Source organism: Paraoerskovia marina (assembly GCF_900105445.1).
GTDB classification, from domain to species: Bacteria; Actinomycetota; Actinomycetes; order Actinomycetales; family Cellulomonadaceae; genus Paraoerskovia; species Paraoerskovia marina.
Window position 1 is genome coordinate 680,253 of record NZ_LT629776.1, and the last position, 57,671, is coordinate 737,923.

45 protein-coding genes (1 of these 45 only partly in view) are annotated in these 57,671 nt (G+C 68.4%); 35 read left to right on the forward strand and 10 right to left on the reverse strand.

Annotated features, from left to right (window positions below; genetic code table 11):
- Nucleotides 1-296 precede the first annotated feature (296 nt).
- Entirely contained in the window at nt 297-797 is a 501-nt protein-coding gene (locus tag BLU20_RS03060) for a hypothetical protein (RefSeq protein ID WP_083371549.1), read from the reverse strand.
- A gap of 326 nt (nt 798-1,123) precedes the next feature.
- On the opposite strand from BLU20_RS03060, the gene BLU20_RS03065 reads away from it, so the two are divergent.
- Entirely contained in the window at nt 1,124-1,567 is a 444-nt protein-coding gene (locus tag BLU20_RS03065) for a hypothetical protein (protein ID WP_157270276.1), read from the forward strand.
- On the opposite strand, the gene BLU20_RS03070 is transcribed toward BLU20_RS03065, so the two are convergent.
- The 3 genes from BLU20_RS03070 to BLU20_RS03085 form a co-directional block, all read right to left on the reverse strand.
- Nucleotides 1,519-2,790 carry an McrC family protein gene (locus BLU20_RS03070; protein ID WP_172828993.1) on the reverse strand — a complete coding sequence of 424 codons (1,272 nt, stop codon included), beginning with the start codon at nt 2,788-2,790 and terminating at the stop codon, nt 1,519-1,521. The genes BLU20_RS03065 and BLU20_RS03070 overlap by 49 nt on opposite strands.
- Complete coding sequence (locus BLU20_RS03075; protein WP_083371552.1) at nt 2,774-5,158, reverse strand: McrB family protein; 2,385 nt, start codon at nt 5,156-5,158, stop codon at nt 2,774-2,776. Before BLU20_RS03075 ends, BLU20_RS03070 begins: the two co-directional genes overlap by 17 nt.
- An 825-nt stretch (nt 5,159-5,983) precedes the next feature.
- Nucleotides 5,984-6,166: a hypothetical protein gene (locus BLU20_RS03085; RefSeq protein WP_083371554.1), complete on the reverse strand. Its 183-nt coding sequence runs from the start codon at nt 6,164-6,166 to the stop codon at nt 5,984-5,986.
- Nucleotides 6,167-6,755: 589 nt separating this feature from the next.
- Between BLU20_RS03085 and BLU20_RS03090 the strand changes: the two genes are divergently transcribed.
- Together BLU20_RS03090 and BLU20_RS03095 are read left to right on the forward strand one after the other, a co-directional pair.
- On the forward strand, nt 6,756-7,166 hold the full coding sequence (locus tag BLU20_RS03090) for a (deoxy)nucleoside triphosphate pyrophosphohydrolase (RefSeq protein WP_331713069.1): 411 nt from the start codon (nt 6,756-6,758) through the stop codon (nt 7,164-7,166).
- 104 nt (nt 7,167-7,270) lie between these two features.
- Nucleotides 7,271-10,117 carry a DUF3427 domain-containing protein gene (locus BLU20_RS03095; RefSeq protein ID WP_231959272.1) on the forward strand — a complete coding sequence of 949 codons (2,847 nt, stop codon included), beginning with the start codon at nt 7,271-7,273 and terminating at the stop codon, nt 10,115-10,117.
- A gap of 478 nt (nt 10,118-10,595) precedes the next feature.
- Here BLU20_RS03095 and BLU20_RS03100 read toward each other — a convergent pair whose 3' ends face one another.
- Nucleotides 10,596-10,850 (reverse strand): hypothetical protein, encoded by a 255-nt coding sequence (locus BLU20_RS03100; RefSeq protein ID WP_083371556.1) that lies wholly within the window; start codon nt 10,848-10,850, stop codon nt 10,596-10,598.
- A 413-nt stretch (nt 10,851-11,263) separates the two neighbouring features.
- Between BLU20_RS03100 and BLU20_RS03105 the strand changes: the two genes are divergently transcribed.
- From BLU20_RS03105 to BLU20_RS03135, 7 genes are all read left to right on the forward strand, one after another.
- Nucleotides 11,264-12,268, forward strand: coding sequence for an HNH endonuclease family protein (locus BLU20_RS03105; RefSeq protein WP_083371557.1), 1,005 nt, complete (start codon nt 11,264-11,266; stop codon nt 12,266-12,268).
- Nucleotides 12,269-12,409: 141 nt separating this feature from the next.
- The gene (locus tag BLU20_RS03110) at nt 12,410-12,763 is read left to right on the forward strand and encodes a hypothetical protein (protein ID WP_083371558.1); all 354 of its coding nucleotides are present in this window, start codon (nt 12,410-12,412) and stop codon (nt 12,761-12,763) included.
- Nucleotides 12,757-15,510, forward strand: coding sequence for a VWA domain-containing protein (locus BLU20_RS03115; RefSeq protein WP_083371559.1), 2,754 nt, complete (start codon nt 12,757-12,759; stop codon nt 15,508-15,510). The genes BLU20_RS03110 and BLU20_RS03115 overlap by 7 nt, the downstream gene beginning before the upstream one ends.
- Before the next feature lie 57 nt (nt 15,511-15,567).
- Complete coding sequence (locus tag BLU20_RS03120) at nt 15,568-18,891, forward strand: tubulin-like doman-containing protein (RefSeq protein ID WP_083371560.1); 3,324 nt, start codon at nt 15,568-15,570, stop codon at nt 18,889-18,891.
- Entirely contained in the window at nt 18,888-21,893 is a 3,006-nt protein-coding gene (locus BLU20_RS03125; protein ID WP_157270278.1) for a hypothetical protein, read from the forward strand. Before BLU20_RS03120 ends, BLU20_RS03125 begins: the two co-directional genes overlap by 4 nt.
- A 188-nt stretch (nt 21,894-22,081) precedes the next feature.
- Nucleotides 22,082-22,561, forward strand: a complete 480-nt coding sequence (locus BLU20_RS03130) for a hypothetical protein (RefSeq protein ID WP_029253908.1) — start codon at nt 22,082-22,084, stop codon at nt 22,559-22,561.
- 121 nt (nt 22,562-22,682) lie between these two features.
- Nucleotides 22,683-23,693 (forward strand): glycoside hydrolase family 19 protein, encoded by a 1,011-nt coding sequence (locus BLU20_RS03135; protein WP_231959273.1) that lies wholly within the window; start codon nt 22,683-22,685, stop codon nt 23,691-23,693.
- A gap of 81 nt (nt 23,694-23,774) precedes the next feature.
- On the opposite strand, the gene BLU20_RS03140 is transcribed toward BLU20_RS03135, so the two are convergent.
- Entirely contained in the window at nt 23,775-24,449 is a 675-nt protein-coding gene (locus BLU20_RS03140; RefSeq protein ID WP_083372885.1) for a chitinase, read from the reverse strand.
- Between the two features lie 353 nt (nt 24,450-24,802).
- Between BLU20_RS03140 and BLU20_RS03145 the strand changes: the two genes are divergently transcribed.
- From BLU20_RS03145 to BLU20_RS03200, 12 genes are all read left to right on the forward strand, one after another.
- On the forward strand, nt 24,803-29,581 hold the full coding sequence (locus BLU20_RS03145; RefSeq protein WP_157270280.1) for a hypothetical protein: 4,779 nt from the start codon (nt 24,803-24,805) through the stop codon (nt 29,579-29,581).
- Between the two features lie 227 nt (nt 29,582-29,808).
- Entirely contained in the window at nt 29,809-30,987 is a 1,179-nt protein-coding gene (locus BLU20_RS03150) for a toxic anion resistance protein (protein WP_083371563.1), read from the forward strand.
- An 8-nt stretch (nt 30,988-30,995) separates the two neighbouring features.
- Complete coding sequence (locus tag BLU20_RS03155; RefSeq protein WP_083371564.1) at nt 30,996-31,460, forward strand: hypothetical protein; 465 nt, start codon at nt 30,996-30,998, stop codon at nt 31,458-31,460.
- On the forward strand, nt 31,457-32,026 hold the full coding sequence (locus tag BLU20_RS03160) for a TerD family protein (RefSeq protein ID WP_029254114.1): 570 nt from the start codon (nt 31,457-31,459) through the stop codon (nt 32,024-32,026). Before BLU20_RS03155 ends, BLU20_RS03160 begins: the two co-directional genes overlap by 4 nt.
- Nucleotides 32,023-32,742: a hypothetical protein gene (locus BLU20_RS03165; RefSeq protein WP_083371565.1), complete on the forward strand. Its 720-nt coding sequence runs from the start codon at nt 32,023-32,025 to the stop codon at nt 32,740-32,742. The genes BLU20_RS03160 and BLU20_RS03165 overlap by 4 nt, the downstream gene beginning before the upstream one ends.
- A gap of 31 nt (nt 32,743-32,773) precedes the next feature.
- On the forward strand, nt 32,774-33,361 hold the full coding sequence (locus BLU20_RS03170; RefSeq protein ID WP_083371566.1) for a TerD family protein: 588 nt from the start codon (nt 32,774-32,776) through the stop codon (nt 33,359-33,361).
- A gap of 5 nt (nt 33,362-33,366) precedes the next feature.
- Nucleotides 33,367-33,954 (forward strand): TerD family protein, encoded by a 588-nt coding sequence (locus tag BLU20_RS03175; RefSeq protein WP_029254111.1) that lies wholly within the window; start codon nt 33,367-33,369, stop codon nt 33,952-33,954.
- Between the two features lie 29 nt (nt 33,955-33,983).
- Nucleotides 33,984-35,177 (forward strand): DUF475 domain-containing protein, encoded by a 1,194-nt coding sequence (locus tag BLU20_RS03180; protein WP_083371567.1) that lies wholly within the window; start codon nt 33,984-33,986, stop codon nt 35,175-35,177.
- A gap of 42 nt (nt 35,178-35,219) precedes the next feature.
- Nucleotides 35,220-35,813 carry a TerD family protein gene (locus tag BLU20_RS03185; protein WP_083371568.1) on the forward strand — a complete coding sequence of 198 codons (594 nt, stop codon included), beginning with the start codon at nt 35,220-35,222 and terminating at the stop codon, nt 35,811-35,813.
- A gap of 10 nt (nt 35,814-35,823) precedes the next feature.
- Entirely contained in the window at nt 35,824-36,555 is a 732-nt protein-coding gene (locus tag BLU20_RS03190; protein ID WP_083371569.1) for an HAD family hydrolase, read from the forward strand.
- Nucleotides 36,552-37,379, forward strand: a complete 828-nt coding sequence (locus BLU20_RS03195) for a phosphoribosyltransferase family protein (protein WP_083371570.1) — start codon at nt 36,552-36,554, stop codon at nt 37,377-37,379. Before BLU20_RS03190 ends, BLU20_RS03195 begins: the two co-directional genes overlap by 4 nt.
- Nucleotides 37,376-38,221: a phosphoribosyltransferase family protein gene (locus BLU20_RS03200; protein ID WP_172828994.1), complete on the forward strand. Its 846-nt coding sequence runs from the start codon at nt 37,376-37,378 to the stop codon at nt 38,219-38,221. The genes BLU20_RS03195 and BLU20_RS03200 overlap by 4 nt, the downstream gene beginning before the upstream one ends.
- Nucleotides 38,222-38,240: 19 nt before the next feature.
- On the opposite strand, the gene BLU20_RS03205 is transcribed toward BLU20_RS03200, so the two are convergent.
- Nucleotides 38,241-38,909, reverse strand: coding sequence for an SDR family oxidoreductase (locus tag BLU20_RS03205; RefSeq protein WP_083371572.1), 669 nt, complete (start codon nt 38,907-38,909; stop codon nt 38,241-38,243).
- Between the two features lie 435 nt (nt 38,910-39,344).
- Between BLU20_RS03205 and BLU20_RS03210 the strand changes: the two genes are divergently transcribed.
- Together BLU20_RS03210 and BLU20_RS03215 are read left to right on the forward strand one after the other, a co-directional pair.
- Nucleotides 39,345-40,304, forward strand: coding sequence for a daunorubicin resistance protein DrrA family ABC transporter ATP-binding protein (locus tag BLU20_RS03210; RefSeq protein ID WP_029254104.1), 960 nt, complete (start codon nt 39,345-39,347; stop codon nt 40,302-40,304).
- Nucleotides 40,301-41,122 (forward strand): ABC transporter permease, encoded by an 822-nt coding sequence (locus BLU20_RS03215; protein WP_083371573.1) that lies wholly within the window; start codon nt 40,301-40,303, stop codon nt 41,120-41,122. The genes BLU20_RS03210 and BLU20_RS03215 overlap by 4 nt, the downstream gene beginning before the upstream one ends.
- Nucleotides 41,123-41,240: 118 nt before the next feature.
- On the opposite strand, the gene BLU20_RS03220 is transcribed toward BLU20_RS03215, so the two are convergent.
- Entirely contained in the window at nt 41,241-42,518 is a 1,278-nt protein-coding gene (locus BLU20_RS03220) for an NAD(P)/FAD-dependent oxidoreductase (protein WP_083371574.1), read from the reverse strand.
- A 78-nt stretch (nt 42,519-42,596) separates the two neighbouring features.
- Nucleotides 42,597-44,660, reverse strand: a complete 2,064-nt coding sequence (locus BLU20_RS03225; RefSeq protein ID WP_083371575.1) for a beta-galactosidase — start codon at nt 44,658-44,660, stop codon at nt 42,597-42,599.
- Between the two features lie 211 nt (nt 44,661-44,871).
- Here BLU20_RS03225 and BLU20_RS03230 point away from each other — a divergent pair, with 211 nt between their 5' ends.
- From BLU20_RS03230 to BLU20_RS03280, 11 genes are all read left to right on the forward strand, one after another.
- Nucleotides 44,872-46,197, forward strand: coding sequence for an ABC transporter substrate-binding protein (locus BLU20_RS03230; protein ID WP_083371576.1), 1,326 nt, complete (start codon nt 44,872-44,874; stop codon nt 46,195-46,197).
- Nucleotides 46,198-46,263: 66 nt separating this feature from the next.
- Complete coding sequence (locus tag BLU20_RS03235) at nt 46,264-47,223, forward strand: carbohydrate ABC transporter permease (protein ID WP_083371577.1); 960 nt, start codon at nt 46,264-46,266, stop codon at nt 47,221-47,223.
- Between the two features lies 1 nt (nt 47,224).
- The gene (locus BLU20_RS03240) at nt 47,225-48,130 is read left to right on the forward strand and encodes a carbohydrate ABC transporter permease (RefSeq protein ID WP_029254098.1); all 906 of its coding nucleotides are present in this window, start codon (nt 47,225-47,227) and stop codon (nt 48,128-48,130) included.
- A gap of 3 nt (nt 48,131-48,133) precedes the next feature.
- Entirely contained in the window at nt 48,134-49,189 is a 1,056-nt protein-coding gene (locus tag BLU20_RS03245; protein ID WP_083371578.1) for a LacI family DNA-binding transcriptional regulator, read from the forward strand.
- Between the two features lie 69 nt (nt 49,190-49,258).
- Complete coding sequence (locus BLU20_RS03250; protein ID WP_083371579.1) at nt 49,259-50,347, forward strand: DUF475 domain-containing protein; 1,089 nt, start codon at nt 49,259-49,261, stop codon at nt 50,345-50,347.
- A 563-nt stretch (nt 50,348-50,910) separates the two neighbouring features.
- On the forward strand, nt 50,911-51,675 hold the full coding sequence (locus tag BLU20_RS03255) for a hypothetical protein (RefSeq protein ID WP_157270281.1): 765 nt from the start codon (nt 50,911-50,913) through the stop codon (nt 51,673-51,675).
- Between the two features lie 62 nt (nt 51,676-51,737).
- Nucleotides 51,738-52,967 carry a peptidoglycan-binding protein gene (locus tag BLU20_RS03260; protein WP_083371581.1) on the forward strand — a complete coding sequence of 410 codons (1,230 nt, stop codon included), beginning with the start codon at nt 51,738-51,740 and terminating at the stop codon, nt 52,965-52,967.
- Nucleotides 52,964-53,644, forward strand: coding sequence for an ABC transporter ATP-binding protein (locus BLU20_RS03265; protein WP_083371582.1), 681 nt, complete (start codon nt 52,964-52,966; stop codon nt 53,642-53,644). Before BLU20_RS03260 ends, BLU20_RS03265 begins: the two co-directional genes overlap by 4 nt.
- Nucleotides 53,645-53,676: 32 nt before the next feature.
- A complete protein-coding gene (locus BLU20_RS03270) occupies nt 53,677-54,861 on the forward strand; it encodes an ABC transporter permease (protein ID WP_172828995.1) in 1,185 nt (394 codons plus the stop codon).
- Between the two features lie 75 nt (nt 54,862-54,936).
- Nucleotides 54,937-56,373 carry an amino acid permease gene (locus BLU20_RS03275; protein ID WP_083371584.1) on the forward strand — a complete coding sequence of 479 codons (1,437 nt, stop codon included), beginning with the start codon at nt 54,937-54,939 and terminating at the stop codon, nt 56,371-56,373.
- A gap of 76 nt (nt 56,374-56,449) precedes the next feature.
- Nucleotides 56,450-57,106, forward strand: a complete 657-nt coding sequence (locus tag BLU20_RS03280) for a biliverdin-producing heme oxygenase (protein ID WP_083371585.1) — start codon at nt 56,450-56,452, stop codon at nt 57,104-57,106.
- 83 nt (nt 57,107-57,189) lie between these two features.
- Here the strand turns inward: BLU20_RS03280 and BLU20_RS03285 are convergent, their stop codons facing one another.
- Nucleotides 57,190-57,671, reverse strand: the 3' portion of a protein-coding gene (locus BLU20_RS03285; RefSeq protein ID WP_083371586.1) for a DUF4352 domain-containing protein. Its footprint extends 253 nt past the window's final position; 482 of the gene's 735 nt are visible here — the last part of the coding sequence; the start codon falls outside the window, past its right edge — the gene reads right to left on this strand; its stop codon occupies nt 57,190-57,192.

The window sequence follows — 57,671 nt, forward strand, 5'->3', positions numbered from 1 at the left end:
TCGCGGCGTCGGTGCGCGCGAGTTAGCAAGAGGTTAGCGTGGCCCCACCGACAAGCAGACCTCGCGCCTGTCTTGTCCATGCCCCTCTCGGTTCTGCACCGGCGGTCTGGTGCGCATCGCGCGAGCCTCCGCCAGTGTCTCGGGGAGTTGGGGATTGGGTGCGGCTCTCGCTGCCTCGGCCGCGAGATGGCGCTGTATCGGTATCGGACCTCCCCGCGCACCTCGCTCACTGGGTGCGGCCGTTTTCCTTCGGACTGGGATGGTCCGAGCTCGTAGAAGAACGGACTTGGGTATGGCTACCCGTTGTAGCAGGAGGTGTCGAGACTCGTGTACGACGTGTCGGAGACCGTCGCGCTGACGTAGTCGCCGCCTCGCTCGAGGCACTTCTTGACCTCGTTGTACCAGGCCGGTAGCGCAGCCTTCTCCTGATCGGCCTTGAGCTTCTCTTCGCCCTCTTCGAGCGCCGATTCGCGGGCCTCAATATCCTTGAGGGTCGTGTCGAGCTCGTCCTCGCGCTGATCGAGCGAATCAGATCGGGTGGAGACCGCAGCCGCGGCTTCGACGGAATCAGCAACCTCTTGTTCGAGGTCATCAATCGTGTCGTCCTGCTCTGCGATCGTCTCTTCGGCCGATACGAGGTCTGCTTGCGACTGTTCCCATGCGTCAAAGTTGGTCTGCGAACGCTGGGCGGTGGCGCGCTCCATATTTGCGGTCGCGATCCAACCGATCGCCGCGATCAGCGCGACGAGTACGAGCGATGCGATGACGACGTTGTGCTTGGTGAGGTACGAGCGCACTCTCAGCTCTCCTGGTGGCGTTGGTCTGAAATATCGCCGCAGATCGGTACGCAAGGGCATCGAAGGCACTTCGCGTCATGCGGACTGTATGGGTGTCGTAAAGTACCATCGGCCCGCCACGGGCAGTTGCGCCGAGATGTCCAGATCCTGGGCGTTCCAGCATCCGGCTTGCGTGGCCCCGCTTGCGCTCTGCATATCCGTCGCGCTCTTCTCACCACCGAAAGGAAGCTATGCCGGTTCGCTCATCGACGACGTCGGTCTCGATCTTCGCTTCGCTTGCGCTCCTCCTGACCGGGTGCGCCTCGTCATCCACCGACGTCGCATCGGTGGAGACGGCGACACCCACACCGAATGAGACGACTTCCGAGCCTCGCGAAACGCCGACGACCGCGACACCTACTCCCGATGTCCCGACCGAATCGCCGACCACCGAGGCTCCGAGCGTCGACCAAGCCATCACGGACGCCGTCGTCGAGTACACCGACGCCTACTTCGCGGGCGACTGGGATATCGCCTTCACGAAGTTCTGGTCCGAGCGCTGCAAGGCCGACAACACGGAACGCAATGGGTTCGTCGGGACCCTCGCGGCCCAGGAGTATCTGTACCCCGAGGGGTCGCCGCGACCGGTGGCCGTCGACGTCGAGATCGATCGAGTCGCTGGCAGTGTTGCCACTGTCTCGTACGGCTACCGGTCGTCGACCGAGTCAGGCACGATCGACGCTCAGTCGTGGGTGCTTGAGGACGACCAATGGCGGTACGACGGCTGCTGATTTGTGACTGCGCGGTCGTCGTTGTCGCCGAAGGCCGTGGCAATCCGCGCCGCGAGCCCATCGATCTCCTGAAGGATCAACGCCGGCTCTGTGGACAGGTCGAGCGCGTGCACGTGGATCACGGGTCCGTTGTCCACCACCTGGATCGGATTCGGGACATCACCGCGAGCCCCTGCGTAGACGATGTGTCCAGCAGGGAGCCCGAGCGCCACGCAGTATGCCAGCAGCTGATAGATGTTTGACGGGTGCTTGTCGTTGGGGCCAATGAACTGGTACTTCGCATCGACAACGGCGGCCGGCAGCCCTCCGCGTTCCCAGACGAGGTCGGGGATGAGATGAACCTCGCGCCCGACGTCGAGCCAGCGGCGCCCGTCCTGGGGGACAGCACGCCCATCGAACCTGGTGAGCCGCTTCCCGAGCTCGCGGGCGAGGAACCCCTCGAATACATCGTGCATCTTCAGAGTGAGCGATCGACCAACGGTGGCCCCGCCAACCGACTCGACCCCGGTATTCGCCAGGATCAGCCGGGCAAGCTCCACCGCGTGCCGGTAGCGCTCGTTGAGGCGCGTCCATTGGACCGTCGGGACCTCGGCCGGTCTGACCCGGATCGGCGTCACATCGCACAGCACCGTTCGCACACGGTGCAATCCACGACGGATCCCGGTGTCGTGAGCCGCGAGGGGTCCGAGTGCCGTGGCCGCTGCGAGCAGTATCTGGTTCTCGAGGATGTTCTCGTCATGCTCCTCGAACACGACGGCGAGCGGTAGCCCCTGCCCGGGCCGGCGACGGACTTGCCCCGCAACGTCGACTCGACCGCGAACGGTGGCCAGGTCGGTACGACGCTCGCGGTAGCCGCGCAGCACACCACCCCGAAGGGTCTCGTCAGCGATGTCGATGAAGAGCTGCGCCAGGGCAGTGTGGACGTCGTGGTGGGCAGCCAGCAGTGACTGGCCGCGCCACTCCGTGACCGCGCCCGCCATCCACAGCACGTGACCGACTGGGATCCGTGGCCTCACTGAGACTTGCCACCCGGCGATCGAGGCGACACCGACCACACCGACGGGTGTCACGTTCCACGTCGGCAGGCTCTCTGCGGTGGCATCGCTGACTGGACTGACCGATGCGCCGAACATCGACTCAATTCCGCGCACGACGGCAGCAGGTGCTTCGACCGTCGAGGGGGTCCACTCGGAAAAACTGAGGGACCTATTCGTCGTCGCCATCAAGGGCCTCGATGGACGGCTCGGTCTGCACCTGACCACGGAGTGCCTCAAGGCTGAGAGAGTCCAGTACGTCTTCTCGACCGAAGAGGTTCTCGCGCAGTGTCGGCAGGACGTCGTACGTCCAGATTCGCTCCACGTGGCGCTCAGTGAGGTCGACGCGCATGAAGTGGCTGGGGCCGATCGCAGCGAGCGGGTCGTTGACGATCGCATTGGCCCGGTGAACGACCTCGGATACCCATCCCATGGAGGGCCGGTGCGTGCGGAGGAACCGCGGCAGAACCTCCGAGACGGGGGCCGCCGACGGGTCGAAGTCGACGAACGAGAACCTGCGTCGCAGCGCGGAGTCGAGAAGAGCGATCGATCGGTCGGCGCTGTTCATCGTGCCGATGATCCAGAGATTCTTCGGCAGGGAGAACTCCTGCGACGAGTACATGAGCTTCACGGACTCATCTCGGTACTCCAGGAGGAAGTAGAGCTCACCGAACACCCGCGCGGTGTTTCCACGATTGAGCTCATCGATGACGAGCACGTGCGTGTGGGACGGGTCGGCGGCCGCTCGGTCTGCGGCGACGCGGAGCGGTCCCGGACGGAGCTCGAACCCGCCGTCCGACGTCGGCCGGTAGCCCTCAACAAAGTCCTCGTACGAGTACGACGGGTGGAGTTGCACCAACGACACGCGCTCAGCTGCCCCCGCGATCCACAGCGCTAACTTCTTGGCGACGAACGTCTTTCCCGTGCCGGGGTTGCCGGTGAAAATCACCTGGCTGCGATCGCTGAGTAGCTCGAGAACGTCGTCGATGAAGGACTGGTCGAGGAAGAGTTGGTCAGCCACGTCCTTCGCGGTCAACTCGCCTGCGATCTCCTCCGCCTCCTCGTGAGGCGATGCGGCACTTCGTTCCCCCTGGTCGTTGGTGGGCGGCATCGTTGCACGGTCCTTGCGCCACAGGACGAGCCTGTCGTATGTGTCTGAGCCGATCGAGTCGTCGGCGTTCATGATCATCCAGAGGAGTCCTTGAGCGTCCAGCCGATCGTTAACCGTTGAGCCATGACGTGCCGAGATGTCGATGACTCGATCGAGCAGGCTGAGAAACTGCCCGTAGACCTCGGAGTCGGGTGCGAGGGGTGAGGGCCGGTGTATCCGGACGGACTTGAAGAAGTCGTCGACATACCGAGATCGCCACGGCGGTTGGTCGTTCGGATCGAGGGCGAGTCGGAGGTAGGAGGAGACTGCGAGGCGTGCTCCTACGGTCGGGAGTACTGACCTCACCAGATCTGCGAACGCGTCGAGGCGCTCGTGGGAGTCGGTCTGCCAGAGTGTTCGGAGCGCATTCTCTGCCTCCTGCGGGGATGCGGTGACCCACTTGGCGAAGTCATCGACGACCCGCCACGGCACAAGGTTCGTAGCATTGAGCTTGCGAATCAGCGGCTGGGTCCAGTCCCCACCGGTCATCAGGGTCTCCCGGATGTCCGCGAGCGACTGCGCTTCCGCGAGTTTGTACTGCCGCTCGCTCGTGGACACATCGACGTTCGCATTGAGCCAGACGAACCACGTGCCCGCGCTGTCCCACACGGCGCTTGGCGATGACCACTGCCAGTGCCACGGAGATTCCCAGAAGTCGACATACTGCGTCGGCTCGCCAGCCTCCGCAGCCAGTCTCTGCGAGATCTCGGAGAGATCCCAGGGTGATGGCCGTCCGGCGACGAGGTGGCTCCACTGAGCAGTGATCGCCGTGCGTGCGGTCTGACCGACGACTGGCGCAAACTCGTCCGGGAAGAGCAGATGCTCCAATGCGTACTTCTGAACTCGCCCACCCTGGGAGTCGTCAAGGCCGTCGATGAGCTCGACGAAGGCCGCAGAGTCGTGCAGTGCCCGTTCACGGTCGACCGGAGAGAGGCGCTTCACCGCGACGACAAACTCCACGAGGAAGCCGAAGAGTCGCCAGCGGTAGGTGGCATATGCGGTACCAGGATCGATCAGGCCTCCGTCCAGGATCTCTCCCAGGTCCTGCGGAAGCGACTCGGTCGTGGGAGAGATCGACAGCACCGCATCGATGACCTCGCGCTTCTTCCCCCCGCTGACGTGGCCAGGCTGCGCAATGAGGAAGTGGATGTACAGCAACTCGCCCGCGAGTTGCACGGCCTCCGGTGAGGACTGCCGCAAGTGGTCGCGGACACGCGCAACGAACGTTGCTCCCTCGTTCTCGGGAGCATCCACGAAGTCCCTGACCAGATTCTCGCCGGCCCCTAGGGTTGAGGTGTGCCCCTCGCTGAAGAGCGAGTAGTCCTGCACGAGACAGCGATCACGCCAACGAGCAGCGACGTCGTAGATCGGAGCGGCGGTGGCGTAGGGAATCCGGGTGGCGGACATCGTGCTCCTCAGAACGGGTAGCCCGACCCTATATACAGCAACGTCGACCAGCCATTGCCCGCACCGTCGCCAGTGTCTCGGGGCGTGGGGGATTGGCTGCGGCGCTCGCGGCTTCCGCCGTGAGCTGTTGCTGGATCGGTGTCGGGCCTCGCCGCGCACCTCGCTCGCGGGGTGCGGCTGTCTTCCTCCGTAAGGAGGGGAAGGGGTGTCGTTGTGTCAGGTTGGGAGCGCCGCCGTCGCGTTCGGCTCGGGCGTGGGCGCGCGCGTCCTTGGCTCGGCGTGCGTGGGGCAGGAGTCGTATGAGCGACCGCTTCGTGATGCGGATCAGGGACGCGACGCCGACGCGGCCCTTCCGTGCGCCGCGCCGGAGCATGGTGACGATGCCGTGGTCCTGCAACCAGTGCCGGGCGCGTAGGACCGTGCGGGTCGAGACTCCGGCTCGCTCGGCGGCCTGGGCGTCGGTGATCTCGACGACGGCGGTCCGCGCGTCGGCGAGGCGGGCGAGGGCCAGCAGATACGACCGCACGGACTGCGGTGCCGCGCGGAGCTCACCCCAGCCTGCGGCAGCGAGGGTGTCGACGATTCGCCACAGCGAGGCGCGGGCGTTGATCCGGACAGTGGGCGCCGGTATGGGCGCAGGCGCGTTGATAGGGTATGGCTCAGCCATTCGAGAGGCTCCAGTCCTCTTGTGTGGTCAGGCCTCGGTGGGTGCTGTAACACCCTCCGGGGCCGTTCTATTTGGTCGTTCTGGCCGTCACACTAGCGCAGTTGGGCGTGCCCGAATAGGCCGGAGCCGAGCTCGTCGAAGAACCGTCGTGGACGTGGCTACCCGTTGTAGCAGGAGGTGTCGAGACTCGTGTACGACGTGTCGGAGACCGTCGCGCTGACGTAGTCGCCGCCTCGCTCCTGGCACTTCTTGACCTCGTTGTACCAGGCCGGTAGTGCAGCCTTCTCCTGATCGGCCTTGTGCCCCTCGTTGCCGTCTTCGAGCGCCGACCCGCGGGCCAAGTGTTCTTGAAGGTCTTCTCAAGTTCGGCCTAGTACCTACCCGACGGCACTGCGGTCAACGCGCAGTTCAACTCTCTGACGGCCTAGGTGTTCTGGAAAACGCCGTAGGTGACGGTCGGCTGATGGGTTGGAATCCGCGCAGGGCAGGGCGGCGTCGTTGAGCGTTGCACTCCTGTAGCCAGGGGGGCAAGCGCACCATCGGAGAGATCTACAAGATCGTCATGGCCGACGGGACCACCTCGGATCCCGAACCTTTGGGGCGTTCGAACCGAGATGTGAGCTCAAGGAGGACGTGACGACCTCTCCTCCGAGGATCGATACCATCTCCGGACGACGGACGCCGTGCGTGCCAAGGTCCCCATCGGCGGCTTCGTCATCGGGGCCGTAGCTTCTACGGCTTCCACAATGACGCCGCGGTCCAACAACGGCATGCGGCGAACCCCACAGCAGCCCCCCACTGAGCTCCAAGACCCTGCGGGCACCCCGGCCGCCACACCAAGTACTCGAATACGACCCATTCGCCCTCCAGCCGTACTACGTTGAACGCGTAGAGCTACTCGACTCCGCGAGCCTATGGCAAGCTCTGCACGTGACGAACAGTGAATCGAAGAAGATCAACGTAGTCGGCGCGGTGATCATCCGCGATGGAATGGTGTTATGCGCTCAACGCGGACCTGGCGGAAGCCTTGCAGGGTTGTGGGAGTTCCCGGGTGGAAAGATCGAGCCGGGCGAGTCGCCAGAAGTGGCGCTCGTTCGTGAGATCGACGAGGAACTAGGGTGCGCGATTGCCGTCGGTGAACGAGTCGCATACACCGAGTTCGAGTACGACTTCGGCACCGTCGCACTGGCAACCTTCTACTGCAGGATAACTGGTCAAGCCCCGACGAATCGCGAGCACACGAGCATTCGCTGGGTGAAACCTGCTGATCTCGATGCACTGGGGTGGGCTCCTGCCGACATTCCGGCCGTCGACCGCATCAAGGCGAGATACGGCGCATGAGCGCGGACCTTTCTTGGCGTGGAGAGCTCGAAACCGATCTCGACTTCGGCTACATAGACCGTAGTCGAGCTGTTCGACCACCTGGTAGGTACAGTCCACGGCTCGTGACGAACGACGGCTCCGGCAACGTTCTGCGCGAGATTAGGCTCGAGCTCAAGCATGCCACCGCATTCGCATTCTCGGTTGCGTTCGTCACGCCGAGTGCTATCGCACTGCTCAAGCAGGACCTTGTCGACTTTCAAGGCCGCGGAACGATAATAACGTCCGACTACCTGGGATTCAATACGCCTGAAGCTTTTACCGAACTGCTCAATCTCGAAAGACTTGACGTGGAGGTCCGCGTTCACTCGGACCCCGCATACCATCCCAAGGCATACTTGTTCGATCACAGAGCGACGAAAACCGCACTGATCGGTAGCGCGAATCTAACCGCGGCTGCCCTCGTTCGAAATCATGAGTGGAACATTCGAGTCTCTGCGAGCCGTGAGGGCGATCTTTCCACACAAATGCACGCCCTCGTCCAGAGCCAGATAGCTCGGTCGACTCGAATTACCCCGGAGTGGATCGAGCAATACCGATCTCGGCGGGTCGACCTCACGAACGGCGCGCGATCCGAGGTCCGGGAGCAGTCGACCCTCGGTGTGGACGCCAATTCTGCCGATCAGAGTCAGGCTATTGGAGCTCAAACCACGTCGCAAATCGTCGCGAATCAGATGCAGCAGGATGCGCTATCAGAACTGGCGAGGCTCCGAATTGATGGATGCCGCCGAGCGGCTGTGATATCAGCAACAGGCACGGGGAAGACGATCCTCTCAGCGCTCGATGTTCGCTCGCTCGCCCCGCGACGCTTATTGTTCGTCGTCCATCGAGAACAGATTATTGATCGAACAATTGCCGAGTACCGCGCGGTTCTCGGCGGTAGTCTCACGGAGTATGGAAAGCTCTCCGGGGGTTCCAAGGATTGGAATGCCCGGTACCTGTTTGCGACAGTTCAAACCATTTCCCAGATGTCCGTGCTCGAGAAATTTCCGCGCGATGAGTTCGACTATGTGGTTATCGATGAAGCCCACAGGGCTGGGGCTCAAGGACATAGGCGGGTGATCGAGTACTTCGCGCCGAAGTTTCTTTTGGGAATGACAGCCACACCCGAAAGGATGGACGGGTTCAATATCTTCGCTCTCTTCGATCACAACGTCGCGTATGAGATTCGGCTTCAGAATGCCCTCGAGTCAGGCATGCTCACGCCGTTCCACTACTATGGGGTGGCCGACGTCGAGTATCAAAATGGGCGAACAGTGTCCGAGGACACTGGATTTACTGACCTGGTATCTTCGGAACGTATCGAGCACCTAGTTAACGCACTGACAACGTACGGGCATGCCGGTGTGCCTATTAGAGGGCTGATTTTCTGCAGTAGAAAACAGGAGGCGCGGGCACTATCGGCCGCATTGAACGGTCGACATCTTCGAGGTCGACTGTTGAGAACAGTCGCGCTGACGGGAGATGATCCCGTTGCTGTGCGCGAGGCAGCGGTTCACCAGCTCGAATGTGGTGATCTCGACTACCTTCTGACTGTCGACGTCTTCAACGAAGGCGTCGATATCCCGTCTGTTAATCAGGTAGTTATGCTGCGTCAAACCCAGTCGGCCATAGTCTTTGTCCAGCAGTTGGGGCGAGGGCTGCGTAAGCACCCCGGGAAAGAGTATCTGATTGTTATTGATTTCATCGGAAACTATGCCACCAATTTTCTCATTCCGATTGCCCTGTTTGGAGACCGGACCCTCAACAAGGAGTCTCTTCGCAGGCAGTTAATCGCCTCAGAGGAATCAGGCACGATTGCCGGGATCTCCAGCGTGCAGTTCGATCGAATTGCACAGGACCGGGTACTGGCGTCAATCGCCGCGGCGTCTCTCGACAGTAGAAGTCGTCTTCAGGCCGTCGTGAAGGAAATGTGGGACCGAGTTGGTTGTCCACCAAGACTCTGGGATTTCCATCACTTCGATTCGGCGGATCCAGTTGTCCTTGCCAATAAGTATCGGAACTACCCCGAACTATTGAGCAAGTTGTTTGACTACACGGTTGACTTCTCTTCGTTCGAGCACGGGGCGTTGCAGTACCTGTCAGCCGAAGTCTTGGCATCAAAGCGCCCGCATGAAGGCGTCGTGATGCGCGAGCTCCTTCGATCCGAAACACTGTCCCGCGAAAGTATGGAGCGCGTATTTCGCGCGGAAGGTCTCCGAACTTCCTCTGGTCTGATCGACAGTGTATGTGCCTGGTTTGCTCTCGATGGTTTCAGTAGTCAAGATATGAAGCGGTATGCGACCCCTATTGCTAGGCACACCTCGGGCCGGGGTTTGGTTCTTGATGATGCGTTTCGACGCTCTTATGTTGAGAAGCGCGATTTTCGGGCTGCGGTAGACGACTTGGTGACTACGGCTATCGCATACACGAAGAATCGCTTCGACCCGAAAATGCCGTTCACCGTTGGTGCGCAGTACTCTCGAAGGGAGGCTCTTCGCCAGTTGTGCGAGTCCCCAAAGAATGCGTCCACGGTCTATGGCTACAAGGTATTTCCGCGTTCTCGAACATGTCCCATCTTCATCACGCTGCATAAGGAGCAGGATGTTGCAGCCAGCGTTGCCTACGCCGATGACCTTGTTGATCCATCCACTATGCGATGGTTCTCGAAGAGCAATCGGAGGCTTGATAGCAATGAACTGCGGCCAATAATTGATGGAGATATTGATCTCCATGTTTTTGTTCAGAGGAGCGGTTCTGATGGCTCAGAGTTCTACTATCTAGGCGAAGCTGACGCTTACGAAGCGGTTCAGGACTCAATGGAGGGCAACTCTGGAAAAGTGCTCCCGGTTGTGCGGTTCCGTTTGGCCTTCCGGACCCCTATTGACCGGTCTCTGTTTGATTATTTGCATCCACTTGTGACGCGCGTGTGAGTGGATGTCTCCGGTCAGACTTGGTGGCATCGCTCGTCGTTTCCTGGGCTGGTCGATGGCTGGTCTGGTCGTTTACGGCAAGTCCGTCGGTCGTTCCGGCTGAGGAGGGACTGCCCCGGATTCGGTAGACGTCTGATGCGTGAGGGCTGTGGTCCTTGCTGGAAGGAGGTTCATCGTGCGTCCCGCGTTCCGGAGAGATTTCCGTAGCGACGTGGTCGCGATTGCGCGGGATGACGATCGGCGACCTCGAGGTTCGCGAGCGCCCTGGTGTCACGGCGTCGGAGTCCGAGGCATTGGGTGAGGGGAGGATGCGGAACCGGGCACTTGATGAGGGGAATGAGATCTCGCGCCGGGCCACGGCGTACTTTGCCCGCGCGCTGCCACCAGAATGACGTACCCGCTGGTCCTCGAGCTTGCCGGCGACGGCATTGTGGTCGCGGCGACCGGGTCCATCCGGGGGGAGTGCGAGAGCTGACTTCTACATCGAGTCGGTTCTCTTCGGGTGCACGGCGTGCGCCTCCGTCTTCTTCTCGCGGGATCTGAACTCGTTCTTCCCGTACGCCCACATCAGCTCGACCAGAGTCGGGTTCTCGATGAGTTCGGCGTCACCCCCCCCCGTTTCTGGTGCGGTATCTGCAACACCGCTCTTGAGACGGAGCACATGCCCGTACGGTGACTCCAACCGGACGCTGAATGCCTTGTTTCCGATCGGGGTGTAGGTCAGGGTTGTCACCGGGCGCGTCCTTTGATCTCTTCGGTCGAGTGGTTCGAGGCTGCCCTGGGGCGGTGATCCCACGATGAGGCAAGCGGCATATACGTATTGCGGTAGAAAGTGTGTCAACTTCGTGACCTCGGGTTCGGTGATAGCACCCTCTCTCAGGCGCTCTCGCCGTAGTTGCGGGCGCAGATTCCCTGCGAGCTCCATCTACTCCTTCTCGCTGTGAGGGGCGAGTATGGCTCGCACTTCCCCACGCCTGAAGCTGGCACGCGCGCGAGGGCTCCCGGTCTCGCAGGGGCTTGTGACGGGCCTTTCGTGAGCGGGGCTATCTGCTGAGCTTCCTTCGAGCGAGGCTTACCATTTGAGGGACCCGGGCAGGGCCAGCACCACAGCACCGCCGCCCGACCGCCGACCGAGAGGACCCTGCCGTGGGCCGCAGCCGTGACAGCAGCCGGCCGGCCGGCGACGGCATGTCCGACGACGAGTTCTGGGGCACGGCCCCGCACTCGCCCAGCGGCTCAACCCGCTCGCCGTCCGACGACGACCTCTTCGGGGACACCCCGGCCGCCCCGCCGCCGGCCGACGCGCCGAGCTCTCGCCGCCCGTGGTGGCCCTACGCCCTCGGCGGTGCCGTGGCAGGAGCGCTGATCGTGGGCGCCGTCGTGATCGTCGGGGGAGCTGGCGACGACGCACCCGCGCCCCCGGTCGTCGCGTCGCCCACGACGTCCGCTCCGACGGAGCCCGCCGAACCGTCGCCCACCGAGGCGACGGAAGCGACGACCACGCCCACCCCGGAGCCGGCGCCGGAGCCGAGCGCGACGACGCCGGCGACCCCGAACACCGGCGCCGCGTGGCTCGCGGTCCTCGACACGGTCGACGTCGCGCCCGAGGGCACCTCGAGCGGGTACGACCGCGACCGCTACGGCGACGGGTGGTCCGACACGGACGGCAACGGCTGCGACACTCGCAACGATGTCCTAGCCCGGGACCTCGACGACGTCGAGATGCGCGACGCCTGTCTCGTGGAGAACGGGTGGCTCGACGACCCGTACAGCGGCGAGCGGACCTACTTCGAGCGCGGCTGGGAGACGTCGGCCCTGGTGCAGATCGACCACGTCGTCCCGATGGCGGAGTCGTGGCGGTCGGGTGCCGCGGCGTGGACCGACGCGGAGCGTGAGGCGTTCTCGAACGACCCGCTGAACCTTCTTGCCGTCGACGGCGAGCTGAACCAGCAGAAGCAGGCGGACGACGTCGCGGAGTGGCTTCCGCCGTACGAGGGCTCGCGGTGCGGGTACGCCGCGCAGATGGTGGCGGTGAAGTCGACGTACGGCCTGACGGTGGACGCTGCGGAGCGCGACGCGCTGGCCGAGATCCTGGGCGGCTGCGGGGAGACCGTGCTGCTGACGGGCACCGCGTGGCCTCTCACGGAGTGAGCCTGACAGCGGCCTGTGGGCCGTTCGATATAGTGTGCATCACACGAAATGCAGGGTCGGCGCGCGCTGCTCCGCCGTCTTGAACATGCACGGGTCACCAGGTGCGCATATACAGGTGATGTCAACGACCGAGGAGGGTCGATGTACCTGGAGGAGTCCACGACGTCGCAGTCGGCGGAGTCGGTGAAGCCACCGGTGTCGCTCGCGGTCGTCGCGATGGCGAGCGCACTGGTCGCCGTCGCCCTCGTGCCCCTGAGTCGGGGCCTCTCCTCCTCGGCGCTCCTCTCCGTCACGATCGCCGGGTATCTGATCGGCGCCGTCGTGACGGTCGTCTTCGCGAGCCTCTACCGCACCGGCCGCAACAAGGCGCGCACCGAGCGCGAGTTCCGGCCGCAGGGCTGGGCCGACAAGGTCGTGACCGTGGCGCTCGTCCTCGGGATCCTCGCCGGCCTCGTGCACGCCTTCCTCCTCGCCACCGAGATCGCCAAGTGGTAGCCCGGACGCGGCGGATCGTCGCCGCCGCCCTGGGCCTCGTCATCGGTACGACGGCGTCCCTCGTCACGGTCGTGCCGGCGGTGGCGGCCGGTGGGGACCTCAGCGACGCGGGCGCCGACGGGTTCGCCGACGTCTCGTCCTGTGTCGCCTCCGCGGACACGCTGCTCGCGTCGATCGTGGTCGACGAGTCCGGCAGCCTGCAGGAGACCGACCCCGGGGCGGCCCGCGTGGGGGCCGTGGAGACCGCGGTCGACTCGCTCAGCGGGCTGCAGGGCGACGCCGGCGACGGCCTCACGGTCGAGACGAGCCTCGCGGTCTTCGGGTCGACCTACGAGGAGCTCGTCGGCTGGGGGTCGGTCGACGGCGCGCACGGCGAGCTGCTCGTCACGGCCGCACAGAACCAGCTCCCGGAGCGCGACACCGCCAACCTCACCGACTACCGCGCCGCGCTGACCGGGGCGCAGCAGTCGCTCGACGCGCGCGCCGAGGATCTCGACGGCACCACCTGCAAGACGGTGCTCTGGTTCACCGACGGCCGGCTCGACGTCGACGGCACCGGCGAGGGCGCGGCGACCGAGTCCGCGCGCGAGGACCTGTGCACGGCCAACGGCGTCGTCGACGGCGTCCGCGGTGACGACGTCTCGATCATCGCTCTCGCCCTCTTCATCGAGGGCGATTCCAGCACCGTCACCGAGGCGGACCGCGAGTTCCTGCGCGCGATCGCCGAGGGCACGGGCGGGGGCGGCGTCGAGTGCGGGCACGTCCCGATCGCCGCCGAGGACTCCGCCGGGGCGTATCTGCGGGCGGACCAGCCCGACGGTCTGCGCCGGCTCTTCGCGGGCGCCGGCGCGCTGATCGACGGCGCCACCCCGGGCCAGTCCGCGCTCTGCCCGGAGGAGGCGTGCACCGACGGAACCCTGGACTTCGCCGTCGACGAGGGGATCGGGGGCTTCCGCGCCGTCGTGCAGCTCGACGAGGGGACCGACGCGCCCACGCTGATCTCGCCGGACGGCGACACGGTCACCCTGAACGGCGAGACGGTGAAGGTCGACGACGCCACGGTGGTCACGACGTCGCGCGACGGCCTGGTCACGGCGGACGTGACCTTCAGCGGCGGCGGGTCGCCGGGCGGCACGTGGCGTCTGGTCGCGGACCCCGCGGGGCAGAGCGCGATCGACCTCTACTACTTCTGGCGGGCGACCCTCGGCGTGGACGCCGCGGACGGGATCGTGCTCGGCGAGCCGTCCCAGATCGAGGTCTCGACCAGCCACGCCGACGGCTCGAGCATCGACCCCGAGACCCTCGGGAGCTACGACGTCACGCTGACGATGGACGGCGAGCCCGTCGACCTGTCGAGCAACGACGACGGCACCTTCACCGCCGAGGTGACGGTGCCCGCCTCGAGCGGCGTCACGGAGGTCGACCTCACGGCCACCGCGACGGCGCTGAGCGCACCCAGCGGCATCGCGCTCGGCCCCGTCGTCAGCTCCACCTCCGTGCCCGCCGCGCTGCCGCCGTCGTACGCCACGATGGAGACGCGACGGCTCGACCTGCCCGACGTCGTCGGGGACGAGCCGTCCACCGGGACCGTCACCTTCACCGGCAGCGAGGATGGCGACACCGAGGCCTGCTTCGGCACCGCGGACGTGTCCGGCCCGGAGTCCGCGGGCGCGGTGACCCTGACGAGCGCGGACGGCTGCGTCGAGATCCCGGCGGGCGAGACCGTGACCTCCGACGTCGAGGTCTCGACCCGCCTGCCCGCCGACGGCCGGATCACCGGCACCATCCCCGTGACGCTCACCGGGGTCGGTGCCGACGAGGACCTCACCGTCGACCTGCCCGTCAACGCCACGATGACGCGACCCGTCGACGAGGTGGAGCGCTGGGGCCTCGTCCTCGGGCTGATGCTCCTGGCCCTCCTCATCGCCTGGGTCGTCAGCTGGCTCACGCGAATGCTCGTCGAGCGGTACGCGCTCGGCGACACCATGAACGTCGCCGCGGTCCCCGTCGTACTGACGCCCGGTGGGTTGCGCCGCACCGAGCCCCGGGACGAGGCCGGCGAGCCGAGCCTGCTCAGCGATCTCGACTTCGGGCCGGTCGCCGAGCGCCGCAACCAGGGGTCGTTCGACACGCGCGGGCTGACGTTCGGTCGCCAGGGACTGTGGAACCCGTTCGCCGAGGTGCAGGGCGTCGTCCGGTCCGACGACGGGGCGATCGTCGTCACCAACGACACCGCCGGCCTGCGGGTCATGGACGACAAGGGCCGGAGCGCGCCCGTCGACATCCCCGGGACCCGCCAGTTCTTCCTCGTCGTCTCGCCGGCCGACGCCGCGGAGGACGAGATCGCGGCACGGCTCGTCGTGCTCGCGGACGGCAAGAACGGTCTCACGACGCCCGCCTCGCGATGGTCGGACGACCTCGCGGCCTACGAGGGCTGGGACTCGGTCGTCGACACGGTCCGTGCCGCGGCGGTCGCCCGGCAGGCCGCGGAACGCCCGCCGAAGGAGCCGAAGGAGCGCCGCGACCGGGGCGCAGCGACGTCGGCCGGCGCGGACACCGCCCCGAGCCGCTCGGCGGACGACCTCTTCGGCACGGGGAGCGCCGGATCCACCGGGAGCACCCCGACGGCGGGACGCAGCCCGTTCGACCCGGCATCGCCCGACTCGAGCCCGTTCGACGGCGGACCGCCGAGCAGCGACCCGTTCGGTCCGTCGTCCGACGACGACCTCTTCGGTGACGGCCGCTGACCGCGGACGCCACTCCATCCTGACCACGATCTCGACAGCACGACGAAGGGTTCCACGATGCTCCGCCCATTCCTCCTCATCGGTGTCGGTGGCTCCGGGGGCAAGACCCTCCGTGTGGTGCGCGACGACCTGACGCGTCGACTGGCCCAGGCAGGCTGGGAGGGCGACCTCCCGCAGGCCTGGCAGTTCGTGCACATCGACGTCCCGACGCACGCCGACGGTGACGACCGCGACCTCCCGGCACAGCTGCCGGAGCGCGACTACCAGGGCCTCGTCGCGAGCGGGGTCGACTACCGGACCATCGACGCCGCGATGGTGAACCAGGGCGGGCCGCACCTGCGGGACGCCGTCGCGAGCTGGCGGCCCGACCCGAACAAGGTCAACGTCCCGGCGTCCAAGGGTGCGGGCCAGTACCGCGCGCTCGGCCGCATCATCACGGTGGCGGGCATGACGCGCATCAAGGAGGCGCTCAACACGGCGCGCCGCCAGCTCACGGGCGCCGAGGTCGACGGAGAGCTCGCGGAGGTCACGCGGCTGCTCGGTGCCGGGGCGTCGACGTCGAAGGACTCGCCCACGGTCGTGGTCGTCTCCTCGATCGCCGGTGGCTCGGGCGCCGGCGCTGTCGTGGACGTCTGCGACGCCGTCCGCTCGCTGGGGGACAAGTGGGCCTCGGAGATCGTCGGGCTGCTGTACGCCCCGGACGTCTTCGACTACCTGCCGGAGGAGAACCGTCGCGGGGTCCGGCCCAACTCGCTCGCGACCATCGGCGAGATCCTCAACGGGTACTGGAACGCCAGCGGACCCTCGGAGGCCACGACCGAGCTCTTCGCCAAGTACGGTCTGCAGCTCGGCGCCGCCGTCCGGAGTGGCCCCCGGTTCCCGTACATCGTGGGCAGCAGCAACGAGTTCGTCAGCTACGCCTCGCAGAACGACATCTACCGGGCGCTCGGCCGGTCGCTCGCCTCGTGGGTGACGAGCCCGACCCTCCAGGACTACCTCTCGGCGTACGTCCAGACCAACTGGTCGAACTCCGCGTCGTCGGTGCCCGACCACCTGCCGCTGCACTCGCCCGGGACGGAGACGCCGCTCTCGGCGATGGGGTCGGCACGCGTCGGCCTCGGCCGCGACCGGTTCCGCGACTACGCGTCCCAGCACCTCGCCCGCTCCGCGACGACGCGGCTTCTGCACCGGCACGAGGAGCTGCGCCGCTCCGGCGACGACCGCACCGAGAAGCAGGTGATCCGCGAGGCCGCGGAGTCGGCGTTCGGCGGTTTTCTGCGGCACTCCGGGCTGGACGAGCGCGGCCAGGAGAACAACGACATCATCGACGCGCTACGGCCGACCGACCAGGACGATGCCCGCAAGCTCCTTGCCCGCAAGGTCCTCGAGCTCGTCAAGGAGAGGATCCCCAAGAAGGGCGACACGGTGGAGAACATCCGCCGCACCGTCATCAACACGGTCAACGACCGGGCGTCGTCGTTCCTCTCGCAGCAGCGCGAGGCCCGGCACGCGCGAGCCGCCCGGTGGACGACCGACATCCAGCGCCACCTGGTCGCGCAGACGTCGAAGAGCATCGCGCTCAACGGGGCGCCCGTCATGGTCGAGGTGCTCGGCAAGCTCGACACCGAGCTCACGCACGTCCGCGAGGAGCTCAGCAGCGAGGCCGCCAGCTACAAGCGCAGCGCCGCCGGACTGCACGGGTACGTGCAGAGCGCGCTCGGCGAGAACTCGAGCACCGTGATCACCGCCGAGAGCGAGCTCATCCAGAACGCGATCCGGGCTGCCGTGGACGCACTGCGCTCGCAGGCCGAGGCAGAGGTCCGCGAGCTCGCGGTCTCCCTGCTGCCCGACTTCGCGGAGAACGTGCTCGCCCCGCTGACCGAGGCGGTCTCCCACGCGTACCAGAAGCTCGCGAGCGACGGCGAGATCGTCGAGTCCTGGCCGGAGCGCGACGTCGTCCCCACCCGTCTGCGCCCCGCACCCAACGAGTTCCTCGTGGACCCGCCCGAGTCCTACCCGCAGATCCTCGACGACCTCGTCCAGCGCACCGTCGCGTCCGACGACGGCGTCTCGCACCGCGCGGACGCCGACGTCCAGGTGATCCTCGGGGTCGACTCGGTCGAGGCCGCGGGGCAGACGCTGATCCGGCCCGAGGCCGCCTGGGTGCCGCGCGACCACCAGGTCGTCGCCTCCGCCACCGCCGTGCCGACGCGGGCCTCGTTCCGCCTGGCCGCGCGCGCCGAGGACGTCCTCGGGCGTGCCGAGACCTGGCTGACCCGCCCGGGCACGACCGTCGGCGCGTTCATGGCCCAGGGGCTCTCGCACTACCTCGACCCCGAGAAGGCCGAGCCGGCCGAGCACATGCGGCGCCTCGAGCGGTTCGAGGGCCAGTTCATCGCCGCCCTCAACGGGGCCGCCCCGCTCGTCAGCATCAACCCCGCGGTGCTCGTGCAGGTGCACGAGAAGCACGAGATCAAGTACACGGCCACCTTCAGCGAGATCCCCTTCTCGTCCAAGTCGCCCGCCCAGTCCCTGATCCGCCGCGTGCTGGAGTCCCGCAACCAGTGGTCCGAGAAGGTCGACAAGGCCTTCGGCGACGCCAAGGTCGACTTCATCGACATCTTCACGGTGCTCGGGGAGCCCTACGAGCCTGTCGTCTTCGACAGCCTCATGCGGCCGATCAAGGCCGAGTGGGGTGCGCGGTCCAAGGCCAGCGACTCCCGCTCGGAGTTCTGGCGCTGGCGCCGGGCACGGCCCCTCTCCGAGTCGCTGCCGATGTCTCCCGGGGTGCTGGAGTCGATGGTCCGCGGCTGGTTCGTCGCCGGAGCCCTCGGCCAGCTCGACCTCCGCGACGACGCCGCGGGCATCTACGTGCCCGCGCGCAACGGCATCAGCGGCGAGATGGTCTCGTTCCCCTCGCCGCTGCTGTCCGGGGGCGGCCGTCTCGACGGCCCCGACGCGCTCGCGGCGATCCTCGAGGGCATCAACCTGGCGCTCCTCGAGGTCAACAACAAGGAGTCCCTCGAGCCGATCGCGCCCTACAGCCGGCTCCTCGACCTCGGCCGCTCCGGCAGCGGCAGCGACGCGGGGTACGAGGAGATCGGCCGCGAGCTGCGCCGCTGGATCCTCAACGGCGAGAACCACCGCACAGGACCGGACGCCGCCGGCACGTGGTCGAGCCGTCGGGAGGAGGCCTCCGCGCGCTTCAACCGCTTCATCCAGCGCTTCGGCGCCTACTTCGACAAGATCGAGCAGCAGCACGACATGCTCGACTCGCCCCCGATGTTCGACCTGCGCCACGTCGTGATCGCCGCGCTCGGCGACCTCCGCCGCGCCGTCGACGCCCTCGAGCTCGAGAGCGAAGACGGAGGGTGGGCGTGACCACAGATCAGCTCACCGTCTTCCTCGTCGGGGACGGCGCCCGCGGCGACGAGCTCGAGTCGCTCGTCGCCAGCTGGGCGGCCCAGGGCCTGATCGGCTCGTCGCTGTGGGTGCGGCCCGGGGGCATCACCGCGAGCGAGTACGGCCCGCCCGCCGTCGAGGCCGACCTGATCGACGACGAGGGGGTCACGACGACGGACCTGTTCCGCGCCGTCGGCCGTCACCGGCTCGCCACGCTCCGCGTCGTCGTCGGGCATCTCGCCGTCCCGGGAGAGAAGGCAGACCGTGAGCTCGTCGAGGTCGGACGACTCGTGGCGCAGCAGATCCGCGGAGTCCTGCCCCGGGCGAGCGACGGCAAGCGCGGGGGGACGCGCCTGGTCCGGGCGAACGTCGTCATCCCGGCGAGCGGCGTCGTCGACCTCGATCCTGAGATGCTGATCGCCGAGTGGGACGTCAATGCCGTGATCTCGTCCGAGGACCGGCCCGACCTCGACCGTGCGAGCGTGTTCGTCCGCGACGGGTCCAACTTCCTCGGGCACGCCGCGTCGGCCCTGTGCGCGGTCGGCGGGGTGCTCGACGGCGTCCCCGGCGGCGCGCTCGACCTCGTCCAGTCCGACTCCACCACGCACGACGGCGACTCCGTGGTCGTGCGCTTCTCGGTACGAGCCGTCGTGGGCGAGGACGTCGCGCGGCGCATGACGTCGCGCGCGATGGAGACCGTCGAGGACGAGCCCGTCGGAGCGGGCGCGTTCTCCACGTGGGGCCGGGGCGCCGCAGACCCGGCACGTCTGGTCCAGCGCGCGCTCGACCACGTCGAGCAGGGGTCCACGTGGCGCGAGGCGGAGCGCGTGTCGATCGACCGCCCGCGCCGTCGCCAGGAGACGCCGTGGCGGACCTTCAAGGAGGCCGCGCGGTTCAACCTGCGGACCGTCGGGACGGTCGCGAAGTGGACCGTGGGCATCGGCAAGCAGAAGATCGAGCGCGCCGCGACGCGCGGACTGGTGGGGGAGGACAGCGACACGATCGTGCGGTTCGGCCCCTCGTCGCCGTCGAGCCTGCGAGCGCACGCCGAGCAGTGGCTCCGGACCCAGTCCGCGGAGATCGAGCAGATCGAGGCAGAGCGTGAGGCCGAGAGCATCGCCGTCCCGTCGCCGCGGACGTGGGCCGACCTGCGGGAGTTCTGCTTCTCCCTGAACGACGGCGGGTCGTTGCCCGAGGGGTTCGACGAGCCGACGTACGCGGGGCAGCGCGAGCTCCTCGGTGCGGACGACCTCGCCCCGGCGCCGTTCCTGGCGGTGCACGGGGAGGACGGGCGCGTCGTCCGGCCGGAGCCCGCCGAGATCCGGGCCGAGGGCGAGCGGCGTCAGGCGCGTGCGACGGCGCTTCGAGCCAAGGCCCGAGAGCTCCACGCGCAGGAGGCCGCCGCGCGGGTCGAGCCCGAACCGCTGGTCGAGCCTGTCGAGACCGAGCCGGAACCGCCGGTCGAGCCAGTCGAGCCAGTCGAGCCAGTCGAGACCAAGCCTGTCGAGACCGAGCCGGAACCCCCGGTCGAGCCTGTCGAGCCCGAGCCCGAGACCAAGCCGGAACCGCCGGTCGAGCCTGTCGAGACCGAGACCGAGACCGACCCCGAATCGCCGGTCGAGCCTGTCGAGACCAAGCCCGTCGAGACCCCGACCGAGCCCGTCGACACCCCCGCCCAGCTCGCAGACCGCGCCGCCGAGGAGGCTGAGCGCGACCTGAAGTCGTTCCGCGACACGACGGAGTCGGCACGGGGGTCGCTCCTGTACCGCCTGTCCTCAAAGATCGAGGAGCGCCGTCGTGGGCACGAGCAGCGGCACGAGGCGGCGAAGCAGGCCCTCGCCCCTGAGCCGCCGCCGCACGAGACCCTCGTCCGAGCGCAGCGTCGGCTGATCTCGACGTGGCGGATCGCGCCGCTGCTGTGGCTCGTGTTCTCGCTGGTCGCGTGGGCTGTCGTCTACCTCATGGACGAGTCGCTGTGGACGGCCGTGTGGTGGACGGTGGGTCTGCTCGTCGGGGCTGTGGTCGTGCTGATCGTCGCCAACCACGCCTACTACAAGGCGATCCGTCGGTATCAGTGGGAGGTCGTCGAGGCGCGTGACCGCCGGGTGCGTGCGGCCGAGAACTACGTGCACTCGGGGCGTGAGGCGCGGCGTCTCGCCCTGGTCTACCGGCTCCTGGTCGACTGGACCGAGCTGATCGGGCACGTGCTGCACGGAGGGTTCGGCACCGTGCCGTCCGTCGAGCCGCACATCCCCGAGTCTGCGGTGGATGCGCTGCCGGCGGCGACCGCCGTCGCGCAGCAGGTCTCGGTCGACGACGAGCTGCCGACCTCGTTGATCGTCACGTGCATCCAGACGATCTACCGGCGGGGCTGGAACACGGAGAACTACCTGCGGGCGTACGAGCTCTTCAAGGAGAGGAACGCCGTCGAGGAGCCGGGCGGGTACCCGGCCGTCGACATCGACGTGAGCGAGAGCCACGCGAGCGTCCGTCGACGCCTGGTCGAGTTCTGGCGTTCCGGGTACCCGTCGACCCAGCTTGCCGAGGAGGCTGCGGGGCACGTGCGCGAGGTCGTGGAGGCGGACGAGATCCGGCTCCCTGCCCGGCGGGTGACGCGGGTCGGGATCTACGGTGACGGCGAGGTGCTCGCCGAGCCGGAGTTCTACCGCGCGACGATCGGTGACGCGACGGCGTTCGTCAACGACATGTTCACGCCGTTGGGTCAGCAGAACCGCAAGCACTACGTGCGCCGGTCCATCGTCTGGATTCCGCGGGTCGCCGGTACGGAGTGGGCGGACGGGCTTGAGACGGAGCGTGCGAGCGGCTCGGTCGCCCTGCGCGCCGACGTCTCCGCGCGGGTGGCTGCGCGGGAGCTGACGGCGTTCTCACCGAGAAATTCGCCGGCACCGGAGCCCGAGGCGGCCGAGGCACCCGAGGAGGACTCGCCCGTCGCCGTCGAAGACGGGCAGGCCTGGGTCTGACCCTGCGTCGCCGTGTCGGGGCGGTGTCCCCGACTGGGCTACCGTGGGTGATGTCCACGTACTCGTCGTCGACCGTCTGTGACCGGTGAGATTCCAGTCCTCCCGGGATCTTCTCCGACCAGTGCCGGCCCACGTCGTCGGGCCGTACTCCACCGCCGCGGTCCTGCCCGGCGAGAAACAGGGTCCGCATGCCGAAGGCCATCTCTCACCGCGTCGTCCTGATCCGCCTGTCCCACCTGGACGACGAGGTGTCGCCAGACGCGCTGTACGAGGCCTCGCACACGGGCTGGGCGGTCGGTGCGGTGCGTCGCAAGGGACCGGAGGCGACGCAGGTCGCGCTGGCGGTCCGGGACGGCGTGGTGGCGGGCGCGTGGTGGATCGACGGGTGGTGGCACGACGACGAGACCTCTCGGTGGGTCTTCGACGGCCACGGCGACGCGGAGCTGGACGAGAAGTACCTGGGGCTCGACGTCGCGCGCTGGTACCCGAAGGGCTCGCGCTTCTCGGTGCGCTACGTCGCGCCGGGGGAGAAGCCGGAAGCGCCCGTGATCAAGGCGGCGCGCGCCTCGAAGGTCGCCGAGAAGCCGTCGGTGCCGCAGCCGGTCCCGTGCCCGAGGTGCTTCATGGAGCTGCCGTCGACGGGGCTGTGCGTGCACTGCACGGAGTGACCCGTACCGGCCAGGCCCGTGTACGTATTGTCCCGTAAGTGTGTTGCGCACCGCGTCGTCCCTGGTCACGCTGGCAAGAAGCCCGCGTGTGCGGGGAACTTCGACGAAGGCTGAGATACGCGTGTCTGCTCTCAACCATTCCTCCACGGCCCGGGCGACGACGCCTGCTCGCCGTGTCTTCTTTCTCACCGCCCTGGCGGCGGTTCTCGCGCTCGTGGCGACGATGGCCGTCGCGGTCTCGACGGCGCAGCGCGCCGCGGCTGCCACGTGTGCCGCCGCGTGGTCGTCCTCGACCGTCTACACCGGGGGCGACGTCGTCTCGATCGACGGCAAGAACTGGACCGCCTCGTACTGGACGCTCAACGACGAGCCGGGCACGGGTGGCCCGTGGGGCCCGTGGCGCAACGGTGTCGCCTGTGGCGGCAGCACCCCGACGCCCGACCCGACCACCGATCCGACGACGGACCCCACCACCGACCCCACACCGGACCCGACGACCACCGCGCCGTCCTCCGACTTCGTGGTCACGGAGGCGCAGTTCAACCAGATGTTCCCGTCGCGGAACTCGTTCTACACCTACGCCGGTCTGGTCGACGCGCTGAAGGCGTACCCGGAGTTCGCGAGCACGGGCGGCGACGTGGTCGCCAAGCGTGAGGCCGCGGCCTTCCTCGCGAACATCGCGCACGAGACGGGCCACCTGCGCTACGTCACGGAGATCAACACCGCGAACTACCCGCACTACTGCGACGCCAACCAGCCGTACGGCTGCCCTGCCGGACAGGCGGCGTACTACGGCCGTGGGCCCATCCAGCTGAGCTGGAACTTCAACTACAAGGCCGCGGGCGACGCGCTGGGCATCGACCTGCTGAACAACCCGAACCTCGTCCAGGAGGACTCCTCCGTCGCCTGGCAGACGGGTATCTGGTACTGGATGACGCAGAACGGCCCGGGCACCATGACCGGCCACGAGGCGATCGTCAACGGTGCGGGCTTCGGTGAGAGCATCCGCTCGATCAACGGCGCACTGGAGTGCAACGGTGGCAACACCGGGCAGGTGCAGGCGCGCGTGAACTACTTCCAGGAGTTCACGTCGATCATCGGCACGACGCCGGGGAACAACCTCAGCTGCTGACCTGATCCGGTCGGCACGTCCGACGACGGCGCGAGGCCCGGTGAGGAGTGATCCTCACCGGGCCTCGTGCGTGGGGGGCGGTCAGCAGGACAGATGGTGTCCGGGCGTCGTCTCCAGGATGTCGCAGAAGGCGACGAAGCGGTCGACCCGTGACTGCACCTGGCGCGGGTTGCCGCCGTCGCACTCGAGCGGTCCGTTGATGGCCCGGATCGCCTCGGCGAACCCGTGCTCGTCGACGATCGCCTCGTGACCGGTGAACTCGCCCTCGCCGGGCTGGGTCATCCAGTACCAGATGCCGGTCTGCCAGGCGACGGACGCGTCGGTCTCGACGAGCTCGGGGTGGTGAAGCAGGTCGATACCGAGGGCGTCGCCGGCGGTCTTGTAGTTGAAGTTCCAGCTCAGCTGGATGGGCCCGCGGCCGAAGTAGGCGTCGTTGCCCGCGGGGCAGCCGTAGGGCTGTGCGGGGTCGCAGTAGTTGCCGTACAGGGCCGTGTTGATCTCCGTGACGTACTGGAGGTTGAGCGTCTCGTGGTCGACGTTGGCGAGGAAGGCCGCGGCCTCACGCTTGGCGACCTCCTCGCCACCCGTGCTCGCGAACTCCGGGTACGCCTTCAGCGCGTCGACCAGACCGGCGTAGGTGTAGAACGAGTTCCGCGACGGGAACATCTGGTCGAACTGCGCCTCCGAGACGACGAACGGCTGCGTCGCGGAGCCGGTGGCGTCCTGCGGCGGGACGGGAGCGGGTGTGTCGGGCATCGAGACCTCCGGGAGTGTGAGCGCCGCGCGTCGCTGCGGCCGACCGTCATCCTGATACGCCGCCGACACGATGAGCAATCTACGTACCTCGACGCTCGGGGCCCGCGTCGTCGCGCTCGCGGACCCGCGCGGCGTCCGAATCCTGGATCGGGGAGGGTGAAAAGTAGATTACATTTCGGTAACACGAAGCGTCCGAATTGCCCGAGTTTGACCCCTGGTGGGGCATAAACCGGATGAATTTTGCCTCTCCGCCTCATATGGCCCGGAAACTGGGGCTTCCTGGCAGTTGGACAAGCGTCCTAGAGTCTCCTCGGCCACCCTTCTGAACGCGTCGTGAGAGCGAGCAATCCTGCATGAATGTCAAGTCCTTGAGACCCTCGATCGCGATGATCATCGCGATCGCCCTCGTGCTCCTCGGAGCCGTCGTCGCCGTCCCGATGGCGATCGCCGGTAGCGGCAACGGCAACGGGCAGGAGACCTGCAACTCCGACGGCAGCGCTGGCTGGACCAAGGTCGACGGACTGAGCGGAAAGACCTACACCGTCACCGCGCGGGACGGCTACCTCATCGACGAGACCTGCGTGAAGGCGGCGAAGGTCGTCAAGTACGACAAGCTCGACACGCCGTCGGCGAGCGTCACGATCTCGTCGCCCGCGACGAACGGGAACGGCCAGGTGCAGGACATCAGCCACGTCTCGTACCGCGAGGTGCAGAAGGTCGAGGTGCCGTCGGCCGCCACCCCGAAGCTGAATGCTGGGTTTGTGTGCAAGGCGACGCAGGACGGTCCGGTGGAGAACGTGCCGGGTGGTCAGGAGTTCGCTGCTGGTGACTACATCGTTCAGGTGATTCAGCAGTCGTCGGTCGAGACGGACTGGCAGCTGCGCGTCGGGAACCAGACGCCGCTGCTCACGGGCACGATGCCGGCCGATGGTGGCCGGACGTATCACGCGTTGAAGTCGGCCGTCGATGGCGTGAAGATTCACTGGGACGGTGGAAGCAAGGGCACGTTCTCGACGAACGAGACCCAGCCGTGCTCCTACCCCGAGCCGGTGGTCGCCCCGAAGCTGAATGCTGGGTTCGTGTGCTTGGCGACGCAGGACGGTCCGGTGGAGAACGTGCCGGGTGGTCAGGAGTTCGCTGCTGGTGACTACATCGTTCAGGTGATTCAGCAGTCGTCGGTCGAGACGGCCTGGCAGATGCGTGTGGGCAACGGTCCGGCGCTGCTGGAGGGCACGATGCCTGCTGATGGTGGCCGGACGTATCACGCGTTGACGTCGCCGGCTGCTGGTGTCTCGATCTTCTGGGACGGTGGCAAGAAGGGCACGTTCTCGACGAACGAGACCCAGCCGTGCTCCTACCCCGAGCCGGTGGTCGCCCCGAAGCTGAATGCTGGGTTTGTGTGCAAGGCGACGCAGGACGGTCCGGTGGAGAACGTGCCGGGTGGTCAGGAGTTCGCTGCTGGTGACTACATCGTTCAGGTGATTCAGCAGTCGTCGGTCGAGACGGACTGGCAGCTGCGCGTCGGGAACCAGACGCCGCTGCTCACGGGCACGATGCCGGCCGATGGTGGCCGGACGTATCACGCGTTGAAGTCGGCCGTCGATGGCGTGAAGATTCACTGGGACGGTGGAAGCAAGGGCACGTTCTCGACGAACGAGACCCAGCCGTGCTCCTACCCCGAGCCGGTGGTCGCCCCGAAGCTGAATGCTGGGTTCGTGTGCTTGGCGACGCAGGACGGTCCGGTGGAGAACGTGCCGGGTGGTCAGGAGTTCGCTGCTGGTGACTACATCGTTCAGGTGATTCAGCAGTCGTCGGTCGAGACGGCCTGGCAGATGCGTGTGGGCAACGGTCCGGCGCTGCTGGAGGGCACGATGCCTGCTGATGGTGACCGGACGTATCACGCGTTGACGTCGCCGGCTGCTGGTGTCTCGATCTTCTGGGACGGTGGCAAGAAGGGCACGTTCTCGACGAACGAGAACCAGCCGTGCTCCTACCCCGAGGTCCCGGTCGTCCAGCAGTGCGAGTCCTTCGAGACGGTCACGTTCGCGGACCTGACGGACTGGGACACGTCGGAGAGCCACTCGGGCGGCTCGTCCGAGGTCACGACCGCCGGTCTTGAGGTTCACAACCCTCAGGGCGGCAAGGCTGTCGGCTACAACGGTCTCTCGTTCGACCTCGCGGTCGCCGGTGCTCCGTCGATGGAGTGGACCGGGACCGGTACGGCGCCCGGGCTCCAGATGGGTGTCGACCTGAACGGCGACGACAAGTGGGACGGCGTCCTGGTCAATGAGGCGTACAACTACCCGACCCGCGCTGACCAGTGGTGGTTCACCAAGACGACGTTCGACGCGCCCGTCGAGAGCACCTACTTCAGCGGAAACTCGAGCGGCTACGGCACGCTCGACGAGTGGCTCGCCCTGTACCCGGACGCGAACGTCCGCTACGTCGGGTACTCGCTCGGCACCGGTCCGGCCGGTGACGGGGTCATCTCGTCGATGACGTTCAACTGCCACACCTTCACGTTCGCCGCGCCCGAGCCCGTGCTCGAGCCGGTCACGCCCGCGCTCGAGCTCACGCAGCCGGTCTGCACGGCCGTCCCGGGTGAGCTGTTCGGTCAGGAGTTCTCCGACGGCGCGGTCTCGTTCACCAAGAACGAGGGCATCTCGTCGATCCACGTCTTCAACGGCACGGACACGAGCAACGGCAAGCCGTCGAGCTGGTCGGAGCTGGAGCCGGGTCAGTACTTCGTGATCGCCACGCCTGCGGCGGGGCACACGTTCGACGGCGCGCTGACGGACGGCTGGAAGCTCAGCTCGTCCGGCAAGGCGACCTACACCCTCACGGTCGAGCAGCCCGCCGACTGCTGGGAGCCGCTGCCCGCGACGCCGTCGGTCGACGTCGTGCAGCCTGTCTGCACCGCCGTCCCCGGTGAGTTGTTCGGGCAGGACGTGACCGACGGGTCGGTCCAGGTCACGTCGCTCGTCGGCATCCGGTCCGTCTACGTGTTCAACGGCACCGACGTCAGCACCGGCAAGCCGGACGACCTCGGTGCTCTGGCCCCGGGTGCGTACAACGTGATCGCGACGCCGGCCAACGGCTTCACGTTCGACGGTGCGCTCGCCGAGGGCTGGAAGCTCAGTCCCTCGGGCAAGGCGACGTTCGCCTTCACCATCGACGAGGCTGCCGACTGCTGGGAGCCCCTCGAGGTCACGCCGGTCACCCCGGAGTGGGACGACCAGTGCGGTGCGTCGATGAACCTGTCGGCCACCACGACGCCGGTCGAGGGCATCTCCTACGAGGTCACCGAGACCAAGAACGGCCTGAAGGTCGTCGCGACGCCGGACGAGGGCTACATCCTCACCGACAAGCCGAGCGACACGAAGAACCCCGACTCGTGGCAGTGGACCAAGGGCGACTCGTTCGAGCTCTGCGACGCGACCCCCGCGGTCGAGGTCACGCAGGCGGAGTGCGAGGCCGTCCCGGGTGAGCTGTTCGGCCAGTCCGTCACGGCCGGGTCGGTCTCCGTCCCCGAGCTCGACGGCGTGAAGTCGGTCTACGTCTTCAACGGCACGGACGTGAACAACGGCAAGCCTGGCGACCTGGGTGCGCTCGCCGCCGGTGACTATCTCGTGATCGCGACGCCGGAGGCCGACTTCTCGTTCGACGGGAACCTCGGTGACGGGTGGGAGCTGAGCCCCTCGGGCAAGGCGACCTACGCGTTCACCATCGACGAGGCGGCCGACTGCTGGGAGCCGATCGAGGTCACCGCGGCCACCCCGACCGTCGTCGACCAGTGCGGGACCGAGGGCGACGAGGTCGTCCTCCCCGAGGTCGACGGCGTCTCGTACGAGGCATGGGTCGCGCCGTCGGGCGACTGGCGGGTCAAGGCCACGGTCCAGGACGGCTACGCCCTGTCGAACCACTCGGCCAACGACGAGTCGGTCAAGTGGTTCACGTTCGAGCGGGACACCCGTGACTGCGTGACCGCGACGCCTCCGGTCGTCGACCAGCAGTGCGGTCTCGGCGCCGACGGGATCTCCTTCCCGCAGATCGACGGCGTCAGCTACTCGGCCGACCAGGTCGGCGGCGCGTGGATCGTCACGGCCGTCGTCGACGGAACCGCGCACATCCTCGAGAACGCCGACGTCGAGGGTGGCTCCACGGTCACCTGGCCGGTGGACCTGGGTGAGGCGGGGGTCGAGTGCCCGCCCGCGCCCGTCGTCGTCGAGCCGGTCGAGCCGACCGTCGAGGACCAGTGCGGCACGGACGTGAACATCACGGCCACGCTGCCCGAGGTCGAGGGCGTCACGTACAGCACGCAGACCACGGCGGACGGCGTCGTCGTCACCGCGCTCCCCAACCCCGGGTTCGTCCTGGCGGAGGGTGAGGGGCAGGCGGCAGACGCCTGGACCTGGACGTTCACCGACTCGCTCGAGGCGTGCCCCGCCCCGCAGGAGCCTGCTCTGACCGGGTCGGTCGCCACCGGCGAGTGCCTGAAGGACGCGCCGTGGATCTTCTACGACGTCACCCTCACGGACCCGGACGGTCAGTCGACGGGTACCGCAGCACGCATCGTCCTGACGGACGGCACCGAGACGTCGACCGTCGAGCTCGGCGAGCTCGGTGCGGACGGCACGCTCTCGGGCAAGGTGCTGTGGCCCGGTGCCTCGGTCGCCGAGGACGGCGAGACGCCGACCGGGTGGCCGGGCTGGGCGCAGACCGAGGACGGCTCGTGGGTTGAGACCGACGGGAACTTCGCGTGGACCCGGGGGGACATCACGGCGACGCTCGAGGTCAACCCGGAGATCTCGGTGGACCTCTCCTACCCGCCGGCGACGCCCGCCTGTGCCGCGGCACCGCCCGTCACGGAGACGGGGACCGAGACGACGGAGCCCACGGACCCCGAGACCACGGCGCCGTCGACCGAGGGCGAGCCCGAGGCGTCCGAGACCCCGGACTCCGAGGTGCTCGGCACCTCGATCCCGTCGCCCGAGGGTTCGGACGTCGCCGCTGAGGTGACGGACGAGGGCGGTCTGGCCGAGACCGGTGCGGATCTCGCACTTCTCGGACTCGTCGCGCTCGGGCTCCTGACGGTCGGAGCCGGTGTGCTGGCGTTCCGCCGCCTGGCCTGATCCCGCACGACGACGCCCCGGCACCTTCTCGACGGAAGGTGCCGGGGCGTCGTCGTACCCGGCATGGGAAAGGTGCAAACCGGTATATTCGGTCGAACCGATAGCACGGACTGAAAGGGTTGATCTTCGCGTGTCCGTCATACGGTCACTTCTCCGTCTATAAGCGGTAACGCATATCGTCAGGACGGCCAAGAATCGTATTGCCGAAAAGACGGAGCAGAAGTTCAATGTCGACGCCGACCGCATCCGCGGCACCCCTGATCCTCGAGGCCCCCGCGGCCCCTCCCGTCGTCACTCCGGAGCAGGCCGTGTCCACGGTCGCGGCCCAGAGCCCGGTCGCGCTGGAGAAGCAGACCGAGGCCCGCCGCAAGGCCGAGGTGCTCGTCGCGGAACTCGTCTCGGTGGACGAGAAGTCCCCGGACTTCTCGCGTCGCGTCGACGGCATCGGCGCGCTCGGGGCCAAGGAGCTGCGGGCGTCCGCCCAGGCCTCGAACCGCATGCTCGAGCGCCCGGCGGCCCAGGCCTCCGCGTCGAGCCCGCAGGGCAAGGTCGGCCGGACGCTCGTCGACCTGCGCAACACCGTCACGGAGCTCGACCCGAACCGGGCCGACCTCGTCGGCGTGAAGAAGGTCCTGAAGTGGCTGCCCGGCGGCAACAAGATCGACCGGTACTTCGCGCGCTACCAGTCCGCCCAGTCGCACCTGGACTCGATCATCCGCTCGCTGTCCTCGGGGCAGGACGAGCTGCGCAAGGACAACGCCGCGATCGACGTCGAGCGCAACCGCCTGTGGGAGACCATGGGTCGTCTCGGCGAGATCAAGGCCGAGCTCGACGTCCTCGACACGGTCGTCGAGGAGAAGATCGCCGAGCTCGAGGTCTCCGGCCGGCAGGAGAAGGCCGACGCGATGCGCTCGGACGTGCTCTTCGCCGTCCGCCAGCGGAGCCAGGACGTCATGACCCAGATGGCGGTCTCGGTCCAGGGTTACCTCGCGATGGACCTGATCCGCAAGAACAACCTCGAGCTCGTCCGCGGCGTCGACCGCGCGCAGAACACCACGGTGGCCGCACTGCGGACCGCGGTGATCGTCTCGCAGGCACTCGGGCAGCAGAAGCTGGTGCTCGACCAGATCAACGCGCTGAACTCGACCACCTCGGACCTGATCGAGTCGACCTCGCGCCAGCTGCGCCAGCAGGGTGCCGAGATCCAGCAGCAGGCCGCCACCAGCACGCTCGAGGTGCAGAAGCTCGAGGCCGCGTTCGAGAACGTCTTCGCGACCATGGACGCCATCGACACCTTCCGCGCCCAGGCGACCGAGACCATGGCGACCACCATCGGGCAGCTCGAGCAGCAGGTCGAGCGCGCACGTCCGTACGTGGAGCGGACCCGCCAGGCAGACGTGGTCTGACCCGACCGATGTCTGAACGACTGTTCGGCCGGATCTTCGGCCGCGCGACGAGTGCTGTCTCGGCGGCCGTCGAGCCCGTCCTGGACGAGCGCGCCGAGCTGGCCCAGATGGTCGACCGGGCGGACGCCCAGGTCGAGGCGGCCGCGGGCACGCTCCCCGCGGACGCCGTCGTGCTCGCCCGGCGCGTCACGGACCGGCTGCGCGTCGTCCTCGCACGGGACGAGATCCGGACCGAGGTGCGGGTGGCCGTCCGCGGCATGGCCGGTGACTACCTGCCGACCTCGGTGAGCCGGCACCTCGCCGTCGTGCGCCACGACCACGACCACGCGCACGACGCGCGGCTCGTCGACCAGCTGGAAGTCCTGCACGGCGCCGCGGAGGAGCTCGTCGAGGCCGTCGTCGACGACGACCTGCGGGCGCTCGAGGCCCAGGGGATCTTCCTGGAGACACGATTTACGGGGAGTGACCTGTGAGTACCGGTGGAATCGCCCGGGGCGGCAACGTCTCGCTGACCAAGGAGAACCCCGGGCTGTCCGCGGTCGCGGTGGGCGTCGAGTGGGATCGCACGCTGGAGCCGGCGCTGGCCGAGAGCCTGACGCTCGCGGCGGTGCTCTGCGGCGCCGACGGTCGCGCCGTGGGTCGCGAGAGCCTGGTCTTCTGGAACCAGATGACGTCGTCCGACCTCTCGGTCGCGGCCCTCGACTCCGCGCTGGGGCACGACGTCGAGCAGGTCGAGGTCTTCCTCGCGGACGTCCCGGACACGGTCAGCAAGGTCGTCTTCGTGCTGTACGTGAACGAGGGCAGCCCACGACGTCGGACGCTCGGCCAGCTCTCCACGTGCCGGGTGCGCGTCCTCGACGCGGAGTCCGGGCGGCCGCTCGCCTCCTCGGAGAACCTTGCGGCGTCGTTCGGCACCGAGACCGCCGTGCTGCTCGGCGAGGTCTACCGCCACCGCGAGCACTGGAAGTTCAAGGTGGTCGGGCAGGGGTACTCGGCAGGCCTGCGCGGCGTCACCGACGAGTTCGGGCTGACGTCTTGACCGACACCTCGGCCTTCCTGCGCGTCCGACGGCGGCCCCGGGCCACCCCGGCACCCGTTGCGCCGTCCCCCGTCGCATCGGCAGCCGCGCACGTCCCCGCACCGGTCGCCCCGCCGACCGCACCCGACCGCCGTCGTGCGTCCCGACGCCCGGCGCCGACGCTGCTCACCCAGGTCCCCGTCCTCGAGCCGGGCTCGTTCCGGCAGCTCGGGCCGGCCGACCCGGTGGTGCAGCTCGACCGGGTCCAGGCGGCCACGGGCAGCCTGGCCGTCGAGGTCCACGCGCCCGACGCCGTCCGCGCGGCGGTCTTCGTCGAGACGAGCGACGGAGACGCACGGACCCACGCGGTCGTCGTCGGCCCGCTGCCGGGCCACGCTCCGTCGGCGTCGCGCCCCGTCGTGACCCTGAACGGCACGAGCGTGGCCGTCGACCTCGGTGCAGGTCCGGCGCTCCGGCGCTTCGCGCTCGCGCTGACGGGCGCCCGGGACGAGGGTGTCGTCGCGATCTCGACCTTCGACGGTGCCCGCGTCGAGATCCCGGTCCGTGCCACCGGCGGTGGCGAGACCGCGGTGGTGCTGCTCGGCACCCGGACCCGTAGCGGACTGGTGCTGCGCGCGCAGGGGCGGCGGGTCGACGACGGTCTTCGCGGCGTCGCCCGCGCCCACGGGTTCGACCGCATCTCCTGGCAGGACCCTGCGACCCCCGTCGCAGGCTGAACGGTTCATCACACATGACGAAAGGACGATGATGGCTATCACGCTGGCCAAGGGCGGGAACATCTCGCTGGAGAAGGTCGCCCCCGGTATGACGCACGCATGCGTCGGGCTCGGCTGGGACCCCCGCACGACGGACGGTGCGCCGTTCGACCTCGACGCCTCCGCGATCCTCGTGGGCGCGGACGGCAAGGCGCTCTCGGACGGGCACTTCGTCTTCTACCACAACCTGCAGGACCCCTCTGGGAGCGTCGTGCACCAGGGCGACAACCTCACGGGCGCCGGTGACGGCGACGACGAGACCATCAACGTCGACCTGCCCGGCATCCCCGCGCAGGTGCAGCGCATCGTCATCCTCGCCTCGATCCACGACGCCGCGGCTCGCGGGCAGAACTTCGGACAGGTCGCCGACGCCTACGTGCGCGTCTACGACGGCGACTACCCGCACGACCTCTCCAAGGTCGTCACGTACGACCTGGGCGAGGATGCGTCCATGGAGACCGCGCTGGTCTTCGGCGAGCTCTACCGCCACGGCACGGACTGGAAGTTCCGCGCGATCGGGCAGGGCTACTCGAGCGGTCTGGCCGGCGTCATCGCCGACTACGGCCTGCAGGCGGGCTGATCACCATGGTCGTCAACCTCAGCAAGGGTGCCAACGTCTCGCTCGCCAAGGTCGCGCCCGGGATGTCCCGGGCCGTCGTCGGCCTCGGCTGGGACATCCGGACGACGGACGGGGCACCGTTCGACCTCGACGCCTCCGCGCTCGTCCTCGGCGCCGACGGCAAGGTGCTCTCGGACGCGCACTTCGTCTTCTACAACAACCTTCGTGACCCGTCGGGCTGCGTCGTCCACGCGGGGGACAACCGCACGGGAGCCGGTGACGGCGACGACGAGCAGCTGAACGTCGACCTCGGCGGCCTCTCGCCCGACGCCGCCCGGATCGTCTTCGTCGCGAGCATCGAGTCCGCCGACGAGCGCGGGCAGACCTTCGGGCAGGTCTCGGGCGCGTACATCCGCGTCGTCGACGGGGACGACCCCGCGAACGGGGACTCGAGCGTCCGCTTCGACCTCGGCGAGGACGCCGCTATGGAGACCGCGCTGGTCTTCGGCGAGCTCTACCGCCACGAGTCGGGCTGGAAGTTCCGGGCGATCGGCCAGGGCTACACGACGGGTCTCGCCGGCGTCGTCACCGACTTCGGCATCGGCGTCGGCTGACGCCGACCACACACTGAGGAGCATCTCGCATGGACACCGTCAGACATTTCAAGTGGGACATCATCGTCCTCGTCGCAGCGCTGGTCATCGCGTTCGTGTACCAGGGCTGGGCGGCCGTCTGGCTCGCCGCGATCCTGATCGTCGTCGAGATCGTGTTCTCGTTCGACAACGCGGCGGTGAACGCGAAGTACCTGACCAGGATGAACGACTTCTGGCAGAAGATGTTCCTCACCGTCGGCATCCTCATCGCCGTCTTCGGCATGCGGCTGATCTTCCCGTTCGTGATCGTCTGCGTCAGCGGGGGGATCACGCCGGTGGAGGCCGTCACGCTCGCGATGGAGAAGGGTGACCCGCACGAGCCGGGCACCTACGGGTACATCCTCGAGCAGGCGCACACGAGCATCGCGGCGTTCGGCGGGATCTTCCTGTTCATGCTGTTCCTCGACTTCCTCTTCGACCCGGAGCGCGAGATCGCGTGGCTCTCGTGGATCGAGCGGCCGCTGCAGAAGCTCGGCAGGCTCGACGTGCTCACCGTCGTGGTCGCGGGCGTCGTGCTCCTGGTCGCCTCGGACGTGCTGGTCGACGAGTCCGAGCGGGGCACCGTCCTCTTCTCGGGCCTGCTCGGCATGGTGATCTACCTGTCCGTCAACGGGGTCGCCTCGCTGATGGAGGCGCAGGAGGAGAAGCGCGCTGCCGAGCTGGACCGTGCGGCGTCGGGCGCCGGTGCCCAGGTCCGCCTGGCCGGCAAGGCGGCGTTCTCGATGTTCATGTTCCTCGAGGTGCTCGACGCGACGTTCTCGTTCGACGGCGTCATCGGGGCGTTCGCGATCACCCCGGACCCGCTCATCATCGCCCTCGGGCTCGGCGTCGGGGCGCTCTTCGTCCGGTCCATGACGGTCTACCTCGTCCGTCGCGGGACCCTGGCCGAGTACCGCTACCTCGAGCACGGGGCGCACTGGGCGATCGGCGCGCTCGCCACCCTGCTGATCCTCACGCTCGCGTTCGACATCCCCGAGCTGGTCATCGGCCTCACGGGCCTGGCCTTCATCGTCACCGCGTGGACCGCGTCCGTCGTCGCCAACCGGCGCGAGGCCGCATCCGCCGACGAGACGACTGCCTCGCCGGCCGATCAGGACGCGGACGTCGACCAGGACGCGGACCCCACCGCCGGATCCGACGGTGACTACGACGACAGCCCGGTCGCCGTCGGCGCCGATCGCTGACGCTTCACCGCGACCACCCCTTCAAGAACTCAGGAGAACCACATGGCTATCAGCCTCACCAAGGGCCAGACGATCGATCTGACCAAGAACGACACCGGATCCGACCTGCGCACCGTCCGGCTCGGCCTCGGCTGGGACGTGAAGGTCGTCGAGAAGAAGACCCTGTTCGGTGGCACCAAGCAGGTCCAGCGAAACATCGACCTGGACGCCTCGGCGCTCCTGATCGGCGAGGGACGCGTCCTCGACATCGTCTTCTTCGGCCAGCTGCGCTCCAAGGACGGTTCCGTCCAGCACACCGGCGACAACCTCACGGGTGCCGGCGACGGCGACGACGAGTCGATCGTCGTGAACCTCTCGGCGCTCGCCCCGAGCGTGGAGCACGTCGTCTTCACGGTGAACTCCTACTCCGGGGACAGCTTCGCCGAGATCGACAACGCCTACGTGCGTGCCGTGAACGCCGACGCCGGCGACGCCGAGCTGGCACGGTTCGGGCTCTCCGAGTCCGGTCCGCACACCGCCCTCGTGATGGCCCGGGTGTCGCGCTCGGCCACCGGCTGGAAGTTCACCGCGATCGGCACGCCGGGGCACGCAAAGACGGCGCACCAGCTCGCGCCGCTCGCCCTGGGCGCGATCTGATCGTCCGACCGTGACGCGCGAGCAGGCGTCCACGGCCCTTCCCGGGACCGACGACGTCCGGGCGGTGAGCTTCGATATCTGGCTCACGCTGGTACGCAGCAACCCGGACTTCAAGAGAGCCCGCGCGGCGGCGTTCCACGAGGTGCTGGGGCTGACGGGGCCGGTGGACGACTTCGCCGCAACGCTCCGTGAGGCCGACCGTCGTACCGACCGTGAGTGCGAACGCACCGGGGTCGACCTCGACGTGCGGCATCGCGTCGGGGCGGCCCTGGTCGCGGCCGGGAGGAGCGACGTGGTGGACGCCCCCACCGTGCGTCGCCTGCTCGAGGCGCAGGACGCCCTCGTCGAGGCCCACCCGCCGCGTGCGATGCATCCGGGTCTCGCCGAGGGCCTCGCCGCGCTGTCGGCGCGGGTCCCGCTCGCCGTGACCAGCAACACCGGCATGATCCCGGGCGTGACGATGCGTCGCGTCCTCGCGCGCCTGGGCCTCCTCGACCCGTTCGTCGTCACGACCTTCTCGGACGAGGTCGGCCGGGCGAAGCCCGACCCGGCGATCTTCCGGGCGACGGTCGACGCCCTCGGCGTGCCGGCGTCGACCGTCCTCCACGTGGGGGACAACCCGGAGGCCGACGTCGCGGGCGCCACCGCGGCCGGGCTCGTCCCGTGCCTCGTCGACTCGCCGGAGTCGGTCCACGCGGTCGTGCAGAACCTCGTCGCCGCACGTGCGGAGGGCGCGGCGTGACAGCGACGGTCCGTCGCGTCGCCACGTGGACCGTCGCCCACGACCCGTGGACGTCGGGCCTCGACGTCGCGGCGTACTCGCGGATGAAGCACGGGAGCGTGGCCGACCTGCGCGACTTCGGCACCGCCGTTGGACAGGACCTCGTGGCGCAGGTCCCCGCGCTGGTCGAGGACCCCGCGGACGTGGTGTTCCCCGTCGCGTACCTCGCGGTACGTCCGGCATGCTGGTTCCTCGCCCGGCACGCCCTCGACGTCGTCGACCACGAGCGATCACGCCGGGGGCGCCCGCCCGGTCGGATCGTCCACGTCCACAAGGACGCCGTGACGGCGCGGGACTACGCGACGGCGGACGCGGCCGACCGTGCCGCCGAGCTGGCCTCGATCGGCTTCACGCTGCGCGAGCGGCTCGACGGCGCGCAGGTCGTCGTCGTCGACGACGTGCGGGTGACTGGCTCGGCCGAGCGCACGATCTTCGCGGCGCTCGCGGCGGCAGGAGACCGGCCACGGCGGGAGGTCGCCGCCTACGTCGCCGTGATGGACGGTGCGGCGGCCCACGACCCGAGCATCGAGTCGCGGCTCAACCTCGCCGCGGCGGCGTCGCTCGACGACCTGGCAGAGCTCGCACGCACGGGCGAGATGCACCTGACCATCCGGATGCTCAAGCGGGTACTCGGTGCCGACGAGGGTGAGCGTCGCCGGTTCCTCGCGGAATGCACGCCCGACCTCGTCGAGGAGATGCGCGCGGGCGCGCTCGCGACCGGCCCCGCGTTCGTCGAGTCCTACCGCAACGGGGTCGCCGATCTCGAGCCGGTCCCGGCGACGTGACGTCGGGGTTCCTGACGCTCGCGACCGTGCGGCCCGACGCCGCGGGTCGCCCGGTCGTCCGTGCCCGCCACCGCGTCGTCGACCTGGCGGCCTACAGCCGCTTCAAATATGGCGACGGGCTCGTCGCCGTCGAGCTCGCGTCGGCCCTCGCGTCCCTCGCGGCCCGCGTCCCCCGCCTGCTGAGCGACCCGCGGGGCTTCCTCGTCGCCGTGCCGGGGTACGACGTCGCACCGCCGGCCGCCGCGAGCCTGCTCGCCCCGTTCCTCGGCGAGCTCGGGGCGTCGCACCCGTACCCGTCGCCGCCGCGTGCCGCGGTGCGCGTCCGACGCCGCCGTGCCTCGCCGTCGGACTTCGCCGCGATGTCCCACGCGCAGCGCGGGCTCGCCCTCCGGGCCACGGACCTCGAGGTCGTCGACGACGTCCGGGGGCGCACCGTCGTCGTGCTCGACGACGTCCGCGTCACCGGGACGCACGAGCGCGCGATGACCGACGCCCTGCGCTCCGCCGGTGCCGGCCGGATCATCCACCTCTACGTGCTGAGCACCGGCGGCGACGACCCGACGATCGAGGCGCGCATCAACGCGGTCGCGGTGCGCACGGTCGCCGACATGGCTGCCCTCGCGCGGATGGCGGGCTACGTGCCGAACGCGCGCGTGCTGCGGGCGCTCATGACCGCCTCGGCGGCCGAGGTCGAGGATTTCTGCGCGTCGGTGCCGGAGTCGGTGCGCCGATGGGTCGAGGAGACCGTCCGGACGGACACGCTCGGCGCCGCACCGGCGAACCGTGCGGGCGCCGAGCGTGTACTCGACGTGCTGCGGGGCGCGTGGGCGGCCGGAGCCTGACCGCACGCCCCGCGGACCGTCAGTGGCTCAGCGCCGCACCGATCGGGGTGCCACCGTCGGTGTACCGGATGAACTGGCCGATGCTCGCGGGTGAGGCCAGCGCCTCGGCGATCGTCAGCGCGACGTTGCCGCGCGAGGTGCCCATCTCGTCGTTGCCCGGCAGCTCCGAGTCCTCGCCGTAGACGGCGATCTGGCCGGTGGCCTCGTCCTCGGTCAGGGCGCCCGGGCCGAGGATCGTCCAGTCGAGCTCGCTGTCGCGCAGGTGGAGGTCCGCTGTCACCTTGGCGTCCGTGTACGGGTAGAAGGAGTCCGTCTCGGGGACACCGTGGTTCGGGACCGCGCCGATGAACGAGACCATCACGTACCGGCCGACGCCCGCGCCCTTGGCCGCGTCCATCGAGCGGATCGCGGCGTCGCGGTCGACGGCGTAGGTCGTCTCCGCACCGCCCTTGCCGCCGGCTCCCGCCGACCACACGACGGCGTCGTGCCCACGGAAGGCCTCGACCATGCGCTCGAACGAGGCACCCGCGACGTCCAGCACCAGAGGTGTCGCGCCGAGCTTCTCGATCGACTCCGACTGGTCCTCGCTGCGGATGACGCCGCTGACCTCGTGGCCGCGGTCGACGAGCTCCGGGATGGCGAGCTGTCCGACCTTGCCGTGTGCACCGATGAGAGCGATCTTCGCCATGGGGTCCTCCTTGAAGCGATGGGGGACGCGCTGGTTGGCGCGTCCTCGGAACCTCTTCCACGCTGCCCCCTCAGGAAGCTGCTCGCCACCCACGAGGGCCGACGGCGGGGGTGCTCTGAGCGAACAGGCTATTCCCGAACGCTGGTCGAGCCTGTCGAGGCCCCGCTGGTCGAGCCTGTCGAGACCCCGCTGGTCGAGCGTGTCGAGACCGGGTTTCGACGAGCTCAACCCGCGCTGGTCGAGCCTGTCGAGACCGGGTTTCGACGAGCTCAACCCGCGTCGGTCGAGCTCACCCCTCGTCGGTCGAGCTCAACCCTCGTCGGTCGAGCCTGTCGAGACCAGACCCGACGCGCGAGTGTCGGTGGCGCTCGTCACACTGAGACCCGGACTGCACGACGGCGCGTCACCGGACACGCCCATGCCGGGAGGTGGCAGATGGACGGACCAGCGATCCGCGCGGACGGGATCACGAAGAGATTCGGCGACAAGGTCGCGCTCGACGCTGTCGACCTGGAGGTGCACGCGGGGGAGATCTACGGATTCCTCGGGCCGAATGGTGCCGGGAAGTCGACGCTGACGCGCGTGCTCTGCACTCTCCTGGCGCCGACCGAAGGGCGAGCGACTGTGGCGGGGCACGACGTCGACAAGGAACCGACTGCCGTCCGGCTGCGGATCGGTGTCGCGCTCCAGGAGGCCGCGCTCGACGACAAGCAGACGGGTGTCGAGCTGCTCCGGCTGCAGGGCCGCTTCTACGGTCTGACCAAGGCCGAGACCGATCAGCGGCTGTCCGACCTGCGCCGTCTGATCGACATCGGTGACGCCCTCGACCAGCGGGTCGCGACCTACTCGGGCGGGATGCGGCGTCGGCTCGACCTCGCGATGGCGCTGGTCCACAACCCGCAGGTGCTGTTCCTCGACGAGCCGACGACGGGACTCGACCCGGTCAGCCGTGTCGCGGTCTGGGAGGAGGTCAGGCGGCTCAACGACGAGCTCGGGATGACGGTCTTCCTCACGACGCAGTACCTCGAGGAGGCGGACGAGCTCGCCGACCGGGTCGGGATCATCGCGGGCGGGAAGATCGTCGCGGAGGGGCCGCCCGCCGAGCTCAAGCGGTCGATCGGCTCGGACCTGGTGGTTGTCGACGTCGAGGACGACCACGTGGACGGGGCGCGGCGCACGCTCGACGCGGTCGACGGCGCCGGCGAGATCCAGGTGGAGGGCACCCGGCTGACGGTGCCGGTCGAGGACGGCGCGCGGTCGCTGAGCCCGATCGCGGTCGCGCTGTCCGAGGCGTCGGTGCAGGTCACCGAGCTCGCGCTGCGGCGTCCGACGCTCGACGACGTGTTCTTCGACGTGACCGGGCAACGGATCGTGGAACAGGAGGACGTGTCATGAGCACTCGCGAGCAGGCTGCACGCGACGAGTCCGAGGCCACCGGCATCGTCGGTCGGCCGGCAGGGTTCTGGCGAGACCTGAGCTCCGTCGCGCTCCGCGCGCTGCGGCAGATCCCGCGCGAGCCCGAGGCGATCATCCCGGCGCTGATCATCCCGCTGTTCTTCTTCGTCGTGAACGTCGGCGCCCTCGGCGACATCGCCGGTGCGACCGGTGTCGAGGACTTCAAGGCCTTCCAGATCCCGGTGGCGATCGTCTTCGCCGTCACCGGCGTGTCCCGGGCGAGCGCTCTCGTCACCGACATCACCGACGGGTACTTCGACCGGCTCCTCGTCTCTCCCGTGCACCGGACCGCGCTGCTGCTCGGCCTGATGGTCGCCGACCTCGCGCTCGTGATCGGCCTCTCGATCCCGGTCCTGATCCTCGGGTTCGCCCTCGGGGTGACGTTCGAGACGGGCGTCGTCGGCGTCCTGGTCTTCCTGCTCTTCGCCGGGGCGTGGGGGCTCGCGTTCACCGGGTTCCCCTACGCGATCGCACTGCGCACCGGAAACCCTGCGGCGGTGAACTCCAGCTTTCTGCTCTTCTTCCCGTTCGCGTTCCTCACGACGACGTTCCTGCCGCAGGAGGCGTTGACCGGCTGGCTCGCGACGATCGCCGACTACAACCCCGTGACGTACCTGCTGGCCGCGCTCCGCTCGTTGATCAGCACCGGGTGGGACGTCACCGCCCTGTGGCAGGGGGCTGCCGCGATCCTGCTCGTGGGCGCGGTCAGCTTCACGATCGCGTTCCGGGCGCTGCGGGGCAGGACCTCCCGCAAGTAGCGGGTCGAGACCCGCTGGTCGAGCCTGTCGAGACCCCGCTGGTCGAGCCTGTCGAGGCCGGGTTTCGACGAGCTCAACCGTCGGTGGTCGAGCCTGTCGAGACCGGGTTTCGACGAGCTCAGCCCTCGTCGGGCTTCTTCGGCCGCATCGACGGCACGTCACCGACGATCGGCACCGGCCTGCGGTAGAACGGGAACCCGTAGCGGACCACGAGCCCGGTGAACGTCGTGAGCCGGTTGCGGGAGCCGATGAGGCTCATGATGTGCACGAACAGCCAGAGCAGCCAGGCGAACCCGCCAGTGAAGTCGGCGCGGTCGAACACCTGGGCGATGGCGGCGCGGCGGCCGATGATGGCCATGGTGCCCTTGTCCAGGTACTTCAGGTCCGCCGTCGTGCCACCGGCGACGAGGGCGGCGACGTTCTTGCCCGCGAGGGAGCCGCCCTGAATGGCGGGCTGGGCGAGCTGCGGGAGCTCCTCGGGGGTCGCGGCGATGTCGCCGGCGGCGAAGATCCGGTCGTGGCCCTCGACCCGCAGGTCGGCGCCGACGCTGATCCGCCCGGCCCGCCCGCGGGGCAGGTCCCAGGCGTCGACCTCGGCGTGAGGGCTGACGCCCGTGGCCCAGATCGTGAGGTCGGACGGGATGACCGTGCCGTCTGTGAGCTCGACCGAGTCGGGGTGGACCTCGGCGACGCCCGGCCCGAGGTGCAGTCCGACGTCGCGACGTCGCAGCTGTTCGGCCGCGTACCGACGGAGCCTGGGATGGAAGTTCTTCAGAACCTCCTCGCCCCGCTGGACGATGGTGACGGAGAACGCCTCGCCGTCGATCTCCGGGTAGGCGGGCCGGAGCCCCTGGTCCCGGAGCTCTGCGAGCGCCCCCGCGACCTCGACGCCGGTCGAGCCGCCGCCGACGACCACGACCCGCAGCCCGTCGTCGCGTGTGGGCGTCGAGGCCGACTTCTCGAGCCGGACGAAGAGCGTGTCGCGGATCTTCAGCGCCTGGGACCGCGAGTACATCGCGAACGCGTGCTCCTTCGCTCCCGGAGTGCCGAAGTAGTGCGTGGTGACCCCGTTGGCGAGCACGAGGTAGTCGTAGTCGATCCACTCGTCGTTCAGCAGGCGGATGCGACGAGCCTCGGCGTCGAGTCCGACGAGGTGCTCGTGCAGCACCCGGACGTTCGGCTGCTTGATGCGCAGCGACCGCAGGAAGTAGGTGACGTTCCCCGGGTTCAGGCCGCCGGTGGCCACCTGGTAGAGCAGCGGGTTGAACGTGTTGTACACCCGTCGGTCGACCAGGGTGATGCGGACGGGGGCGTCGGCCAGGGCCTTGACGGCGGAGATCCCGGCGAACCCGCCGCCGACCACGACGACGTGCGGGAGTGCGGACTGGTCGCTCACGGTGCTCCTCGGGGCTGTGGACGGCGTGCTGGGAACACGCTATGGCCCGCGCCGGGTCGACGCGCAGGATGCCCGCGCTCAGTCGTCGACCCGGAACACCCGGACGGCCCCGGCCGCCACCTCTGCCGCGCCGTCCGCACGCTCGCCGCTCACCAGGTCCGCGCCGACCACGGTGAGCCGGTGCTCCTGGTCCGCGTGGTTGATCGCGATCAAGTACTCGACGTCGTCATGCCGGCGGTGGACGACCTCCAGCTCGTCGGGCAGGCCCGAGCGGGCGATACCCGCGTCGGCGTAGACGGGGTCGAGAATCGTGCCGAGGGCGTCGACGTCGAGCCGTGTGGACAGGTACCAGCCCGTCCCTGCACCGAAGCGGTTCCGCGTGATCGCGGGACCGCCCGCCACGGGACCGTCGGTGTAGGTGCCGACGACCTGAGCCCCGTCGACGGCGAGATCGTCCGCCCAGACGTCGGCCACGAGCGAGCCGGATCCGGGGAAGACGGATCCGTCCAGGGAGACGTGCTGGACGTCCCCCTCGCGCAGCGGGCAGAACTCGTCGACGCGCGCACCGAGCACCGTGCGCAGGGGCGCGCCGAACCCGCCAGCGTGGACGGCGTCGTTCGCGTCGACGACGCCGGAGAAGTAGGACACGAGAAGTGTCCCGCCGTGCTCGACGAACGAGGTCAGGTTCGCCGCGCTCGTGGCCGTCAACAGGTATGACGCGGGTGCCACCACCAGGCGGTATCCGGACAGGTCCTGCTCGGGGTGGGCGAAGTCGACGGTGACCCCGTCCCGCCAGAACCGGTCGTAGAACGCGTCGACGCGCTCGCGGTGGCGGACGTCCACCGAGGGGCGCCACTCGAGGTCCTGCGCCCAGAAGGACTCGGGGTCCCAGAGGATCGCCACGTCGGCGTGCACTCGCGAGCCGCGCACCTCCTGCAGCGCCTCGACGGTCGCGCCGAGCTCGACGACCTCTCGCCAGACCCGGCTGGTGGTGCCGGCGTGCGGGAGCATCGCGGAGTGGAACTTCTCCGCGCCCGATCGCGAGGCTCGCCACTGGAAGAACATCACCGCGTCGGCGCCGCGAGCGAGGTGGGACAGCGAGTTCCGGGCCATCTCTCCCGGTCGCTTCGCCACGTTGCGCGGCTGCCAGTTCACGCCCGACGTCGAGTGCTCCAGCAGGAGCCAGGGTTTGCCTCCGGCGACGGAGCGCGTCAGGTCCGCGGCGAGGGCCAGCCCGACGTGGTTCCGTGGGTCGGACGCCGTCAGATAGTGGTCGTTGGAGACGACGTCGACCTCGCGGGCCCACGCCCACAGGTCGGTCGACGGGCACTCGCCCGCCATGAAGTTCGTCGTCACGGGTACGGAGGAGTGCTCCCGGATGGCGTCGCGTTCCGCGACGAAGCAGGCCAGGAGGGCGTCGTTGGTGAAGCGGGCGAAGTCGAGCTTCTGGGCCGGGTTCGCCACCGACGGCGTGGCGGCGGGCACGCCGACGTGCTCCCACTCGCCGTAGACCTGGCCCCAGAACCGTGTGCCCCAGGCGGCGTTGAGCTCGTCGAGCGACCCGTACCGCTCGGCCAACCACGTGCGGAACGCCCTGGCGCTCGCGGGTGAGTGGTCGGCGGACACCGGAGCGCCGTACTCGTTGTGCACGTGCCAGAGCGCGAGCGCCGGGTGGTCGCCGTACCGCTCCGCGAGCGCGGTCGCGATCCGGGTGGCGGCCCGACGGTAGGCGGGGGAGCTCGGCGAGACCATCCCGCGTGAGCCGAAGCCCAGCGTCGTCCCGTCCGCGGTGACGACCCGCGCGTCCGGGTAGGTGTGGAAGAACCAGGCGGGCGGTGACGCCGTCGGGGTTCCCAGGGCGACGTGGATTCCGTGCGCGTGCAGGAGGTCGAGGAGTCGGTCGAGCCAGCCGAACTCGAACTCGCCCTCGCGGGGCTCGATCAGTGCCCAGCTGAAGATCCCGACGCTGACGAGGTTCACCCCGGCGTCGTGCATCAGCGCGACGTCCTCCTCCCAGAGCTCCTCGGGCCACTGCTCGGGGTTGTAGTCACCTCCGAAGCTGATGCGGTCGATCCCGGGCAGCCATCCGTCGTACGCGGGCCCGACGGTGCGGCGGACGGCGGGCGGGTTGGGGCTGGTCATGGGTGCTCCTTGCTCACAACTCTGTGCACGTTCCCAGGTCGGCGACCTGTGCTGCAACTAGGTAACACGACGAAACATGGTCTTGACAAGAGCGCACATGATGCAACTACTGTGACCGTGCACAGTTGAAGTGCACAGCCGCAGGGACACCCGGTCGTTGTGGTGCACATGCCGTCGCGACGGAGCGGCGGTTCCTTGACGAGGAGGATTCATGCGCCTGCACACAGGCTTCAAGCTCGCTTCGACGATCGCGGTGACGGCACTGCTGGCAACCGCCTGCTCGGGCGGCGAGGCGTCGACGACGGGGGAGGACGACCAGAGCGCGGCCGGTCCCGTGGACCTGACGTTCTGGACGTGGGCTCCGAACATGGAGAACGTCGTCGAGATCTGGAACGACGAGAACCCTGACATCCAGGTCACGGTGAACAAGCAGGACGGCGGCGACCCTGCTGTCACCAAGCTGCTCACCGCCATCCAGGCCGGCAGCGGTGCACCGGACATCATGCAGGCCGAGTACCAGAAGATCCCCACGCTCGTCTCGTCCGACGCGCTCGCCGACATCGCCGGCGACGTCGACCCGAGCATCGCCGAGGGCTTCCCGGAGGGCGTCTGGAACGCCGTGACGCTGGGGTCCGACGCCGTCTATGCCGTCCCGCAGGACTCGGGGCCGATGGAGTTCTACTACCGGGCCGACGTCTTCGAGGAGCTGGGGCTCGACGTCCCGACGACGTGGGACGAGTACGCAGACGTCGCGCGGGCGGTGCAGGAGGCCGACCCGGAGAAGTACCTCGGGACGTTCTCCGCGACGGACGCCGGCTGGTTCACCGGGCTCGCGCAGCAGGCCGGTGCGTCGTGGTGGGGGATCGACGGAGACGCGTGGAGCGTGTCGATCGACTCCGAGCCGACCCGCCGCGTCGCCGAGTACTGGGGCGGCCTCGTCGAGGAGGGTGTGATCGACAACAAGCCGATGTACACCCCGGAGTGGAACGCCGCGCTGAACGACGGTTCCCAGATCGGCTGGCTCTCGGCGGTCTGGGCGCCGGGCGTCCTGCAGGGGAACGCCCCGGACACGGCCGGGCTCTGGGAGATGGCTCCGATGCCGCAGTGGGACTCCGCGGCACCGGCCACGGGCAACTGGGGCGGATCGGCCGTGGCCGTGACCACCCAGTCCGAGCACCCGGCGCAGGCGGCCGAGTTCATCTCCTGGCTCAACACGTCGCAGGAGGCCGTCGACGCACTCGTCTCCGAGGCAGGGATCTACCCGGCGTACACACCCGCGCAAGCGGGCGCGCTCTCGGCCCCGCCCGAGTTCTTCTCCAACCAGCCCGACTTCTACGAGCTGGCCGGCGAGATCGCACAGACCGCCGGCAGCTTCACGTACGGACCGAACGTGAACGTCGCGTACTCGGCCTACAACGACGAGTTCGGGCGGGCCGCCGAGGCGCGGTCGCAGTCGGAGTTCTTGCAGGCTGTGGAGTCCATGCAGTCCGTGACCTTCGACGACCTCGAGTCGTCCGGGTTCAACGTCACCGAGTGACGACGGGCGGCTCGCCCGGGGCACCGGGCGAGCCGCCATCTTCCACGCATACCGAGGAGACGTGACGTGACTGCGACACAAGACGCGCCGACCACTGCGGCGACCAGCCGGCGGACGACCGCCGGCCGTGACGGGCGACGTACCGCGCCCTACTTCTTCCTGGCCCCGGCGATCGTGCTCTTCGTGGTCTTTCTCGCGCTGCCCATCGCCTACGCGGTCTACCTGAGCTTTCGGACCGAGCAGGTCTCCGGCCTCGGACTCGGATCCGGGGCGCGCACGCAGGTCTGGACCGGCTTCACCAACTACGCGCAGGCGCTCACGGACCCCGAGTTTCTCGCGTCCGTCGGGCGCGTCGCCCTGTACGGCGTCATCGTCGTCCCGACCATGCTGGGTCTCGCGTTGATCTTCGCGCTGATGCTCGACTCGCGCCGGAGTCGCGCACGGGGCTTCTCGCGGATCTCGATCTTTCTGCCCTACGCCGTCCCGGCGGTGATCTCCTCGTTGCTCTGGGGCTTTATCTATCTGCCCGACGTCAGCCCGTTCTACTACGTGTTCGACCGGCTCGGATGGGACGTTCCGTCGCTCTTCAGCTCGAACCTCGTGATCTTCGCGGTCGCCAACATCGCCGTGTGGGGCGGTGTCGGGTTCAACATGGTCGTCATCTACACGTCGCTCAAGTCGATCCCGACCGAGCTCTACGAGGCCGCACGCCTCGACGGGTGCTCGGAGACCCGGATCGCCTGGCGGATCAAGATCCCGATCGTCACGCCGTCGATCATCATGACCTTCGTCTTCTCGATGATCGCGACGCTCCAGGTCTTCGCCGAGCCGACGACGCTCAAGCCGTTGAGCAACACGATCTCCAGCACGTGGACACCACTGATGAAGGTCTACCGCGACGCGTTCATCCGTGGCGATCTCTACTCTGCCGCCGCCACCTCCGTGATCATCGCCGTCGCGACGTTCGCACTCTCGTTCGGGTTCCTGCACCTCGTGCAGAGCCGTGCCTTCGGTCAGGAGAAGTGACATGAGCATCCTCGCCCCCGCGCCGCCGTCGGCGGCCACTGCCTCTGCGCCCCGCACGCTCCCACGACGCCGCGGCGGAGAGCCCGCGAGCGTGCTCGCCACGCTCGTGCTCCTGCTGGGCGCCGCCTACTGCCTCCTCCCCGTCCTGTGGGTCGTCGTGGCGTCGACCAAGTCGGGTGGGGAGCTGTTCTCGACCTTCACGTTCGCACCGTCGACACATCTCCTCGAGAACGTGAGCGACCTGAACGCCTATCGCGACGGGCTCTTCTGGCGCTGGATGGCGAACACCGCGCTGTACGCGGGCGTCGGAGCGCTGCTGTCCACCGTCGTCTCGGCGATGGCCGGGTTCGGTCTCGCCAAGTACCGGTTCGGCGGCAAGAAGGCGATCTTCAACATGCTGCTCGCCGGCGTGCTCGTGCCGGGTGTGGTTCTCGCGATCCCGCAGTACCTGCTGCTCGCGCAGATCGGCATGACCAACACCTACTGGGCCGTCCTCCTGCCGCAGATCATCAGCCCGTACGGGATCTACCTCGCCCGGATCTACGCGGCCGCGTCGGTTCCGGACGAGATCGTCGAGGCCGGACGCACGGACGGCGCCGGTGAGGGTCGGATCTTCCGCACCCTCGCACTCCCGATGATGCTGCCCGGGCTCGTCACCGTGTTTCTGTTCCAGTTCGTCGCGATCTGGAACAACTTCATGCTCCCCTACATCATGCTCGGGGACGACAAGCTCTACCCGCTCACCGTCGGTCTCTCCGGGCTCCTCAACCAGGGCGCCTCGCAGCCCGCGCTCTACACGCTCGTCATCACCGGTGCCCTGCTCTCGATCATCCCGCTCATCGCCCTGTTCCTGACGTTGCAGCGGTACTGGCAGGTCGATCTTGCGGCCGGTGCGGTCAAGGCCTGAGAGATGTCCGTAGACTCACGACTCGTGGACGAGGGAGCAGAATCGCGCCCGGGACGGGCGGACCGGCGACGGCCGACGATCCGCGACGTCGCGGCGGCCGCCGGGGTCTCCCGAGGCACGGTCTCCCGGGTGATCAACGGTGGTCACTGGGTCTCGCCCGACGCTCTCTCCGCCGTGGAGGAGGCCATCCGGACGACCGGGTACCAGGCGAACCAGCACGCCCGCTCGTTGGTGACGGGCCGCGCGAACTCGGTGGCGTTCCTGCTCACCGAACCCCAGCACCTGCTCTTCGACGACCCCAACTTCTCGATCCTCCTGCGCGGGGCCGCGGAAGAGCTCGCGAAACGCGAGATGCCGCTGCTGCTGATGGTCGCCGGGACGGCTGAGGAACGTCGTCGGATCAGCGCATACGTCGCCGCCGGGCACGTCGACGGTGTCCTGCTGATCAGCTCTCACCAGGGCAACCCGATCCTCACGGACCTGATCCGCCAGGGCATCCCGACCGTCGCCTGCGGGGTGCCTCTGGGGCACGAGCGTGAGATCGGGTTCGTCGCGGCCGACGACGCAGGCGGTGGTCGGAAGATGACCGAGCACCTCGTCGCGACGGGTCGACGTCGCGTCGCGACGATCACCGGCCCGCTCGACACCCCGGGAGGACAGCTGCGGTTCGACGGGTACCGCGACGTGCTCGGCGACTCCTTCGACCCCGAGCTCGTCGCGCACGGGGACTACTCCCGCGAGTCGGGCCGGCATGCCATGGTGGAGCTCCTCGGGCGGAGACCAGATCTTGACGCGGTCTTCGTGGCGTCCGACCTGATGGCGGCCGGTGCGTTGGTCGCGCTCCAGGCCGCTGGTCGCCGAGTTCCTGAGGACGTCGCCGTGGGAGGGTTCGACGACTCCGGTGTCGCTGCCGCCCTCCATCCGCCACTGACGACCATGCGGCAACCGTTCGCCCGTATCAGCTCCGAGATGGTGCGGCTCCTCCTCGAGGTCATCGACGGACAGGAGCCCGCGGCCGTCACCCTCCCCACCTCCCTGGTCCGGCGAGCGTCCGCGTAGCGGTCCTACACTCGTCGGGGCGCCCGCCGTCGTCGCGCCTTCCGTCGTCCCCGTCTGGAGAGGCCCGCCGTGGGCACCCTGAAGTTCTTCCGCATCGACATCGTGGTGCTCGTCGCCGCGCTGGCGATCGCGTTCTGGTACGACGGCTGGGCCGCCGTCTCGCTCACCGCGATCCTGATCGTCGTCGAGATCGTGTTCTCGTTCGACAACGCGGCGGTGAACGCGAAGTACCTGGGCCGGATGAACGAGTTCTGGCAGAAGATGTTCCTCACCGTCGGCATCCTCATCGCCGTCTTCGGCATGCGGCTGATCTTCCCGTTCGTGATCGTGAGCCTCACGGGCGGCATCTCGCCGTCGGAGGCGTTCACCCTCGCGCTCGAGAAGGGGGACCCGACCGAGCCCGGCACCTACGGGTACATCCTCAACGAGGCGCACCCGACGATCGCGGCGTTCGGCGGGATCTTCCTGCTCATGCTGTTCCTCGAGTTCATCTTCGACCCTGAGCGCAGGATCACGTGGCTCAGCTGGGTGGAGCGGCCGCTGCAGAAGGCCGGGCACCTCGGCACGCTGCCCGTGATCCTCGCGGGTCTCGCCCTGATGCTGACGTCGCGGTTCCTCGCCGAGCCCGAGGATGCTGGCAGGGTCCTCTTCGCCGGCCTAGCGGGCCTGGTGACCTACCTGGCCGTCAACGGGATCGCGACCGTCATGGAGGCCCAGGAGGAGCGTCGCGCCGAGAAGCTCGACGCCGCCGAACGCTCGGCCGGTGGGACCGTGGCGCTCGCGGGCAAGGCGGCGTTCTCGATGTTCATGTTCCTCGAGGTGCTCGACGCGACGTTCTCGTTCGACGGCGTCATCGGGGCGTTCGCGATCACCCCCGACCCGCTCATCATCGCCCTGGGCCTCGGCGTCGGGGCACTGTTCGTCCGGTCGATGACGGTCTACCTCGTCCGGCAGGGGACGCTCGCCGAGTACCGGTACCTGGAGCACGGCGCGCACTGGGCGATCGGCACCCTCGCGACCCTGCTCCTGCTGACACTGCGGTTCGACATCCCCGACGTCGTGATCGGGCTGGCCGGTCTCGTGCTGATCGTGAGCGCGTGGACTGCGTCGATCCGAGCTAATCGGCGCGAGCGCGCGGCGACCTCGGACGAGCCGTAGGCGGAGTCAGGAAAGCACCCCTTGCGCTGATTGTCCACATTCGGTACTTTTCCCTTGCCTTGCCTTGCGGATTATTGGAATGCGCCTGCTTGCGCGGGTGAGGCGTGGTCACCCGACGCACGCCTCATACGTCTTGGGGGGAGTGGTGCAGTGATTCGGAGGGCAGGGTGGACGCGGCAACTTTGGACGGTCGCGACGCCGGTCGTGGGAGCGCTGTTCCTTCTCGGGATGGGTGCGGGAGTCGCGTCAGCAGCTCGTTGCAGCAAGGGGGCGGCGTGCCTCTGGCCGAACAGCAATGACAGTCCGCGCTGGGGTGTCAAGTATTCGGTTGCGGCGTACAGCGGGACGGTGTGGAACACACCCATTTGCAACGCCGCGTCCGCCTTCTGATGTCGAGCCTGTTTCTTCACACGTCAAGCAGGGAGCGTTAGATGCTGAGAAGCCAGGCTGGCCGATGTGCGGCGACTGTGCTCGTCGTGAGTCTTCTCGCGGCATGTAGTTCAGCGTCTGCGCCACCGACCGATATTCCGACGGTTGCGGAACTAGACCCCGCCACGGGTGCGGTGAACCTGCCATTCGATCGCTACACAGCAGATGTCGAGGACGGGAACCTCTTCCGAGCGGCTCAGGCAGCGGCACGGGCAGTCTGTGCGCGGGATGCGGGGGTCGAGTTCGTCGCACCAGCGTACGTGGAGCAGGACATCTATCGCTCGGAGTCCTTTCTCGGACCGTGGACACTGGACCAGGCCCAGAAGTTCGGTTTCGTCGAGCCTGCTCCCGACGCAGACCTCCGTGCCAACGGCTACGTGTCCGCGGACTATGGAGAGCCGAGCAGGTTCGACTACGCCGCAGTGGGTGAAGCGAACTCTCGTCTGACGGAAGATGAGTGGGCGGTGGTCGACGAGTGCGGCACAGCTGCAAGTGAGTTTGCGCCGCCGGCCACGGGTCCCTGGTTCGCAGAACTTGATGCGCTGAACCGGGATGCTCTTGATCCGGGCTCGTCCGCAGTTGCTCCGATTCTTGACGATCTCTACGAATGCTACGAAGAGCGCAGTATCGGCCAGCACACGTCCGTCGCCGGCTGGCCTCAGGGGGCGGACAATCACGTCATCAACGAGGAGCAGATCTCCCTCGCGATCGCCTCTGTGGAGTGCAAGATCGAGCGTGGGACCACGCAAAAGCTGGCAGATGTGTGGGCGGCAGCACAGGCGCCGATCCTTGAGGAGTATGCGGCCGAGGTGGTCGAGTCCGGCAACAGGCTCGATGCCGTCCGGGAGGATGCCAAGGAGTTCCTCGCAGCCCACCCTGAAGTGACAGAACTGCCGTGACCCGGCTGGCCCGGACGCGCGGTCGTGCCCGTTGGATCTGGGCAGTTGTCGTCTCGGCCGTCGTGGCGATCGTCGCGGCATTTGTCGCCGGAGTCTTCGTCGACTCTCCGTGGCGGGATGCGGCTGCCAACGCCGAGAGGCAACCGCTCGTGACGGCGACGGTGGAAGAACGCGAGTTGACCGCCGACGCACCCGTCGTGGAGGGGCGCTACCTCGCTGGGACGACGTCGGAGCTGACGACGACGGGAGATGCGGCCCTGCCCGTCGTCACCTCACAGCTGCTCGAGCCCGGCGATGATGTGACGTCAGGATCGGTGATTGCCGAGATCTCAGGTCGGCCCGTCATCGCGCTCGCGCTGCCCTTCATGCTCTACCGGGACTTGGCTCCTGGGGCTGAAGGTGCGGACGTGAGAGTCGTCCAGGACGTGCTTGCGACGTTGGGGCACTACGACGGCGCTGTGGACGGCAAGTACGGCGGGCAGACCTCGGCCGCCGTCGATCGGCTCTACGCTGCCGCGGGGTATCCCGCTCCGTCGCCTGGTCCTGACGCCCTTGCCGCCGTCGAGGCAGCCGAGGCGGATCTCAGCCAGGCCCCTGCAGCACCGTCTGGCGAGCAGGACGGGGAAAGGTCGACGGAAGCTGGCGACGAGACTCCGGGCGGCCCATCGACCGTTGATGTGGCTGCCGCGCGCGTTGCACTCAGTGACGCGCGCGAGGCAGCCGGAACGCCCTTGCCGAGATCAGAGATTGCTCAGCTCGCCGATGCCGCCACGGTGCTCTCGGTTGCTTCGGTCGGGACCCTCCTGAGCGACGGAGCCTCCTACCTCAGAGTCCGTACCGGCATGCCAGCTGTCACGGCGAGGGTTCCTGTCGGCGCGGTCGATGCGTTTCCCGTGGGCGCATCCGTCACCGTGTACTCCGTCACCGACACGTCTGCGGCGATCGACGGCGTCGTGTCGGACGTGAGCGAGTTTCGTGATCCAGATTCCGAGACGATTCCGAACATCTCGGGCCATGACGTGTCGATCCGGTTCGACGCTCAAGACCTGCCGTTCGACGAGGGAGACACGATGGTCCTCGAGCCGGTGGAGGAGACCGAGCCTCTCGCCGATGGCCCCGCTGTTCCGCTGCTGGCACTGCGGGAGGGGCCTGAGGGCTCGTACGTCCTCAGCCCTGACGGGCAGCAGATTCCTGTCGACGTCGTTGCGACAGGACACGGATATGCGGTCGTTCGAGGCGTCGACCCCGGAGACACGGTGGTTGTCTCGGGGAATCCCGACCGTGACGCATGACCGTCATCGAGCTCGCGGCGATCACTCGGACCTACGCCATGGACCCTCCGGTCGAAGCACTGCGAGGTGTGTCGCTTGTCGCGCACGAGGGCGAGTCGCTGGCCATCGTCGGCCGGTCCGGGTCAGGGAAGTCGACCTTGCTGAACATTCTGGGGATGCTCGACGAGCCGACCTCCGGCGTGTATCGGCTGCTCGGCCGGGATACCCAGACGCTTTCCGGTGCGGCGCGAGATCGGTTCCGGGCCTCGTCGCTCGGGTTCGTGTTCCAGGATTCCCACGTCCTTGGACATCGAACCGCGGCGGAGAACCTCTGGCTACGGCTCGCACTCGCGGGTGTTGCGCGGTCGCAGCGGGCATCTCTTGTGGAGGAAGCGCTCGCCAGAGTAGGCCTCTCGCATCGATCCGAGTCTCCAGGGCGTCTCCTCTCCGGCGGTGAGAAGCAGCGGCTTGCCGTGGCACGGGCGGTCATCACACGGCCTCAGGTCTTGCTCGCCGACGAACCGACCGGAAACCTCGACGTCGAGAACGGTGCCGCAGTCCTCGACCTCTTCGCGGAGCAGGCTGCGACCGGCGTCGCTGTCCTGATGATCACCCACGATGTTCACGCAGCAGCGTGGGCGGATCACCGGGTTGAGCTGGATGACGGGTACATCCGCTCTGACGGGACGCGGAGATGATGGGGCCGGAGGGACGTCGGCGGAGACCCTCTGTGCGGGACCTCGTCGACGACGTCGTGGTGGAACTCTCGGTGCGCAAGGTGAGAGCGCTGCTCGTCGTCGGAGCAGTCGCACTCAGCACGGGTGCGCTCATCGCCTCACTGGGCATCGCAGTGACCGCTGCGGCGCAGGTCGGAGCGGATATTGCTGCCGCAACACTGGATGTCGTCGAGGTTCGTGTCGAATCACTGGCTGACGGAGCGCTCGACACGTCCGTCTTCCCCGATGACGCGGACGACCGGGCGGAGGCTGTCGACCTGGTCGCGTCAGCCGGCCGCCGTCTCGACCTCTCTGAGGTGTACCCCACGGCGGTCGCGAGGAGCGGGCACGCCGGGGCGGTCCCCACTCCGGGGATTCTCGTCGTCGGAGCAACCTCGGGATATCTCGACGCTGCGCATGCGGTGGATGACGAGACGTACACGTTCTGGCTGGATCGTCCGACGGCTCAGGTCGCCTTCCTCGGACCTGGTGCTGCCCGAGACCTCGGGGTTCCTCTCGACGGCCCGACGTCGGGGCTCCGCGTCTGGATCAACGCCGTTCCCTACGACATCGTGGGGGAGGTCGAACCGGACGGTCCGGCAGCGCTCGACCAGGCGGTCGTCATTCCGTATGCGCAAGCCGTGGCATCGGCGCGCAGTGACGCCGACGCCCGGATGCTTGTTCGGACTCTTCCCGGGGGTGGCGCGCAGGTCGCCGGCGTGATCGCGACCGCTATCCGTCCGGATGACCCGGCGCGGCTGGAGCCGTCGGCGGTGGTCTCGCTCTCGTCCTTGCGGAACGGGGTGTCGACGCAGCTCGATCGGCTCGCGGCCTGGATCGGGAGCATCCTGCTGGCACTGGCGGTCCTCCTGGTCGCCAACTCCATGATCGTCTCGGTGGCAGCGAGGACGTCAGAGATCGGGCTGAGGCGGGCGTTGGGGTCCTCACCGGTGACGATCGCCGGCCTCTTTGTGATGGAAGGGGCGGTCGTCGGCGGGCTTGGAGGCTTGGTCGGCTCGGGGTTCGCGTCGTCTGTGGTCGTGGTGACGTCGATCCTGAACGGTTGGGACCCCGTGCTCGATCCACTGCACATGGCGAGCGGCCCGCTTCTTGGGCTCGCGGCGGGGGTCGTGGCGTCTGTCTATCCATCCGTGCGCGCTGCACGCATCAGTCCGGCGATCGCGTTGCGCGCGGACTGACTGACGATGAGGTGGATGCCCCGGGTGAGTCGCCGCGATGCGGCACATGCCGTGGAGGGCGCATAACGTCGTCCCATGCCCGACGACGTTTCCAGCGGTTCCGCAGCCCCCGAGCCTTCTTCAGGTGTGCCCTCGGAGGGCGCGCCGCTCGCGAAGGGTCTGCGCACCCGGCACCTGACGATGATGGGCCTCGGGTCCGCCATCGGGGCCGGCCTCTTCCTCGGCAGCGGGGTCGGGATCCACACCGCGGGCCCCGCGGTGCTGATTAGCTACATGATCGCGGGCGGGCTCGTGATCCTGCTGATGCGGATGCTCGCGGAGATGGCGACGGCCGTCCCGGCGTCGGGCTCGTTCTCGGTCTATGCCGAGACTGCGCTGGGGCGCTGGGCCGGGTTCACGATGGGCTGGCTGTACTGGTTCATGCTCATCATGGTGCTAGGCGCCGAGATCACCGGGGCCTCGCAGATCATGGAGCGCTGGCTCCCGGGCGTCCCCGCATGGGTGTTCGGCGCCGCGATCGTGGTGGTGTTCGCCGTCGTGAATCTCGCCGGCGTACGCAACTTCGGGGAGATGGAGTTCTGGTTCGCCTTCATCAAGGTGGCGGCGATCGTCGCGTTCCTGGTGGTCGGCGTGCTGCTGGTCTTCGGGCTCCTGCCCGGGACCGAGCCGGTGGGGACGGAGTACCTGCTGGGGTACGGCGGTTTCGCCCCGATGGGGATCCAGGGGATCGCGTCGGCGCTGCTCGTGGTCGTCTTCGCGTTCGGCGGGATCGAGATCGTCACGATCGCCGCGGCCGAGGCGCGTGACCCGCAGAAGGCCGTCGCGAAGGCCACCAACACGATCGTCTGGCGCATCCTGTTCTTTTACGTCGGGTCGATCGCGATCATGGTGACGGTGCTGCCGTGGAACTCGCCGGCTCTGCTGGAGAGTCCGTTCGTCGCCGTTCTCGACGTGGCCGGGTTGGAGAACGCGAGCCGCGTGATGGAGGTCGTGGTGGTCGTCGCGCTGCTCAGCGCCTTCAACGCCAACATCTACGCGACGTCGCGGATGATGTTCTCGCTCGCAGGACGTGGTGACGCGCCCGCCGTCATGGGACGTGTCTCGCGCACCGAGGTGCCGTGGACGGCGGTGCTGCTGAGCGTGTTCTTCGGGTTCGTGTCCGTGTTCCTCAACTACCTGCTGCCCGAGGCGCTCCTCGAGATCTTGCTCAACGCGGTGGGCGCCGCGCTGCTGGTGATCTGGATCTTCATCGCGGTCTCCCAGCTGCGGCTGCGTCCCCGCATCGAGGCGGCGGCGCGCGAGTCGGGGCAGCCGATGAAGCTGAGGATGTGGGGCTACCCGGGGCTGACGTGGTTCACGCTCGCCGCGCTCGGCGGGCTCGTCCTGCTGATGCTGACCGACGACGTCGCGCGCGCTCAGGTGCTCTCGGCCGCCGGGCTGACCGTGGTGATCGCGGCGATCTTCTTCGCACGGGAGCGGTGGCGCTCCTCGTCAGAGCGACATGCGGCCTAGGCTAGGCAAGCCTTGCCTCAGTAAGATAGGGTGCTGACGTGCCGTCAGTTCCACGTCCTGCCACCCCGGAGGCGCCATGTCCCCCGCAGCAACCCTGACCGACCGCCCGACGCTCTCGGCGAGCCTGCGGGAGGGAACACGTGCCGAGCACGGGAAGGCGGAGTCCACCGGGTTCATCGAGGCGCTGATGTCCGGGCAGCTCACCGTGGCGGCCTATGCCGACCTCGCGGCGCAGCAGTGGGCGATCTACGGGGCCCTGGAGGCGGCGAGCGCCAGGGTCGGCGTCCACCCCGCCGGGGCGTCGCTGGTCTTCGACGAGCTCGAGCGGACGACGGCGATCGAGCAGGACCTGACGTTCCTCCTCGGCCCCGAGTGGCAGCGTGCCGTGACGATCCGCCCGGCGACCCGCGCCTACGTGGCGGCGCTCTCGGACCTGGGGGACGACGTCGCGCTGTACGCCGCGCACGCCTACACCCGGTATCTCGGCGACCTCTCGGGCGGGCAGATCGTCAAGCGCATGCTCGAGCGGCACTACGGGCTCGGGCCGGAGGGCCTGGCGTTCTACACGTTCCCCGAGATCCCGAAGGCCAAGCCGTTCAAGGACCTGTACCGCGAGCGCCTCGACGCGCTGCCGCTCACCGCGGCGGAGGTCGAGCGGACCGTCGCCGAGGCCTGCGTCGCGTTCCGCCTCAACAGCGCGGTCTTCGCCGACCTGGGGGCCGTGCACTGCTGACGCCGTGACGCACGGAGGCCCGGCACGCACGGACCGTCCGGACGATCGGACGGTCTGCACGCACCGGGCCGGCGCGGTTCAGATCACTTGAGCGTGACCACGATGCCGCCGGAGAACGCCGAGTCGTGCAGGTCGATCGTCGCTGGGACCGCGTCGGCGGGGACATCGAAGGCCACGATCCCGTCGACGGAGTTGCCGGGGTTGATCTCGGTGGCGAGGCTGTCGGACTCCTCGAGGTAGATCGAGGCCGAGCTGTCGGCTGAGTGGGTGCGCCCCTCGGTGTCGGTCAGGGACTGGTTGTCGCCGAAGAAGTACTGCGACTCGTCGCCGATGTTCTCGACGCTCATCGACACCAGGACGTACTGGCCCTGCGCCTCCTGGCTGAGGTACTCGTTCCCGACCGACGCCACGCCGGTCTCGACCCCGGTGACGGTGAACTCGAACTTGCCGTCGCGGACGGCGTCGCCGATCCCCGGGGTGGTCTCGGCCGGCTCCTCCTTCGGGGCCTCCTCCTTCGGGGCGTCCTCGGCGTCCGCAGTGTCGGCCGTGTCGGCCGCGGCGTCCT

Bases quoted from the DNA above. Each gene is read 5' to 3' on its own strand.
- BLU20_RS03070 (WP_172828993.1), bottom strand. From the start codon at position 2,790: ATGGCGACGACGAATAGGTCCCTCAGTTTTTCCGAGTGGACCCCCTCG.
- BLU20_RS03075 (WP_083371552.1), bottom strand. From the start codon at position 5,158: ATGTCCGCCACCCGGATTCCCTACGCCACCGCCGCTCCGATCTACGAC.
- BLU20_RS03110 (WP_083371558.1), top strand. From the start codon at position 12,410: ATGTACCTGGAGGAGTCCACGACGTCGCAGTCGGCGGAGTCGGTGAAG.
- BLU20_RS03120 (WP_083371560.1), top strand. From the start codon at position 15,568: ATGCTCCGCCCATTCCTCCTCATCGGTGTCGGTGGCTCCGGGGGCAAG.
- BLU20_RS03130 (WP_029253908.1), top strand. From the start codon at position 22,082: ATGCCGAAGGCCATCTCTCACCGCGTCGTCCTGATCCGCCTGTCCCAC.
- BLU20_RS03140 (WP_083372885.1), bottom strand. From the start codon at position 24,449: ATGCCCGACACACCCGCTCCCGTCCCGCCGCAGGACGCCACCGGCTCC.
- BLU20_RS03145 (WP_157270280.1), top strand. From the start codon at position 24,803: ATGAATGTCAAGTCCTTGAGACCCTCGATCGCGATGATCATCGCGATC.
- BLU20_RS03150 (WP_083371563.1), top strand. From the start codon at position 29,809: ATGTCGACGCCGACCGCATCCGCGGCACCCCTGATCCTCGAGGCCCCC.
- BLU20_RS03155 (WP_083371564.1), top strand. From the start codon at position 30,996: ATGTCTGAACGACTGTTCGGCCGGATCTTCGGCCGCGCGACGAGTGCT.
- BLU20_RS03170 (WP_083371566.1), top strand. From the start codon at position 32,774: ATGGCTATCACGCTGGCCAAGGGCGGGAACATCTCGCTGGAGAAGGTC.
- BLU20_RS03175 (WP_029254111.1), top strand. From the start codon at position 33,367: ATGGTCGTCAACCTCAGCAAGGGTGCCAACGTCTCGCTCGCCAAGGTC.
- BLU20_RS03180 (WP_083371567.1), top strand. From the start codon at position 33,984: ATGGACACCGTCAGACATTTCAAGTGGGACATCATCGTCCTCGTCGCA.
- BLU20_RS03185 (WP_083371568.1), top strand. From the start codon at position 35,220: ATGGCTATCAGCCTCACCAAGGGCCAGACGATCGATCTGACCAAGAAC.
- BLU20_RS03205 (WP_083371572.1), bottom strand. From the start codon at position 38,909: ATGGCGAAGATCGCTCTCATCGGTGCACACGGCAAGGTCGGACAGCTC.
- BLU20_RS03210 (WP_029254104.1), top strand. From the start codon at position 39,345: ATGGACGGACCAGCGATCCGCGCGGACGGGATCACGAAGAGATTCGGC.
- BLU20_RS03215 (WP_083371573.1), top strand. From the start codon at position 40,301: ATGAGCACTCGCGAGCAGGCTGCACGCGACGAGTCCGAGGCCACCGGC.
- BLU20_RS03225 (WP_083371575.1), bottom strand. From the start codon at position 44,660: ATGACCAGCCCCAACCCGCCCGCCGTCCGCCGCACCGTCGGGCCCGCG.
- BLU20_RS03230 (WP_083371576.1), top strand. From the start codon at position 44,872: ATGCGCCTGCACACAGGCTTCAAGCTCGCTTCGACGATCGCGGTGACG.
- BLU20_RS03240 (WP_029254098.1), top strand. From the start codon at position 47,225: ATGAGCATCCTCGCCCCCGCGCCGCCGTCGGCGGCCACTGCCTCTGCG.
- BLU20_RS03245 (WP_083371578.1), top strand. From the start codon at position 48,134: ATGTCCGTAGACTCACGACTCGTGGACGAGGGAGCAGAATCGCGCCCG.
- BLU20_RS03265 (WP_083371582.1), top strand. From the start codon at position 52,964: ATGACCGTCATCGAGCTCGCGGCGATCACTCGGACCTACGCCATGGAC.
- BLU20_RS03275 (WP_083371584.1), top strand. From the start codon at position 54,937: ATGCCCGACGACGTTTCCAGCGGTTCCGCAGCCCCCGAGCCTTCTTCA.
- BLU20_RS03280 (WP_083371585.1), top strand. From the start codon at position 56,450: ATGTCCCCCGCAGCAACCCTGACCGACCGCCCGACGCTCTCGGCGAGC.